The following is a 44,860-nucleotide window of genomic DNA, read 5'->3' as shown; positions in this document are numbered from 1 at the left end:
TGCAGGAATATGGGGAGATTCGAGATGACTGTACGATAGCAAATGCATGCTTGATAAAACTGATAAACCGGCTGGACGATTTCTTAATTGTCTCCTTATTGTTACTGAACATAACAAAATAAGAAGACATCGTACCTTAGATCTTTTGGTCGATTCAGACTTTTTTATCCCCAATGAAATGATTTCTACAGAGCATATTTTTTTAATCGGATCTCGATTGCAAAAAATGAACCGGACCCTGATGGGTCCCACCCACCAGGAATCTGTCAGACAGGACTGTTTATTGGATTTACAGGGTAATTCCAAGAATATTCAACAGTACGAGGATGCACACACCAGGTAATCCTCCTATTATAGAGATCAGGAGAGTGACAAGGCCATACCCCAGATCCGGTTTTCCCATCCACTGCATGACATGCAGGAAATTGAGAATGAAGAGCAGGATGAACCCCAGAACTGCGTTGACCAGAAGGACCATGATTTTTTTTGCCAGATAGTAAACGATGGCAACGATTGCTATAACGAGAAAAATTGAGATGAGAATTGCGCTCATAATAATCCCTGTTTCCTATATTTATCAATGGATTCCTGTTAACAATACCTTATCGGTTTCTTTCTCCAGAATCAGGGAAAAATGTGGCCAAAGATCACCATCCTGAATCCTGAAAGAACTCCCCAAAAACCGGGGAAAATGGATTCGGGGTTTACAGCTACGAATTCCCGGATGACTTCGGACTGGGGTAAATCACAGGCCCGGGCCCCATGAAGGGGAGATGGGGAACCGCGGAGATAGAAACAGACCAGTTACCAGGGTTATCCCGGCCAAGAGCGCTAAGGTAAAATGTTCCATTCTCGGGAACGGTGACAAACACAAAAGGATGTGGTGAAAGTTCACCAAATCCCGGCTGGATGTATGAATTGTTTGCATCCATAAGGGGTGTACCGTTTACATAATAGAGGGAATAATAAGGTGAAGCCAGACCAGTCTCATTCCTGCTGAAGAAATATTCACCTTTTTCCAGGGAGAATACGGGAGTGACCATGGTTCCGGAACCAGAAAGGTTCACGGGCACGGTCAGGGGATTGGTTGTCATGAGTGGAGTGGCCTCAGCAGTCCACCTGCCATTGCTGGAGATGTTCAGCTGATAGAGATCTTTCACGGGAGCCTGGAATGCCACGGATCCTGAAAACGGGTCGCTTGTTGAGAACCGTGTCGCTGCCAGGTATCCCTGCGACAAGTTAGAAAAATCCAATTCCATCTTTTGTGCACCATCCGTCCGGAAGGACACGACAATTACACCAGGATCATGGGTGAACGTGACATTCGGGTGGCTATCAGACAGTGTGATGAGAGCGGATTCCTCCGTTGGTGTGACAGGGGCCGGGACTGCCGGTGTTTTCCCAGTGCACCCACACGCGATAATGCAGATGATGAGAAGAATCGTTGTACAGATAACTGGTCTCATGAATAAGCAAGGAGGATCCATGTGGCAAAAAAGATGTCGTAATAGACTGCCGTTACTGGCCATAACAGGTCAGACGATCCCCCTTCAATAAAACAAGGCGCCTTATTATGAAAAATGAGAAGTCATTTCCCAATGATACGCTGCTTGTTTATCTTTACTGAGGGGAGGATGAGCGAGCCGATTGCCCGGGATTCACGGCTGATTCCTCCGATTTCATTGTGCATTGTAAAGACGTTTCCGGACAACATCGCAGTCCTTATCGGGTCCTGGAACTCCCCGTTCTCCATCCAGAACGCATTGGAGATCTCAACAGAAAATTCCCCGCTCATCGGGTTAGCCGTGTGAGCGCCGACAACGCTGTGCACATATATCACGCGTTCGTCAGTTACATCGCTGCGTTTCCCGTCAACAATAAAGTTATGGTGGCCGATTCCCGGCGATCCCCCATATCCTCCCCGCACCGCACTTGCTGTGCTGATCTTTCCATACCGGTAGGCTGTTTTGAGATCATAGGCAAAGGCTTCCAGTACACCGTCCCGGATAAAATCTATCCTCCGGGTTGGCATGCCCTCGGCATCCCAGGTCACGCTGCCGCTTGCACCGGGAAGGTGCGGATCGTCATACATCGAAATCATGGGATCGGTTACGTGCTTCCCCAGTGATTCCGCAAACCGCGATCTGCCGGCATGCACATTCCGCCCATTGAGCGCGGGTATAAACACACTGCCGAGGAGTTCAGCGTAGGCAAGGGGGGAAAGAAGGATCTCGTAATCCCCGGTAGTAACATCCTTTCCTCCCGCAGATTCATGGGCAAAGAAGGTTGCCCGTTCCCCGACATGGAACGGATCTACTTTGTCAATGAAACTGGAGTGATCGAATTCATACCCCGTTGATTGCCCATGGATGGCTTCCAGTGAGAGCGAGACACCCGTATGGCTGTCGGTGTAATATGCACCCCTGCTATTAGCGAGGGTGACCGTTGCTGTGGAAAGCCCGGCAGATCCGGCTGTTACATCAGCCGCATGTTCTTCTGCTCCTGCCAGCATCTGTTCGAGCAGGGCAAGAGCAGAAGCTGGTTCAACCTTCATCGATGGATCGAACGTGAGCGGGGTTTGAGATACGTCCTTCGCCCCGGGTAATCCTTCCCAGGGAAGCGGGGTTGCAAGATGGCCGCTTGCAATGGCTGCATCCAGGCATTCCTTCCAGTGAGTGGGATCATTCGTACTCGAGGATCCGATTCTTCCCTTGTGGATGGTCCTGATGCCAAGACCGCAGTCTTCTGAAGCAGAGGCAAGGTTAATTTTCTTCTGCTTTAGGTCAGCTGAAATACTCCTGCCCTGCACATAAAAAACTTCGACTTCGTCGACGCTCTTCTGCCCTTCTTGTAATAGCTGGTCAATCCATTCCACTGCCGCCCACCACCGCATCGCACAAGAGAATTGTCGGAGCCCCGTCACTCACCGGCACACTTTGCCCGCCTTTCCCGCAATATCCCGGGCTCATCACGCGCTTGTTCCCGCAGAGAGCAATGTTATGCAGGGTTGTCAGGATCTCTCCCGAAAGGGATACATCCCGCACCATGCCGGTACATTCCCCGTTTACTACGAGATACCCGTATTCTGCATTGAACTGGAAGACTCCCCGGCCCGGGTCCACCTGCCCGCCCCGGGAGCCTTTCAGGAAAATGCCGTTCTTGCATTCCTCGAAGATCTCGGGATCCGTGGCATCGCCGGCTTCAATGAAGGTGTTGCTCATCCGCACAAGGGGAGGTTCTCCGGGCATACCCCGGGCATGGCCTGCTACACCGTTACCTACTGCGGCTAAGGATTCCTGGTTATGGAGGAATGCATTCACGATCCCGTTTTTGATGATCTCGGTCCTGCACACAGCCACACCTTCGGAATCAACAGGATCAAACCCGAACTCGTGAATGGTGGGATCGTCAACAATCGTAAGTAAATCGTTTCCGATCTTCTGCCCGGTCTTGCCTTTCAGGACCGAGTTGCCTTCCTGGATCAAGTCGCCTTCACTGGCGTGGCCAACCGCTTCATGGGCAAAAACACCCGCCAGCTCCGAATCGAGTATGGCTTTCATCTTTCCCCCGTGAGCGGCTTTGGCGTCGAGCAATGCCACCGCGATATCGGCTGCCTTTTTCCCGATGTCCCGGTGCTGCCGGAGGTTGAACCCGTGGATGGAATGTTCCCGTTCATATCCCATCTGGGTGTTGCCATTCCGTGAAGCAACCGCCATTACATTGAATCCCGAGCGGCACATCTCGTACGCATATTCGTTGCCGGAACTGTCGGAAAACTCCACCTGTTCAACCCGTTCGATATAATTTGCCCGGCGGTTTACCACGGATGGGTGGATTGCGCCTTTCTCGATCTCTGCGAGGATTGCGGATTTTTCTTCGATGCTGACCGAACGGGGATCCTCTTTCATGGCGGGAACCGCAAGCACGCCACGGGAAACATCCCCAAGGCTTACCTCTTCCTGGGTTATCGCCGAGAGCTTACAGGCTTTCTGTAAAAGTTCATCGAATTTCCTGCCCGTGCAGGGCTGGTAATTGTCGATCTGGAGATTCCCCCAGCCGGTGTTGCTGATGACCCGCAGCACCGCTTTATTGAAAAATGTGGTTCCCGCGGACTCGAAAACACCGTTATCTATGTCAATGTGGGTAATCTGACCGGTTACATGACGCAGATCAAAATAGGTGATATCGGGCATGTTCGTTCATGCCACCGGGTTATTGACCGTCGTTGCCTCTGCAATCATGCCGGTCGAACGTATTGCCATATTTTTAAGCTTGTTGAGGAACCCTTCGAAGTTCTCCGGCACAAGGGCAATCTTGAGAACATCATCAATGGTATCCACGGGAATAACCGTGACCATGGACTTGTACCGTTCCTCTATCAGCACATCATTGATATTCGTGCGGGGGATAAGGACGGTTTTGATGCCCGCCTTTGCCGCGGCTTCGATCTTGAAGGTAACTCCCCCGACCGGCAGGACATCTCCGCGAACGGAAAGCGAACCGGTCATCGCGACATCCTGGCGAACGGGAATGCCCTCGATTGCGCTGATGACGGCAGTTGCCACGCTGACGGATGCGGAATCTCCCTCAACACCGCCATAGGTCCCTATGAACTGGATGTGCAAGTCAATATTTTTCACATCTTTCCCGGTGAATTTCTTGAGGATTGCACTGACATTCTTGATCGATTCCTGGGCAATCTCTTTGAGCATACCGGTTGCGATAACGGTACCGCTTGCTCCCTGGGCCGGAGTGACTTCGGCCATGATCGGGAGTACTGAACCAGAATCGGTTCCCATAACGGCAAGCCCGTTCACGCGCCCGATGCGGGTTCCCTCTACAACGGTGAGCTCGTATTCACGGCTTCTCCGGATGTATTCATCGGATACCTGATCTTCAATCGACCGGGCAGTTACTTTTGCTGTGATGACATGGTGAGCGGTGGTGATCGCTGCGCCTTCCTGCCGGGCAATATCTCCGGCAACCCGGATGAGACCTCCCATGTCGCGGAGCTTGAGGGTGAGGTGTCCTTTGCGGTTGGAACGGCGGCGGGATTCCCGGATAATTTCATCGATCGCACTCTGGTCAAAGTGCGGGATCTTCCCGTCATTCTTGACTTCCTGTGCAACGAACCGAACATATTTCTCCCGGTTTTCTTCGGTATCCTCCATGCTCTCGGACATATACACTTCGTACCCATATCCACGAATACGGGAGCGCAGCGCCGGGTGCATCCCCTGGATTGCATCGAGATTGCCTGCAGCAACCATCACGAACTTGCAGGGGACCGGCTCGGTCCGGACCATTGCACCGCTCGACCGCTCGCTCTGACCGGTGATGGGGAATTCTCCTTCCTGCAATGCAGTGAGCAGGTTCTGTTGGGAGTGCGGGTCCAGCGTGTTAATCTCATCGATGAAGAGAACGCCACCATTCGAACGGTGGATTGCACCCGCCTCGACCCGATCGTGGGACGGGGTTTCAAGGCCCCCGCTCTGGAAAGGATCATGACGCACATCTCCCAAAAGGGCGCCGGCATGCGTGCCGGTGCCATCGATAAAGGGTGCGATGCTCTTGGTGTCATTCGAGACGAGAAGCTTGGGCACCATCGCCTCCTCACGCGGCAGGCTGTAGCGGAACGCCATAAAAATAAAGGCAACCGCAATGAGCCCCATCAGGATCTGTCCGGTGATAAGCGCATATCCTCCGATAGCGATGATGGCAAGGAAAAGGAGCATATTCCTGAACTGGATCTTCTTCTTGGCTTCTGCTTTATGGGCAGCCACTATCTGTTTTCCCCTTCCTGCAGCAACCGTCCGGATTATCGGGTTATTGTTGTCATCGGAATTCGGGTAAACCATAATATCGATGAGTTCTTCTTTGGGCAACAGCTCGGCCATTGCTTTTGCCAGCATCGATTTTCCGGTACCGGGACTGCCGATCATCATGACATGCCGGCGCTGGATAGCTGCCTTTTTTATCACTTCAACGGCATGCTCCTGTCCGATTACCTGGTCGATCAGTTTTGCAGGCACTTCAATTTTTGATGATGTCGCTCCCGTGCTATCCGTTGACACCGCTTCGGTCGATGCGGGTTGTGTTTCGTTCTGCTCCGGGGGGGTTTGCTCAGATATTTCCATTGCGGTTTTGACCTCTTTTTAGCCTTAAGATTTTCATATAATTTGTCCTATGATAGTTTAAGTACTTTCAGCTGGTCACACCGGTGAGGACGAAATTTGTTTTTTCGTAACCTGCTGATTTACGCGGATTCATGCTAAGCTAAGCAGAAAAAAATACAATACCTGATGGAGTATATTATCACCCATACAACATACATTGAATAAGGAATTACTGCTCGTCTGCGATCAGGAAACGATATCATGAAAGTGATCTGCACTGAAAAATCCCAGATACTTGCCACACGCCTTGCACGGGCACAAAAGACCACGGTCGTCGATGTTAAATATTCCCGTTTTCCTGACGGGGAGCTGTATCTTGTTGCCGGAGAACTGGACGATGAGACCGTAATGGTAAGCAGTGTTGTGGACAACGACGCGCTTGTCCAGCTGCTTCTCTTAATCGATGCCTGTGAAAATTCTGACATCCGTCTGGTAATACCCTACATGGGATATGCACGGCAGGACCGGCAGGACCGAAAGGGAGAACCGCTCAGTGCCCGCGCGGTTGCCCGGGCAATAAGCAGGGGCGTTTCTGAATGCATTACCGTAAATATCCATGAACCTGACGTGCTCAGGTTTTTTAATGCGCCTGCCCGCAACATCTCTCTTGCCCGCGATATCGGGGCTTACATCAAAACGCTCAATCTTACCAACCCGCTTATTCTTGCACCTGACGATGGTGCCCTGGCATTTGCAGAACAGGTGGCATCGGCAGGAGAATGGGAGTTCGATCACCTGGAGAAGACCCGGCTGAGCGGAGAGCAGGTGACCATGGCACCCAAGGCATTATCCGCTGCATCACGCCCCGTTGTGATCGTCGATGACATCATCTCAACCGGCGGCACAATCGCTACGGCTGCCGGTATGCTTTCCGCTCAGGGTGCAACGGATGTATATGCTGCCTGCGTGCACGGGGTGCTTACCGGGGGCGCTTATGTCCGTCTTATCGAAGCGGGAGTCCGGGATGTCATCTGCAGCGATACGATCGAGCGCGGGTGCAGCAGGGTATCTGCCGCAGACCAGATCGCTAATGCATTGCAGACACGTTCAAACCGTTGATTGGGTGGATGAGATGGACTTCTCTACCCCCCATACCGGTTCCGGGTAATCTCATGAAATCCATCCTTGATACCAGTGTTTTTTTCTCAGAGTGCCCGGTAGAGGGAGAACTGTTTACTACGCCATCCGTATGTGATGAGCTTCGGGATATCCGCTCAAAAGGGAAGTTCGAGAAGTTGTGCGCTGAAGGGCTCAGGGTAATGTCACCGGGTCCGGAGAGCATGGAAACGGTGAAAACTGCTGCCAAAAAAACCCGGGATTCAGGGGTAATCTCTGATACGGATTGCGAACTGCTGGCGCTCGCACTTGAGACGGGTGCAGTTCTCTACACTGACGATTTTGCCATCCAGAATGTTGCAAGCATATTGGGTGTGCAGATACACCCAATCCTCCAGCGGAAAGCTAAAAGGATCCACTGGAAATACCGGTGTACCGGTTGCGGCAGGTACTTTGACCATGATGGGGAATGCCTCATCTGCGGCTCTGCAATTAAAAGAAAACTTAAATAGATTCGGGCGAACCTCTCTGGTATGTCTTCCCTAGACGATCTGATTAGCAGGGCAAAGATGCTCCTTGCTGAGGGGCACAGTCCGGGTCAGATTGCAGATGAGCTTTCGCTATCCATGGAAACCGTGACGTGGTTGCTCACCCAGGCAAAAGGAACCACTGCCCCAAAAGATGTCCACATTGACTGGTCAGCGGTTTCCAGTCATGCACCTCTCCTCGAAGAGACGGCACTGATGATGCTCGGGTTGTATTACCAGGAACAGGGCCCTGAGAGCTCGTCACCTGCTGCTGATGTCATCGTGGGCATTGCCCTCTCCGGCATTCCGCTTGCAACACTCATCGCATCCCAAGAAGCTGCCCAGCTGTCCATTTACCACCCGGCAAAACAGAACCAGAGTGAAAAACCAACGGGATCGATCAGCGGGAATTTTGCTCCTGTCAGCGGCAGGCGGTGTATCATCGTCGACGATGTGATAACATCAGGAAACACCATGCGGGAAGTGGTGAAATACTTAAAAAAGCACAATGCAGTGCCGGTTGCCATCTGGGTGATCTTTGACAAGCGCGGCATCAAGGATGTGGAGGGTGTACCAGTCTATTCACTCTTCAAAATATCCCGCATTGACTGATCCCTCTCTTTTTTCAGAGCCCCACTCAACAATTATATATAGAAGTTCAATTCCACCTTTTACATCATCGGAGGATCCATTATGCTATCTGGACAGCCAATTATCATTCTAAAAGAAAATGTAGAGCGTAACCGTGGCAAAGAAGCCCAGCGCTCGAATATTACAGCAGCAAAGGCAATAGCCGGTGCTGTCAGGACAACCCTTGGCCCACGGGGAATGGACAAGATGCTTGTCGGTTCTACGGGAGATATCGTCATCACCAATGATGGCGCGACGATATTAAGCGAAATCGCCGTTCAGCACCCCGGCGCAAAGATGGTCATTGAAGTCGCGCGGACCCAGGACGATGAAGTCGGCGATGGTACCACTACCGCTGTGATCCTTGTTGGCGCATTGATGGAACAGGCTGAAATCATGCTCGAACAGGGTATTCACCCGACCGTTATTGCCGAAGGATACCGCCTTGGGATGAACAAATCAATCGAGATTCTTAACAGTCTCTCCCATAAGGTTGACCCGACCGACCGGAAGACCCTGTTAAAGATCGCAGACACCGCAATCACCGGCAAATCAATCGAGTGCGTAAAAGGCAAGCTCGATGCCATCATCGTTGATGCGGTGATGGGTGTTGCCGAGAAGAGCGGCACGAAGTATCTCGTCAGCGAAGATGACGTGATGATCAAGAAGCAGAAAGGCCAGTCAATGGATGACGCCGAACTGATCCGCGGCGTAGTCATTGACAAGACCCGCGTTCACGACGGTATGCCCCGCAAGATTGTCAAGGCAAAAGTCGCCATGATCGCGACCCCTCTGGAGATCACCAAGACCCAGGTCAAGGCCAAGATCAAGATCTCAAACGCAGACCAGATCGCAGCATTCAGCGAACAGGAACGCGAAACGCTCAAGAAACTTGCCGATGCAGTTATCAACAGCGGTGCAAACGTTCTCCTCTGCCAGAAGGGTATTGCAGATGCAATCCAGTTCTACCTTGCAAAGAGCGGTATTCTTGCCATTGAAGATATCCCTGAAGCAGATATGAAATACGCTGCCCGGGCAATGCATGCAACCATCCTCAACAAACCCGAATCCCTGACATCCAAGGATCTCGGTATCGCAGAACTTGTTGAAGAGGACAGCGATGTTAACCTCACCAGGATCTCCGGCTGCAAGAACCCCAAGACGATCACGATCCTGCTCCGGGGCACCAGCGATTACCTCCTTGATGAGCTTGAACGCGCAGTCGTCGACGGCACCCGCGTAGTTATGGATGCCATGGAAGATGGCACATATGTAGTCGGTGGCGGTGCAGTAGAGACCGAACTGCTCATGAAAGTCAGGGACTATGCAGCAACCATGGGCGGCAGGGTCCAGATTGCCATAGAAGCCTATGCAGGGGCTTTTGAATCCATTCCCCGGACACTTGCCGAGAACTCGGGTTTCAACCCGATCGACAAATTAGTCGAGCTCAAAAATATCCACTCCAAGGGCAAGAAGAATGCGGGACTCAATGTCTATAACGGCACTATCGTCGATATGCTCGCAGAGGGCGTTATCGAGCCGCTCCGGTCAAAGCGCCAGTCAATCCAGAGCGCATCCGAGACAGCAGTCATGCTCATCCGCGTGGATGATATGATGATCACCCAGTCAAGGCCAGGCGGCATGCCGCCGGGCATGATGTAATTTTTTTTAATTTTTTCCCCAATAATTTTTCATAGTATTTGAGTTTTTTAAAACACTTTCATAAACGCACACGATATACGGTTTGTTTAAGGATCGTACAGTATCGAGTGCGACACAGGTCCGGAACTTATCGAATCTTCAGATAACTATTAGAGCAATTGATGAAAAAAATAAGAGAACCGTGTGCCGAGGTAGTCTAGCCCGGGAAGGCGGTAGCCTCGAAAGCTACTGGCGCCCTGCGCCTCGGGAGTTCAAATCTCCCCCTCGGCGTATGAACAATGGTTTTATAAAAAACCCTGACTTTTCCTAAAGTCAAAACTCCTTCAGCAGATCCGATGAGGGCCTACTCGGAGAATTCTGAAAATAGCGGTTATTTGTGGCGTATTTGCCTAAAAAACCAAAAATATTCAATATCTGAACATATGACATTTAAGAAATATTAAATACGAAATATTCCTATTATGATCTATGAGGGAACTGATACAAGAATGTGCACAGTTCCGAAAAAGAGAATAAAAGAATTGCAACCCAAAGCAATCAGGTGAAAATTATGATCCGGATCAAGAAGAACAAACCGCAGATATCGCCCGATACGAAATCTTTTCGCATTATCCGCAGGTTAAACATCAACCGGACATATACCCCGTTAAAGATCGGGGCAATTGTAGGTTACATCATCCTGGGAATGCTGTCGGCGTCAACATCCATGTTTGGCATACTCGTGGGTGCAATGCTTCGGGTTGTCGGACTGTAATTACCCCGGTACTTTTTTGTATAGCGTTTCAATCGGTTGTTACCAGTACGCCAGTATCCCAAGTGTCCCATGAACAAGGGCAATGCAGATAGCGGCAGCCGCACAACGCGGGTGCCATTTGAACGGGATTGTACGTATCCCTTTGAAGTTCAGTATCGCGATCGATGCCGTGAATAAAAACGCGAGCAGTGTCAGAACTCCCAGGTACATGATAAGGGGCTTTCCAAAAATCAGGGTATAACTGATATTCTGGAACATGGTCACACCACAATGACCGTGCCCTTCGGGACTGTATGGATCATATCACTGTAATCATACGTCCCCGGATCATTGAAAATCCAGCTCCACCCCTGTCCCGGAGATAAGAGGGGCGAATCCTTGATAGTTACCAGCGTGATCCGGTGCGTTGGATTATACAAGGCCGCATCCGTTGTGGAATCCTCATTCACCCACCGGACTGTTGAACCGGATTTCACGGTTATACTTGCAGGATCAAATCCCTTTTTACTGACATGTATGGTGTTATCGGATACTGCATTATTGAGAGTTGGGGATACTGAACCGGTTGTCAGGACAGCCATGGGCGTAACAACCTTTGCCGGCGAAGCGGTAGGTAATGGACCCGATGGAGTCGGCACAGGAGTGGCTGCGGGTTGTTCCGGTGCAGGCTGGGTACAACCACAGGCCAGCACCATGACCAGAGCAATGATGAAAATTACCATACGTGCATGCATAATGAGATCTCTTTTGGCTTCCCTTAATAAAATCACGCACTGTTGGAAGATGCGCCGGTTACTTCAGGGTTCCTCCGGGGCGCTGGCAGGGGATGCGGCAGAACGGTTACCATCATATCTTCAAATAAATCCCTGAATTCTTCAACATGATAATAATCAGAAAATGCCATCTCGCGGAGTAACTGTCCGGGCAGTGCCCGGGCAAATTTCCAGCTCTCTACAGGTGGCAGGGGAAGCAGGGAGCGTATCTCTCCTTCCCCCATACCCTGGATCTCCCGCACCGCAGTTGCCACCCGTTCGCCGGGCCCTTCTTTTCCTGCACGATGGATCCTGATCACAAAATCATTGTACCGGACCTGTACTTTACCGCCGAGCCGGTGCTGGAGAAGCAAGGTTAAGAGACGGTTGAACCGACTGCCGTTCAGGGAATGCACAGTTACCACAACGCCCCGCTCACTCTTCCGCTCCCTGACATACAGCCCGGTTTTCCCGACACCTTCAGGAATCCGGGTGAGCGCGGTGCGGAGCATCTCCTGATCACCTTCCATGAGTGGAAGCACGGATTCGCCCCGGGCACGTATTACCTGCACCTGCCTGCAGACAAGCGGAGAGTAACCGGCGTCACTGCCTGTCCAGAAGGTCCCCGATGTCACGGAACTGGATGGCACCACCACGACAAGGTTGTGTCCCTCATCGCACTTGACCATGGACCAGCTCTGCCCGCCCAGAGAGAACTCCCCGTCATTCTGGCTGTTGACGAACCGGGCATCAAGCTTACCCACGATTTCGCCATCAGGAGTGACGGCCCGGTACTCTCCACCTCCACTGATTACCGAATACAGATCCTTCCAGTTCGATCTGCCGAACTCCCGTTCCGCAGTACTTCCCAGCATCACCATCTCACCATCGGGTGTCAGGTATCCTTCCGCAATGAGATGCGTGATAATACGATCGAGCGCAGCCGGATCAATGGCAGCAAAAACAGGGTGCGAGAGAACGGATGTCCGCAGCTGACGCCTGCTGGTACGGGCATGCCGGGACAGGTACAGGAATACCTGCTGGAGCAGGACGTTATAGGGTTTTTTTAAAGGAGTTAAGGGTTCAACTTCCTTATTCATCGCGCATTCAATGATCGCAATGCTGCAGAGGAGTTCGCAGGGGTCTTTAAGCAACCACGCCACATAGGCCGCTTTTCCCCGCCTCCCGCTTCGCCCCAGCCGCTGGAGGAACGATGAAACAGAATTCGGGGGACCGACCTGCACCACTACATCGAGATCCCCGATGTCGATACCCAGCTCCAGCGTGCTCGTGCAGATGATGCAGGCGCCATCCTGCGAGTTGAACGCTTCTTCGGAAGCTTTCCGCGTAGCCAGCGACAGGGATGAATGGTGGATGTGGAGGTTCCTGATCCTCCCCGAAGCCGATCGCATCAGTTTTTCTGCAACACTCCGGCTGTTGACGAAGACCAGTGCTTTTTTCCCCTTCACAAGCCTGACAAGTGCATCGATCCGTTTGTCCTCATCATCCTCCACAATAAACTGGAACTGCTTCTCTTTCGGAGGGGCGGGGATGGTAACCAGTTCGCTCTCCTGCCGGTTATCGGACATCCAGCACAGCACCTCTTCGGGATTTCCCGTGGTTGCCGAGAGACCGACGCGCTGGACAGGGTTTTTTGTGATCCGGTCAAGCTCATTGAGCAACACCTTGAGCTGCACACCGCGCTCCGATTCCACAAATGCATGGAGCTCATCGATGATGACCGTCCGGACACGCCGGAGATCGGCCGACAGGGTTTTTTCCTGCAGGAGCACTTCAAGGGATTCGGGGGTGATCATCAGGAAATGCGGGGGCTCGCCATCCTTCCAGCCGCGATCCCCTTTTGCCACATCCCCATGCCACTTCATCACCGAGAGCGATGTGGGAACGCAGAATTCCCTGAAACGATCCTCCTGGTCATTGATCAGCGCTTTTAAGGGCGAGATGTAGAGGCACACCACGCCCATCCGCCCGTGTTTTAAGATATCGTCCATCACCGGTATGAGCGCTGCTTCCGACTTTCCCCCGGCCGTTGGCGCGATGACCAGCGTATCTTTTCCTGCCGATATAGCAGCATACGCACGCTCCTGGACCTCGCGGAGCTCTGTCCAGTCAAGCCGCTGGGCGAGCACCTGCTGGAGGGATTCGTGGAGTGTGGCAAATACCGAGGGCATAGTTCGTTACAGCGTTTTATCTTGCGCAATATGGTCTTTCCGGCCATGTGCGTCCACCTGTGATCAGAAGTGTGCATCAAAGACCAGTTAAAAACACATAAATACCACCATTTCCAGATCATTAATCGGTAACTAATGATATCACCATGGGTTTGCATTAATACTGGTTTTTCATCAAGCCCATGCTACGCATTCATTTTTAGGTAGGGAACCAGGTAGTTCCCGGTTCCCCTGTAATGTCGTGATGAAGAGTTTACCAGAGGTTTTCTATGCTTCTTGGAATCCCTGACCCCCAGATATGGATCGGCTATGGTCTGGCCATTGGTTTAGCCCTGGCGTGTATTGTATACGGAATATTGAACTGGAATAAAGAGGGTCGAAAAGATGGCAGTTAGCCCACTTACTCTGACAGTTCTCGTCATGATCTACCTTGCAGCAACCCTCATCATCGGATACCTTGGGTACAAAAAGACGAAGAATGCCGAGGATTACCTTGTTGCCGGCCGCGACAGCCACCCGGTGATCATCGCGCTTTCGTACGGTGCCACATTCATCTCAACGTCTGCTATCATAGGGTTTGGCGGGGCGGCGGCCAATATGGGTATGGGGCTCATCTGGCTTACCGTCCTGAACATCGGCCTCGGGATTCTCCTCGCATTTGTCCTGTTCGGCAAAAAGACCCGGGAGATCGGCCAGCGGCTTTCTGCAGTCACGTTTCCGGACCTGATGTGCAAACTCTACAAATCCCCGCTCCTGCAGTACATAGCCGGGTTCATCATCGTCATCTCCATGCCGCTCTATACTGCCGCAATCCTGATTGGCGGGGCACGGTTCATTGAGCCAACCCTCGGGATTCCCTATACCACATCATTGATCCTCTTCGCCCTTATCACGGCAGTCTATGTGGTATTTGGCGGACTTATCGCCGTTATGTACACAGATGCGTTCCAGGGCACGATCATGCTGATCGGTATGACCGTTCTCTTCGCCTTCACCCTGATAATTGTGGGCGGATTCACAGCAGGAACAACTGCGCTCACCAACATGGCATCCCTTGTTCCCAAAGTGCTTGCCGACCAGGGTATGACCGGCTGGACATCCATGCCGGTGCTCGGATCCCCGATGTGGTTCACCCTTGTCACAACCCTTGTTATGGGAGTGGGGATCGGCGTGCTCGCCCAGCCCCAGCTGGTCGTGCGGTTCATGACCGCAAAGGACAACAAGGCCCTGAACCGTGCGGTACTTGTCGGCGGCCCGTTCATCCTGATGATGACCGGGGTTGCATTCACGGTCGGAGCCCTTTCCAATGTATACTTCTTCCAGACATCAGGAAAAATTGCACTCGATGCAGCAGGAGGCAATGTTGATTCGATCATGCCGCTCTTCATCAACGGATCCATGCCTGACCTCTTTGTCGTGATCTTCATGCTCACCCTGCTCGCAGCAGCGATGTCGACACTCAGCGCACTTTACCATGCAATGGGCACGGCACTGGTCTGCGATCTCTGGGGAAGGGGGAAAGAGTGTGCCCTTTCCATGCGGGCTCACCAGTGGGGCATTGTCATAATGATGGTAGTCTCCACGATCCTTGCCTTCCTCCTGCCAATCAGCATCATTGCAAGGGCTACGGCGATGTTCATGGGCCTCTGTGCAGCTGCATTCCTGCCGGCATTTGCCATCGGGGTGTATGCGAAAGCCCCCTCGACAAAAGCAGCTCTCTGGAGCATGGTGACCGGCGCAGTGATCTGGTTTGGCTGGACCGCGTTCTTCCATGCAGCAGAAGCAAAACCACTCGGAATTTGCCAGGCAATCTTTGGCAAGGTCACGCTGCTCGGCTCACCGTGGACGGCTGTCGATCCGATTGTCATTGCCCTGCCAATTTCCCTTGCAGTTATGATCCTCATGCAGTGGCAGTACGGCAAACAACAGCCGGCAACGGGTGCCGCAGCCATATAGGTTCCAGGTACGGGGATTTTTCCCTCGGATCAGGAGAAACTTTTTTTGTCAGGCGCGATGACTGATAATCATGGAACTTGCGCAGAACAAATGCACCACCTACCGGGCGGGATCACCTCCGTTAACGAGAAAGGAGACCATAGAGCTTCTGGCACAGGTACCCGGCTGGTCACTCGACAGCGGTCACCTGACACGGATGTTCGAGCGGGAGAGCGCAGGTGCATGTATTACGTTTTTTACCGAAGTCATGGATCTTGCTACCCAGGAAGGTCATTTCCCCGATATCTCCATCAAAGAGTCACGATATTTTGAAATCCGGTTCTACACCTACCCTGCAGGGGGACTGACCCTGAACGATTTCATTATGGCGGCAAAAATCAATGCTAAGAATACCAGCCTGTAATTTTTTTTATGGATAGTTTGAAAAACGTCAGAGCACTTCTGCGGAATAACCGGTATTTTCCTTAATTTTGTTTCTTTTCATTCAGTGAGAACGTTTTTTTAATTCGCATATCTAATATAAACACGTCAGGATGATCCCTCCATGATTTTTGCGAACGTGGCAATCGGACTTGTGCAGCTGGTCATCACCATTGTCTTTGCAGTTCTGGCATTGTATATCGGCCTTACCGTTTACAGCAGGATTGTCCAAACTTTCGATGCCAAAAAGGAACTCCTGCAGGGAAATGTCGCGGTTTTTATCGTTGTCGCAGCAGTGTTCTTCGCTATTGCAGTTATTGTTGTATCCGGAGTAACCGGTCTCATAATGAGTGTCAACAAGGCTCTGGAAACCGGCATATTTACCGGAGATGGCTTTCTCATTTTGGGAATCGCTTTCGTCCAGCTCATCCTTGGCATTGTCCTTGCAATCGGGGCGATCTGGCTTGCACTCAGGGTTCTTGAAAAACTGACACCCAACATTGTTGTATCTGAAGAACTCGGGAAGGGCAATGTTGCTATTGCGCTTGAAATAGCCGGAGTAATTATTGCGGTTGCGGTGATCATCCAGTCGGGTGTACTGGGCATTACCTCTGCTCTCGGCTAATCATTTTCCCCATTTACCTTATCACACGAGGGGGATACACTCATGGATTATACAATAAAAAGAGACGGGTTTTTTAAAATTCTTATCGTATCCTGAATTTACTGACGATCTTTTCGCGAATCGCCTCTTTGGGGTATGCCCCGATGATCCGGTCAACCAGCTGGCCATTGGCATAGAGCATGATGGCGGGGATGGCATCGATGTTGAACTCGCGGGCCAGTTTCTGGTTGTTATCAGTATTGACCTTGCCGAATGCGACCGTGTCGGAAAATTCCATGGAGAGTTCTTCCATAATGGGCGCGATTCTCCGGCACGGGCCGCACCATTCCGCCCAGAAATCGATCACGGCATACTGGTTGGTGCGGATGAATTCCACAAAATGGGTCTCTTCAACATCGGTAACAACGGGCACTTTTGGTGGATGTTTCATTTTTTCAGTCAACTCCTGAATGCGCTTCTCCCGTATCTTTATGATCTCGTCATCCATAAGGATGTGTGGGAAAATAAAGAGTTAAAGCTGATCGGTACCTGCAAGGGATAGCCCTGAAGGTTAAGTATATCAGCGCGTCCTGACTATATTATAATCCTGATTATAGGAAGCGAGGTAGGGTAGTCAGGATATCCCGACGGGCTCATAACCCGTAGACCGATGGTTCAAATCCATCCCTCGCTACTGATCTTTTCTGAAAATTTCCTTAAAAAAGGTAGTTATTTTCTCATTCCAGCGACGAACAGTGCGCCGATGATACCGATGATCGCAATCCCGCCTGATGAGGATTTCGTGGGAGACGGGAGTTTCGTTCCCTGTGGTGCGGCAGGTATGCAGGTTGTGTTCAGTTCTGCGAGATTCTGACGTGCATCGACAAAACCCGGATACGGGAGATTGTAATCAGGATCGAGAGCAAGGGACCTCTCCAGAACATCCCGGGCACCCGCGCAGTCCCCGGAAGTTGAGAGGAGGCCACCTTTCACGTGCCAGTAATGGGCATTTTCCGGCTCCAGGGCGAGGGCCTGATCAATTGCAGCAAGGGCCCCTGTGTTCTTTCCCATGCCCTGCAGTGCCAGTGCTTTCACCCCATAGTTCGTCGTGTAGTTCGCGTTGAGAGAAATGCCGGTTTCTGCATCAGCAAGGGCTGCCGTATAGTTCCCCAGCGCAAGGTACCCGTACCCCCGGTTGGCATACCGGACCGGTTTTGGATCCAGCAGGGTGGCCCTGGACACAACTTCAACCGATTTTCCATACTGCCCCATCTTCCGGTAGCTGTAACCCTGAAGACAGAGGAGATCTGCATTACCCGGGTACCACGTGACACCTCTCGTAGTGAGGAGGAGTGCGCTGGTCCAGTTTCGCTCGGCTACTGCCGCTTGTGCCTCGCTGATATATACCGAAGCATTCTGCGGGGGTGTTTCGGGACTGCCTGTACCTGTGGCTAATGTTGCGGTGAGACTGTTTTCCGCTCCTGCCGGAATGATAAGACAGAACAAGAGACAGAGAAGGAGGAGTGTTTTTTTCATAACGGGTTCCGTGAAAGATTGTTATTTCCTATTGATATTTGCGTCTTTGTTTTTATATGGAAACCATTCGCAGATGACAAAAATAACACGAATGACTGAATGTACCCAGAGGATACGAAGAGTTTACGCGAGCGGTGTGCCTGAACCAGAATCATCACACCCGCAACAAAAGGCGTTTCCTGTGAAAAGACAGTTTGCATAGCATCCGGGGGATCGTGCTGGACATGGGGAAGCGGTACCGGCTCCGCGATGCAGGATGGACAGATCTTTCCCAACCCCTACACGCCGCCCCCATACAGCATTCCTGTGTCAACCGCCACGATCATGTGACTAATGTAATCCACAACTCTTATTCATTACAACCCCAATCTTTTCAGAGATGGCTACCCTCGATCCCTCCATCGCAGGCATCTTCATATTCGGCCTTATCGCTGGTATCTGTCCCTGCAACAGCGTATTATGCCTGGGACTGATAGGGTACCTGACCAGTGGGAACACCCGGCTGTCTTTTCTCAATATCCTCAAACTGACGGTTTCGTTCTGTTTCGGCACGATCCTCATACTCCTGCCACTGGGAGTAATCGCGGGCTATATCGGCAAATACCTCCTGTTCCTTAACAGCACTATCGCATGGGCAATCGGGGGTGTGCTGCTTACCCTGATGGGACTCCAGCTCCTCCATGTGTACAAGCCGCCAATAAGAAGCATCTTCAATTTCTTTAAAGTGCCCACATCCTACACGGTCACCGGTGCATTCCTGCTGGGGCTCTCTTTCGGGGCAATCACGGTAGGCCGGGGAGCCCCCATGCTGCTCATCGTGCTGACCTATATTGCACTCTACCAGACAGCAGTCCAGGGTTTTTTCACCATCCTTGTCTATGCGGTGGGACTTTCCATCCCCTTGATTGTGATCAGCTCGCTGGGTGGGGCGCTTGGAAAAAAGATCAAGGATGCCGCACGGCTGAGCGGCGATGCATTTGACAGGATCATTGGCGTGATGATCGTTTTTATCGGGATATATTTCCTGTACCTTGCGTTCCAGTAGCCACCGTTTCCCAAAAAGAAGGGGAAACTGGAACATAAAAAACCAATCTTTTCTCTTAAGAGTGTAGGGAAAAACAGGTGAGAACCGAATCAATACGGTCCTTATTGCACACATAATGGGAGTTCATTCAGATCTCGGCTTCAAACGTACCGAGCTTGGACTGGTAGGTTCCATCCACAAAATCAATCTGCCGGGCCTTGGTATGTTCGCCATCAATCTGCACCGGGTAACAACCCGTGAGACAGCCAGTACAGAGATCCTCCTGCCCAATACCAATCGCCTCTACCAGCGCATCGAGCGAGACGTGGTGAAGGGATGTTGCGGTGATGCTGTGCCGGACTTCTTCTTCGATCCGGTTGCTCGCGATCAGCTCTTCACGGGTTGGCATATCCACGCCAAGATAGCAGGGCGCCTTGATAGCCGGAGAACCGATACGCATATGGATTTCACGGGCCCCGGCGTCACGCATCATCTCGATAATCCGTTTCGAGGTAGTACCCCGCACAATGCTGTCGTCAATCAGGACGATGGACTTATTCATCAGGTGCGCCGGTATGGGATTGAGCTTGATCCGGACCGCTTTCTCCCGCTCCTTCTGGGAGGGCATGATGAAAGTACGTCCCATGTACCGGTTCTTCATCAGGGACTCAACGAAGGGGATCTTTGACGCTTCTGCGTACCCGATCGCATACGCAGTCCCGGAGTCAGGGACCGAACAAACGGAATCGGCCTTTACGGGATCTTCTTCAAAGAGTTTCTGGCCAATCTGACGGCGCACAGTATACACCAGCACACCGTCGATGATCGAATCTGCCCGGGCAAAATAGATGTATTCAAAGATGCAGTGCGCCCGTTTACCGGCCACCGCGATCTGGGTGCATTTTACCCCATCCGCATCGATCCGGATCAGTTCCCCGGGTTTTACATCACGGATGAGCTTTGCACTGAGCGCATCGATTGCAACACTTTCGGATGCGACCATGTAGCCGTTCTCGGTCTTTCCTATACAGAACGGCTTGATGCCCAGCGGATCCCTGAAAGCATAGATGATCCCATCGATCATCATCACTATCGAATACGAACCACGGAGTTTGCGCATACAGAGATGAACGGCATCCTCAACGCAGCCCGCGTTGCTGATCTCGTTGATTAAGATCTTTGCAATGATCTCGGTATCAGTGGTGGTGATAAAGAGTTGCCCCGTCTGCTCGAACTCAGCCCTGAGTTCTGCGGTATTGACCAGGTTCCCGTTGTGGGCGATCGAGATGAAATGGTCCTTGAACTGGAAGTTGAGCGGCTGGATATTTTCAGGAAGATTCGCACCCGTTGTAGGATACCGTACATGGCCGATTCCGGCCGAACCTTTCAGATCTGATAAAACAGTCGTAGAAAAAACATCGGCGACAAGGCCCTGCCCCTTGAATTTCTGGAGGTTCAGGCCATCAAACGTGGAAATCCCGGCGCTTTCCTGCCCGCGATGCTGGAGAGCATATAGGGCATAATAGAGCTGGATGGCTGCACCGCCAGCATCCACGATGCCAACGATACCACACATAGTACAACTCTAATTAATGCGTTGGGATTTTTGGTCTCTTAGTGTGCCATCTGTAGCTGAGTATTCGGGTGCTTCTGCCAAAACCACAGGCAGAGCATTCTTTCTTCTGGGCGTGAAAAGAAACTTTCCCACATCTCCGGCAGGTGACATGGGTCTTCTTGTTCATCTTTCCCATTGATGGAGTGCCTTTTGTCATGTTACTTCACCTTATTGTTCCAATGATGGGGATATATAGATCACATTATCGCCACGGACGATAAGCGTACCTACTTTTTTGATTTGTCCGTTCTCTGTCTCTTCGGCTTTGTCGAGCACGAGATTCATATGAACATCATATCCCTGGAGTACTCCACGGATTTCTCTCCCACCTTTGAGAGACACGATAACGGGCTGACGGTTCAGCACCAGATCTAAAATATCCAACGGCCTTTTGGTCATAACAATACCTTGTTACCATCGCTCTGGAGTAATATAAATGTGCGAGCAGGTTACTTAAACATACCGTAAATCGGCATCATTCCAAGCATTTTTCTCCCTATCCTGAGGGAGAAAACGCACAGCAGTCCAGACTGCAATTCCCGCATTTTCCCCATGCATTACCCATGCAAATAATTTTTTAGCGGGAGGGATGAATGTACGAGCGGAACAATGAAAAAGATTATTGTAAAGAAACGCCACTCCATCAGGAAAAGTCAGGGACAGGAACTCCTCACCCGCCTTGCTGAGCAGATCGGAATTTCATCCGATCTCTTCCGGGGAGATATGATCGAAGTCCTCGAGACAAATGCAGATGTCTCCCTGTACATGGTCCATAAAAAACCGCTTTTGATGGATACCGGGGATTGGACATTTCCCACGCTTAAAGGGGCGGTGCAGTGCCCGTTTCCGGAGCGCAGGGTGACTGTTGATGCAGGCGCAATCCCCTATGTAGTAAACGGGGCAGATATCATGCGACCGGGCATTGTAGCGGTCACTGATGACGTGAAGGCAAACGCCCCCGTCCAGATCGTGGATGAGCGGCACGGTAAGCCGCTGGCCATTGGAATTGCCCTGTTCGATGCGCCCGCTATGCGTGCCAGCACAGCAGGAAAAATGGTAAAAAAGTTCCATCACGTCGGAGATGAGATCTGGAACATGGAGATCTGACCGGACTGACTGTAACAACCGGATGCGGGAAACGGTCGTTTTCCCTTTTTTTCCCGGGTAAAACCGTGATTATCGGTTTCAAAATAGATACTATTAAATAATTTTCACCATACAGTTTTTTTATGGTTAAGATCATAGACACGCTCCTTGGCAAGAGTTCCGGAAGTTCGGACGATGACTATATGGAACTCGATCTGGCATCCTATGAAGAACATGGTGCCGGATCTCCCGCCCTGCTCGTAAAAATCGCCACAATCACCGACTTAAAAGACACCCCCCGGATCAAGGACGAGGTCTACAGCGGCAATATCGTGATCGTCGATATCTCCCGGCTCAAGATGGACAAGATTTCCTACGAGCGTGTGTTAAAGGACTTAAAAGAAGTGGCAAAGGACGTTAATGGCGATATCATTGGTCTTGGGGACCAGCGCTACGTAGTACTCACACCAATGTCCGTGAAGATCTCGCGCGATAAGATCGGCGGGGCATAACGTTGCGAAAAGTCATTCCGGGTCCATGCCCAACGTGCAACTCTGAAATAGAATACGTCTATACAACAGAAAATATTCCCTTTTTTTCTGATATTCTCATTATTTCTGCGGTCTGTCCGTCGTGCGGTTACAAATTCACCGATACCCAGATGCTCAAACACGGTGAGCCAATGAGGTATGTGTTCCGGACTTCCCGACAGGAGGATCTCTCGGTCCGTATTGTGCGGAGCATGAGTGCCGCAATCGAGATCCCGGAACTGGGGGTACGGATCGATCCCGGCCCCACCTGCCAGGGTTTTGTGTCCAATATAGAAGGAGTGCTGGACCGCATTGTGCAGGCAGTAGGATCAGCGATAATTGGCGGGGATGATGATGAACGGGAAAACGCCCGTGTCCTTCTCGAAAAAATTGCTCAGGTGAAAAGCGGGGAACTGCCGGTTACCATCATTCTTGAAGATCCGTCGGGCAATAGTGCGATCGTTTCAGATGATGCAGAGAAGAGCACCTATACGGTTGAGCCGGAGCCGGACGGTTAAAACTGATTCCTGTTTTTAAATAAATAATAATATTAAAAAAAATTTCGTATCTGCAGAGTCTAAACAATCTCCAGATCGCCCAGCCACGCACCGGGCTCTTTGACAACCGTTCCTACAACCTGTGCACCGTTCACCATCTTAAGCACGCAGGCAACGCTCGTTTCCGGCACAACATAGGCAAATCCCATACCCATGTTGAAGGTGCGGTACATCTCAGCTGCCGTGATGTCTCCGGCTTCCTGTATCCACGAGAAGATCTGGGGGGGGGTGATCGGAGTGTCAAACCGGAACCCGTACTTACTGAGCCGGTTGAAGTTGAGCAGCCCTCCCCCGGTGACATGGCACATGCCATGCACGGTACAGGATGCTGCAACCTTCAGGCTCTCGTGATAGATCCTGGTAGGGGTGAGCAGTTCTTCCCCAAATGTCTTACCGCTCTTCATCTTTTTATCATACCCGGCATACTTCTCCACCACGTTGCGGGCGAGCGAGAGACCGTTGCTGTGGACACCTGTGGATGGGACACCGATGATCCTGTCACCGGGTCGGATTTTTTCTCCGGATATTATTTTGTCCTTCTTCTGCATCCCGAGACAGGTACCGGCAAGATCAAGCCCGTTGACGAGACCACGGAGCGAGGCTGTTTCCCCGCCAACGATATCGATATTCGCCAGCTTCGCACCCTCATTGAGCCCGACACCAATCTGGGCCATCTTCTCAATGGAGAGTTTGTCGGTTGCGATATAGTCCACGAAAGCAATGGGCTCTACGTTCATGACGTAGAGATCGTTGACATTCATCGCAATGCAGTCGATGCCAACCGTGCTCCAGTCTTCCATCTGGTCGGCAACCAGCATCTTCGTGCCAACGCCATCCGTGGTCAGGGCAAGCGCATGTTCACCGAAATCAATCAGGCCGGCAAAATGTCCTACGCCACCCATCATGGTAGTGCTGCCTTTTCTCCGGTACGTGAGATTGCTGATCAGGGACTTGATCGCGGTTGCTTCGAGATCGATGTCTACTCCCGCATCCTTATACGCGTTATTACTCATCTGATTCCTCCGAGAGACAGAATTCGTCGTGGAGTACCCGCACCGCACGCGGGCCATCGCTCTGGCTGACGACAAACGATATATTGGCTTCCGATGAGCCCTGCGAGATCATCATCACGTTGACACCCGCAGCACCGAGTGAAGTAAAGATCCTGCCACCCGTACCGGGGGCTCCTGCCATACCGGCACCGACAACAGCCACAGCACAGACATCATGGTTATGGGAGACTTCGCGCACGATTCCCTGCTTTACCAGTACGGAAAGCGCGGTTACCGCAACGGGAAGATGGGATTCGTCGACGATCAACGAGATGTTCGCTTCCGACGAACCCTGCGAGATCATCATCACGTTCACTTCATGGTCCGCCAGGATGGTGAAGATCGCCTTTGCAATACCCGGACGACCGATCATCTGGGCGCCATTGATATTGACAGCCCCGACTCTGTCGATATAGGTGAGCGCCTTGACCACGCGGTTATCCCGCTGGCCATTCCTGACAATCATGGTACCGGGATGCGAGGGATTGAAGGTGTTCTTGACCCGCACGAGAATATTTTTACGCATCGCCGGTTCAATCGAACGCGGGTGCATCACTTTCGCACCGAAGTAAGAGAGCTCCATAACTTCAAGGTAAGAGAGCGACTGCATTACCCGTGCATCGTTGATTACACGGGGATCGCAGGTCATGATGCCGTCCACGTCAGTCCAGATCCAGATCTCGTCTGCATCGATGCCAGCGCCAATGATGGATGCGGAATAGTCAGAGCCGCTCCTGCCGAGCGTTGTAAGTATTCCTTCATGGTTGCAGCCCATGAACCCCATGATCACCGGTATCTGCTTGCCGAGCATCGGTGCGATCTTTGTTTTTATCCGGTCATCGCTCTCGTGCAGTGCAGTGGATTCCCCGTGCTGGGAGGTAGTGAGGATCCCTGCTTCACAACCGTCCATGGCTGTTGAGGGGATACCCCGCTCGATAATAGCGGCAACGACGATCGGGGCGAGCAACCGTTCGCCGAAAGAGATGATGTGATCCCTTGAACGGGGGGTGAGTTCCCGCAGGTTGTAGATAGCAAAGAGAATGCTCTGGAGGCGGATCAGCTGCTCGTCGATCACTGCTCCCACTTCAGCGATATGTGCGGGTGCTGCGCCTTCAAGGGTGGTCATATGCCGCTTGCTGAGTGCCTGGATCACCGGGGCGATTGCGGTATCATCCTTTGCAGTCGGGAGTTTTCCGGCAATTTCGATGAGTTGGTCAGTCACTCCGCGCTGCGCAGATACGACAGCTGCCAGTTCATCGCCGGCTTTGTGGTGCTGCTCAAGGATATCCACTACGCGTTTGATGCACTGGGCATCGGCAACAGATGTCCCGCCAAATTTCATTAAAAATCTCATTGCTCTCTCACGCTATTCCTGTGCTATTTATGTAACTATGCGACGCACAGAATAATAAGATGCTTGCAGATGACGTGGTGGACTGCCATGTGCTGGTGATCGGGAGCGGCGGAGCGGGCGTTCGGGCTGCCATTGAAGCTTCGCAGCACGGCGATACAGTGCTGGTGTCAAAGACCATCGTGGGCAAAGGTGGGTGCACCACGATGGCAGAAGGCGGGTACAATGCGGTCATGCGGGAGGCAGACTCCTGTGGGATCCATATCGAAGACACTCTCAAAGGCGGGGCATATCTCAATGATCCGGAACTGGTACGGATTCTTGCCCACGAAGCCCCGTTGAGGATGGGAGATCTCGTTAAATGGGGCGCGGTATTCGATGTCACAGAGAATGACGAGATCGCGCAGCGCCCGTTCGGGGGCCAGCGGTTCCCGCGAACCTGCTATGCAGGAGACCGGACCGGCCACGAGATGATGACCACGCTTGTGGAGCGGCTCGACGGCACCAAAGTCACGCTCATGCAGGAATATACAGTAATCGACCTGCTTCGTGACGGGGACGAAGTCTGTGGGGCAATGGCACTGGATGAGAGGGGCAGGTTTGTGCTGCTTACGGCCGACAGCACCATCCTTGCGACCGGAGGCGGTACCAAAGTCTATGACATTTCCACCAACTCATCGAGTGGTACCGGTGACGGGTATGCGATGGGGTACCGGGCAGGCGCCGAACTGATCGATATGGAGATGATCCAGTTCCACCCGACCGGCGCTGTCTATCCTTACGATGCCCGCGGGAGGCTTGTTACCGAAGCAGTGCGCGGCGAAGGTGGATTGCTCAAAAACAACAAGGGGGAGCGGTTCATGCAGAATTACGATCCCGAGCGCATGGAACTCTCCACCCGTGATGTCGTTGCACGCGCGATTGCCACGGAAATCCAGAGCGGAAGGGGGACCCAGAACGGCGGTGTGTATCTCGATGTCACCCACCTCCCCCGGGAACAGATTGAGACCCGGTTGCCGGTAATGCTCGAACAGTTCCTGAAATACGGTGTGGATATCCGGACCCAGCCCATGGAAGTCGCACCTACCGCCCATCACATCATGGGCGGCCTGCGGATCACTCCTGAATGCCAGACCACGGTTACCGGGCTCTATGCCTGCGGCGAAGTTGCCGGAGGGGTTCATGGCGCTAACCGACTTGGCGGTAATGCGCTTGCCGAGACCCAGGTCTTCGGCAGGCGGGCGGGACAGGCTGCCGGTAGTGCAGGGAGACGGGAAAAGTCAGTCGACCTGATGCAGGTCGAACAGCAGCAGGACCGTCTGGATGCGTTCATTTCGGGAACCGAGAACCCGGCGGAAGTGCGGGTGAAGCTCCAGCAGGCGATGTGGAAGGGGGCGGGCATATTCCGGACTGCGGCTGAACTGCGGGATACGCTCAAGATTGTCACGCATCTTTCCACTGCAAATATCCGCGCAGCATCTGCACAGAACCTTGCCGAATGCTGCATCCTGCAGAACATGTGCCTGACCGCTTCGCTCATCTGCCGGAGTGCACTCATCCGGGAAGAGTCCCGGGGCGCCCATGTGCGTAAGGATGTGCAGCAGAAGTACGAGGCCACAGCCTCACCCTTTGGCCATACATTCATCTCGCAATCCCGCGACGGTATCGAGCGAAAGGAGGCGGGAATATGAAGAAACTGACCGTCCGGATCCGCAGGTTCGACCCGGCAAAGGACGAGACGGGTCACCTGGAGAGCTACACGGTCAATGTCAATGACGGTGCCCGCGTCCTGCACGTGCTCCATGCAATTCATGATACGCTCGATCCTTCCCTCTCATTCCGTTACTCCTGCGCCTCCGGCCAGTGCGGGAGCTGTGCCGTCCGGGTCAATGGTGAACCGGTACTCGCCTGCATGGAAGAGGCAAAAGACGGCATCACCATTGAGCCCATCAACCTGCCGGTGAAAAAGGATCTCGTCGTAGATCTCCTCCCCACCCTGGAGGCAATCGCATTCCTGCAGCCCATCGAGCATGCGGTGCTCCCGAAGAAATCCGAGATCGATGCAATGAAGCCATTAAAAGACTGCATCGAGTGCCTCGCATGTGTATCGGTCTGTCCTGCCATGGATGTGACAAAGTTCCTCGGCCCCACTGCGATGCGGCAGGAGATGCGTCTTGCGCTCGATCCGCGTGACAGCGGCGACAGGATCACTGACGCGGTCAGGGACGGGTTGTTCACCTGTACTTCCTGCCAGGCCTGCTGGAAGGTCTGCCCAAAGGAGATAGAGATTCCGGGAAAAGCGATCGAGAAACTCCGGGCACAGGCCAATAAGCGGGGCTTCACGCTGCCCCGGCACCTTGAAGTCGCGGCGCTCATTAAAGAGACCGGCAGGAGCGTTCCCCGGACTTCGGAAACATTCCTTGAGAAGATGGGAGAAATCATCGAACCGTACGGCCTGGTTAAGGCAACGGTCGGATTCTTTATCGGGTGCATGTATAACCTCCGGCAGGTGCAGTCCGCACTCGATGCCATGGAAGTGCTCCGGCGCAATGGTATCAGGGTCATCATCCCCAAAGATCAGGTATGTTGCGGCTCGCCGCTTATCCGGACCGGGCAGCTCGCCCAAGTCGAAGAACTCCAGCGGCGGAATATCGAAGTATTCCGGTCGCGGGGCATCGATACGGTCCTGACCATGTGCGCCGGTTGCGGCACCACGTTAAAAAACGATTACAAGACCCCTTTCAAGGTCATCGACATCAACGAGCTGCTCACGCAGTATGGAATTGAACCTCCGGCCCGTCTCCCGATCAAAGCCACCTACCATGATCCCTGCCACCTGATGCGGGGGCAGGGTATCCACGACCAGCCGCGGGAACTGATCCGGCAGGTTGTGGACCTTGTGGAGATGCCATCCATCTGCTGTGGTTCAGGAGGAGGCGTCCGCTCCGGGAACCCGGAGGAAGCGGCTGCACTCGGCAGCCGTCGGGGCGAAGAGATCAAAAAGACCGGGGCTGAAGTCGTCATTACTTCCTGCCCGTTCTGCGAGTTCCATATAGCCGGCCATACCGATAAACCGGTAAAAAATATTGCTACGGTGCTGCTCGAAGGATATAGAGAGAAGGACCGGATAAAAGAGAGAGGAACGAAAAGCTGAGTTCCCCCATCATTAATTCTTTTTTGCACCCTCTTTAAACCGGTAAGAGTATTGGGGATTCACACCGTCAGGGTATTTCCTATTCCTTATACCCCGTCATCAGGTACTCAAACGCCTCAAGCGCTGCCTTTGCCCCATCTCCACATGCGATGACGATCTGTTTGCTCTTCACCGATGTCACATCTCCTGCAGCATAAATACCCGGGACACTGGTATGGGTGTTGATATCAACAATTATCTCCTTCTTATCGTTGAGAGCGACCAGGTTCTCTACCATATCGGTGTTGGGGAGCCAGCCGATCTCAATAAAAACACCGTCTAGGGTTATTTTCTGTTCCTTACCCTGCTCATCTTTGATCGTGATGCCCGAGAGGAATTTATCCCCGTTCAGATCAGAGACATGCGTACCCGTATGCACCGTGATATTCTTTCGCGTTTTGAGCTTTTCGACATAGATGGGATCTGCCCGTATCGTGCTGCGTACAATAAGGCTGACTGACTCGGCGATATCGCTCATCTCAACAGCAGTCTGGAGCGCGGAGTTCCCCCCGCCTACAATGGCAACCCGCTTTCCTTTGTAAAGCGGACCGTCGCAAGTAGAGCAGATCGAGAGTCCGCGCCCGAGATACTGTTCCTCATTTGCTACTCCCAGTTTTTTCGGCCGGTTTCCCTGCGTGAGAATTACCGCTTTTGCCTTCACCGTGTTTCCCGAGAGGGTACTGACAGTAAAAAGACCGTCGTCCTTTGAGACCGAAGTCACTTTATCGAGTTCGAGCCGGATATTGAGCGTCCTGACCTGCTCTTCAAACTTTTTCATCAGCTCTTCCCCGGAGATCATCCGGTATCCCATATAGTTCTCGATCGCCCACGATTCCAGCGCCTGCCCGCCTATATTTTCGCTGATGATGATCGTGTTTAACATTTTTCTGGAGCAATAGACCCCGGCCGTGAGCCCAGCCGGGCCGGCGCCGACAATCACGACATCATAACTTCCACCGGTCGGAGGTTCCCCGAAAAGTTCATTGAGGCGCTCGGAGTCAAAACCGACAATCACCTCATCATCGACGATTATCACCGGCACTCCGCGCTGGCCGGAGAGATCGATCATCTTTTTTGCGGCTTCGTTATCCGCGCCAACATCTATGCTCTCATACGGGACACCGTGTTTATCAAGAAAGGCCTTGGCCATCCGGCAGTAGGGACAGTTCTGGGTGGAGTAGACGGTGACTTTTGTCATCAGTTCCAGAAATGCGCTGGCGTCATATAAATATTTGGACAGAGGTAAGCCGGCCTTTGCTGCCAATAGCAATATTCTTTTTTAATGAGCCCCCATAGAGCATTGATCAGCTACCATGAGAACCACCTGTAGCAGAATAGGACTGCGAGTACCCGTACTGGTCTGCCTGTTGCTCCTGCTGCTGGGAGGAGTGGCCTCAGGACAGCAGGACACGATAACAGATCCTTCATTGTACCTCAGCTTCAATGAGGGAAGCGGCACCTATATTCTCGATGGTTCAGGGCACGGGAATGGCGGGAAGATGTACAGCACATCACGAATCGAGAATAGCGGGTGCGGCGGTGCACTCCTGTTTAACGGGATTAACAGCTATGCGATAATCCCGTATAATCCCCGCAACCACCCGGAAGAGGCAATCACCGTTTCTACTTGGTTTTATACCGATTCTTTTCGCCCGCAGACATTGATCTCGTCCTATAATGAAGGGGGTTACCGCCTTGGTATCGGAGACGGGGGAGACCTCTGGTGGACAATTAACCTTGAAGGCTATGGGAATCTGGATGTGCCTGTCCAGCACGAGGGCATTTCCTTAAACCAGTGGCACCACGTCACCGGAACCTATGATGGCCAGAGCTCAAAATTATACTTCGATGGCGTGCTGAGAAACCAGAAAAATGCATCAGGTGCGATCCAATACCAGTATCCTAATTATGTCGTACTGGGCGCAGATGCAGGTACCGGGGATGCTCCGGACACGGCATGCCCGGATTATTTCCGGGGCGGGCTTGATGAGGTAAGGATTTACCCGAGGGCATTAACCTATGGTCAGGTTATGGATGACCGGTTCCGCTGCACACAGGAGCCGGTTACTCCCCTGATTATCGGGAAGCCGGAAGAACCAACAGCCTGTTACCCCGTTTCAGGTACCGTACAGTTGCAGGGAAGCGAATCTGTCACCAGAATAATGTCATTTCCGGATAAAACCGGGAACGGAACCTGGAAAGTGACCGTGCCCGCAGGTTCAAAACTTACCGTGAGTGCCCAGGATCTCTTTTCCAACGCTTACCCTGATGCATGGTATATCGAAATTCGCGATGAACATGGAAGGATTACCCGCACCATCGCGTTCCCCAATACCAATAACGCACCGGCAGAAGGCGTAATCCCATCTGGAAATGCCACCGTAACCATCCGCTATTTTGACGGTAAAGAACGGTTCCCGGCATCGGTGGCAGTAAGGTTTGAAAAAACCCTGCAACAGGCACCGCTCCCGCCATTTATTCCGCAGAACATGTTTGTCAACCCGATAATCATCATCTACTCCGCATCATGGGCTACCCTGATCGCCCTGGTCCTTGTCGTGGTGTGGCTTCACCGGCGCAGAAAAGAGGCCCAAAAAGAAAGAGATAATGAAAAAGAAAACGATGAAAAAATAGTTACAGAGTGATTTCCCGGAACTGTTTCTTAAAAACACCGCAGATCGGGCATTTGTCCGGAACAATGCCAATCTCAATGTTCCCGCAGACCGGGCAGAGGAAAATTTTTTCCCGTCCAAGATCATTTCCCGCCTTTACCGCATCGAGCGCCTTCTTGTACAGGGTTGCATGCACCTGTTCGGCCTTCATCGCATGAGTAAATGCAAGCAATGCATCAGTTCTCCCTTCCGCCTCTGCCACCTTGACAAACTCAGGGTACATATGGGTGAACTCATGGGTCTCGCCGGCAATGCTCGCTTCAAGGTTCTTTGCAGTCGGCTCGATTGCAGCAAGCACTTTTAAGAGTTTTTTTGCATGAATTGCTTCTGCTTCGGATGCCGCTTTATACAGGGTTGCAATGTTTTTGAAGCCCTCTTCGGCAGCTTTTTCAGAAAAAGCCTGGTATTTCCGGTTTGCCTGGGATTCACCGGCAAATGCCTCTTTTGCATTCTCTATGGTTGCCATAAGGATAGGATATGGAGAGATGCTGACTTAAAGATTCTTCATTGGCAGAGGGGCAAAGATATGCCAATCACAAAAAGAAAGGTTTTTGCAGTGCCAAAAAGTACTCCTGACATACCACAGGATCCCGGCCCCTGCCGCATCCTGCATGCCGGGTTTTCCATGAAGAAGATGAAAGATGTTCCTGAACAGGACAGGCCACGCGAAAAAATTGCCCAGAAAGGAGTTACTTCACTCACTGAACAGGAACTGATCGAGTCGATCCTTGGCAGGGGCACACGGGGCAACGATGTCCGGGTAATCTCAAAGGAGATCTGCGGGCTCCTGAAGGATAAAAAAGGCACGATTCAGTATGAGGACCTTCTCTCAGTTATGGGAATCGGCCCGTCAAAGGCAGCCCAGATCACGGCATGCTTCGAACTGGGAAGGCGTTATTGTGCACCTGCAGGGGGCAGTATCAAGGTAACAAAACCGCAAGACGTCCTTACACTCTCCCTTATAGCAGACATGCGGGACAAACGGCAGGAGCATTTTATCTGTATCACCCTCAATGGGGCAGGCGAGGTACTTGACAGCAGGGTCATCACTGTCGGATTGCTCAATCACAGTCTGGTCCATCCCAGGGAAGTCTTTGCCGATGCAATTACCGACCGGGCAGCATCCGTCATCTGCGTCCACAACCACCCGTCGGGTTCGCTCGAACCCAGCCCGCAGGATATTGCGATCACCACGCAGCTCCGGGAGGCAGGGTTGTTACTGGGCATCCAGTTAATCGATCATATCATTGTGACAAAAACCGGTTACCTGAGCATGAAGGAACGGGGACTGCTCTAGCGGACGGGAAAATCTATCCGGAGCGTTCCTGCAACAACGGAATTTTGTGATATAAAAAAAGCCCCCTCGTGGAAAAGATTACGCCGCGAGCGATTTTCCCAGTGCATACCCCTTCTGGTAGGCGGCCTCGAGAAGATCCGGGTGTGCGGTCACATCGCGGATCGTATCCATATCGCTGATTAGCAGTTCATCGGTATACTGGCAGTCGATAGTATCGAAAAAACCCCTGATGGTCAGTTTTGCTCCCACAAAAACCTCGGGGACATTCATACCGGATATGCAGATGAACAACCCTCTGCGTTCCGCTCTCCGTTCCTTTGCGATAAATGACTTTTTCCGCATATATTTGGCCATGTAAAAGACCTGGAACCGGTCCATCATCGATTTGAGTTTCCCGGGAATTCCCATCGTCATGATCGGTGTGGCGATGATGAGACTGTCCATCTCCTTAAATTTCGGGTATATCTGCTGCATGTCGTCATCCATGATACAGGTTTCATGGTCTTTGCAGAACATCATCTCCGTGCAGGCCTGATAATCAAGGCTGCCGACTTCAATTTTCTCAACGGTACATCCGGCATCCTCTGCACCTTTGATTGCACGGTCAAGCAGTTTTGCCGTGTTACCGTCAGAAAGGGGACTTCCCAGAAGGGCGATGATCTTTTTTCCCATATATCAGTAGATGTGAAAAACCACAATATACCTTTGCATACGGTCCTGCACTTCTGATAATCCGACCCAGTATCGGGCAAATCAGCAGTACGAACACAACCCATATATATCTTTGACGTGAATGAAAGTTTTGGTGAATCGTTTGACTGAAAATAAGAAGTATAACGCAGGACAAAAAGTCGGGCCCGGAAAATATGTTTGCATAGACTGTGGAAAGGAACTCACCCTTGACAAGAGCGAACAGGACTTAAGGAAATGTCCAGCCTGTGCCTGTGAAGAGTACCAGTGTTTCCCGATGACGCACATCCGCCCGGACATCAAATCCGCAGATGATGTGAAGAACCCGCCAAAACGCGGTAAAAGTAATATATAATTTTATATTTTTCTTTTCGGGCACACGTACAGCGATATGACTTCTGGGGGTTCCTGTAACCAAAAACCGGTACGCGGGATTCCTGCTCCCAGGTTTATCGGGCGTTAAGGAGGATCTCTGTATGGTAAACGTCTCAAAAGAAGGGCAGGTCTTCAGGTGCGAGATCTGCGGCAATGTTGTTGTGGTGAAAGAGTCCGGCGGCGGAGAACTAATCTGCTGCGGCGAACCCATGCAATTGGAGAGTGAGTAATTATGGTTGTTAAAAAAACAGTAGCAAAAAAGGCTCCCGTAAAAAAACCGGTAGCAAAGAAAGGAACGGAAGCGGAACTCAAGAGCCTTGAGAAGAAGATCGGAAAAGTACCGAAGTTCTTCAAAGAGCTGACCACCAAAGAGCCCGAGATGTTCAATCTCGTCATGAAATTCGAGAACCACATCTGGGACGATGGCAAACTCTCAAAGAAGACCAAGAAGCTCATCGCAATCGCAATTGCTGCGGCACTCCGTGACCAGCATGCCGTGCGGGCCCAGCTGGCCGGTGCAAAAAATCTCGGTGTGACCAAGGCAGAAGTTGAAGAGGCACTGCGAGTTACGTTCCTCCTCTCGGGCATGCCGGCCTACGTATATGGAAGAGCACAGCTCGATGAAGTGATGAAGTAACGGGAGGGTGGTATCATGGATACTGAAGATTGCATAACATTCCCCAGCATCGGGGAACCGGCCCCGGATTTCGAGGCCGAGACCACACATGGTCCGCTTAAGCTGTCAAGTCTTAAGGGCAAGTGGGTTATTCTCTTCTCCCACCCGGCAGATTTCACACCTGTTTGTACAACGGAATTCCTTGCGTTCACTGAAATCCACGAAGACCTCAAAGCGCTCAATGTGCAGCTTGTCGGTCTCTCGGTTGACAGCGTCTCTGCCCACCTTGCGTGGGTGCATGCCGTGAAGGAGAAGATGGACGTCCAGATCCCGTTCCCAATCATCGCCGACCTTACCATGAAAGTCTCACTGATGTACGGGATGATCCACAAGGGACAGAGTTCAACCGCTACCGTCCGGACGGTCTTTTTCATCGATGACAAGGGAATCATGCGGGCGATGATCTATTATCCCCTGCAGAACGGCAGGTACATGCCGGAGATCCTCCGGCTGGTAAAGGCACTCCAGACCACGGACAAGTTCAAGGTGGCAACACCGGCAAACTGGCAGCCGGGTGACAAGGTAGTTGTCCCGGCCCCAAAGACCGCTGCCGAGATGGAGAAGCGGCCAACCGAAGGGTACGAGTGCAAAGACTGGTACCTCTGCTTCAAGAAAGTGTGAGCCGGCCGCGTCTGGTTACAATAATAAACTTTTTTTTGTTGTTCTGATTTCCCCTCAGCATACAAAGGGGGGGTGCATGGGGATCCCTGCCCCTCACATGAAAAATGAGCCACCCCCCTCTCATGTCTTGGAGGGGGTACCCCCACCCATTCCCAAAACTCGTCCGGCGTGAGCAACGCAATTTTTGTCAATTGGACATTTGACTATCAATTGTACAGTTGTTTATCAAATGTACATCTTACTCGCGGTTTCCACCACCCATACTCTCGTGAACTGCATGGGGGGTCATCATTCCAGAACGTTTTGCACTTTTCTGCTCTGCCTGTATCCTATGCGAACAGTTAATCCAGCCAAAGCTCCCGGCGATTCATCCAGAAAATTTCGTTATCCCTGATCCCCATCCAATCCTTTTTTATGACGCATGACAAAGATACGATTATGCCGATCAAAGTCCTCGCCTTTGCCGGAAGTCCCCGCAGGCATGGCAACTCCGAGACGCTGCTGGACTGGGTACTGGGCGGGATGATCGCTGACCCGGACGTGGTCGTAGAGAAAATCGCCCTGACCGATGCCAATATCAATCCCTGTCGGGGGTGCAATGCCTGCGAGAAGCTCAATGCCTGCGTGCAGCATGATGGCATGGACATCTACCACGACAAGATCGTTGCCGCCGACATTATCCTGCTGTCATCGCCCATCTACTGCATGGGTATCGCTTCGCAGCCAAAAGCCCTGATCGACCGTGCACAGGTGTTCCGTTCACGGAAATATGTGCTCAAACTCCCCATTGTTCCCCCGGAACGCAAGGGTAAGAGGCTGGGGGTATTTCTCTCATCTGCCGGGCAGAACTGGGATCATGTCTTTGAGGCTGCCATTCCTTCAGTGAAATGTTTCTACCATGTCATTGATATCAAGGATGCTGATATCTCCTACCTCATGATCAACGGCGTGGATGAAAAAGGTGCAATAGATAAGCACCCAACCGCCAGGACCGATGCCGAGAAACTCGGTAAAACCGTGCTTGCCGAGATCAAAAAGCGGCTTAATAGGTGATTTTAATGACCGAAAGCGTCCTTGGCATATCGGGAAGCCCGCACCGGCACGGGAACACCGAAACCCTGCTCGACAGCTTCCTTGATGGTGCACGGACTGCCGGTGCCTCGGTTGAGAAAGTAGTGCTTAAGGATATGGATTACTCTCCCTGCCGGGGGTGCAATGCCTGCCATAAAAATGGAGAGTGTATTGTCAGGGACGATGCAATAATAATATTTGATAAAATACTCGCCGCCGATTGTATCGCGGTCGCCTCTCCCATCTATACCATGGGTATCACCGCACAACTCAAGGGACTGATCGACCGGGGACAGTACCTCTGGGCCCGGAAATTCATCTTAAAAACGCTCTATTTCACCGATGAGCACGTAAAACGGCATAAAGGGCTCTTCATCTCCACGGCCGGGCAGAACTGGGACCATGTCTTTGACGGGGCGTTTCCTGCGATCACGGCCATCTTCAACGGCACCGGGTTCGAATACTACGACAATATCATTGCTAATAATATGGATGAATTCAAAGGGATCAAAAATCACCCGACTGCGCTCAGGGATGCATTTGAGAAAGGGCAGAAAGTTGTTGGTGTTATTGAAAAATTAAAAATGGAATGAACGAGCATTCCATCGACATTTTTATAAAAAAAATTGGCCGGGATCAGAGCAGATAGAACGATGCTACGAGTGTTCCGAACGCTGCAATGATCAGCAACGCAAAGATCGGGATATTCCAGGCCATGACTTTTCTTCCGTCAAGGACACTGATCGGGAGCATATTGAACGCAGCGATCATCGCGTTGATCTGGATACCGAAAATACCGATATAGGTAAGCAGGCCGCCAATTGCGTGTCCTCCAAACAATGCCAGTGCGGCGAATGGTATGCAGAGCAGGAGGTTGACAACCGGACCTGATGCTGAAATTATCCCGTTCTCCCGCTTGGTCAGGCCTTGTCCGCTACCTGAGTTGCTGTAAATGACCGTTGCACCCGGGGCGGCAAAGACAAAACCTACAAGTGCTGCAAGGAGCACGGCGAACAGGAGCATGGTGTTATCTTTCCGGAATTCCGCCCAGTACCCAAATCGTATTGCGGTAAACTTATGGGCCATCTCATGGAAGATAAACCCGATACCGGCTGTCAGGAGGGCGATGCCTAAAAAAATCAGTGCAGCAACGGGGTCTATCGAATTGACCGGCCCGGTTATACCATAGGGTGCGATCTTGATAATCGCAAACGACAGGGATATCGCTATCCACGCAATAAAAAGATCAAACTCTTCCCTTCGGGAGATGCGTTCGAGCATGAAATCACCGGATCAGATAGGGTGCTCCTGCGATATCTGCTTTGGTGTTTAAGCGGGGATAAACACGTTTATGTGAAGAATCAGAGATGTATAGTATATGTCCCTGGAGACCGTACGGGCAGAGATCACCAAAACGGATAAAGAGATTATCCGGCTCATCGCACACCGGCAGGAGCTTGCGGGAAAGATTGCCAAAATCAAGATCCATGCAGGGATGCCGGTCCATGATGAGCACCGGGCATCTGAAGTGCTGAACGCAGTTTTTGATCAGGCGGTTGAGGCCAAAATCGATCCTGTCGCAGTTCAGAAAATATTCGAGCAGCTCATTGCGATGAGCGAAGAGCGCCAGCGGGAATGTTCCGGAGACGGAAATCTTCCCTGATTCTGCTTTTCCGGGATTAATTTTGGGGATTTATCCCAACTATTTTTTTACCTGAAACATTATGAGGGGTTTACCCCATCCACCCGAGCAGGATAATCGCCCCAAGGGCAACCAGTATCACACCGATGACCATCCTGATCATCCGCTTGTACTTTGTCCTCATGTTTTCAGCCCGTCCCGGAGATATACCATACACAACAAGGAGGGTAATCAGGATTAAGGGGAGGACATAGATGAAGTTGTAGAGCACAAGCCATGGCAATCCGGCCATTACCGTCATCTCTCTGCCCATGAGGGCAAGGATGCTGATATAGATGCCCCCGGTGCAGGAGAACCCAAGGATGCCGGCAAGGATACCCAGTATAAATGCGGCGGGAAGCGATGCAATGCGGATATAATCCCCAAGGATCCCTTTCTTCGATTCCGGTATGGACAGGAGAAATTTCTCTTTGTTCCGGAGTACATCCGCAATCGTTATGATCCCAAGAAGAAGAGCAACCGCCCCACCAATAATAGCGAATACCCGCGAGAACCCGGAGAAGGAGATCGCCGAGAAAAGCCCTATGCCTACGAGAAGATGAAACAGGAACGTTGCGGCGATATAGGCACCGCCGACAAGCAGGATGCGCTTCCTGCTCCCGGCAGCAGCCATCGGGATCAACAGGAAAACCAGAACGGACAAACCACAGGGATTTGCACTGTCAACGAGAGCGGCAATGATGACCAGCACCAGGCTGAGTTGCGGAAATCCGGGAGTGCTGGTAGAATCTATTTCCGGGGTTACCTGTGGGGGTACCTGCCCATCACTCACCGTTTTTTTTTTAAGTTCCCCGATAATGGCAGCTTCCAGGTTCGCAGGAATATCCCGTTCGCCAACCAGAACAACATTCCCGATAATCGCTTCAGGAACGCCGGGATTTCCCGCCCCGAGTTTCTGGTTGAGCGAAACAGACAGGATCTGATTCGTACTGTTATGATATGTTTCAAGGATCTGGATATCCACATCCGGGTATTTTTCTTTGAGCGACACCATAAACGGCATCACGTTATGGCAGTGCGGGCATTCGTCACCATAGAAAAAATATACCGTCACCTTGTCCTGCACGGAACTTTCTATGCCCGGTACAGGTGTTTTTTCAGCCTGCAGGGGTAAGATAAAAAAAATCGCACATAAGAGAGCCACTACAATGAAAAGTCCGGTAGCGATTTTTATTGTTTTATCCATCCTCAAAAAACCTTGTAATGGTATTGGAGAGGGGCCAATAATAAAATACCCCGCGGGCAGCTTTTAAAAAAAATTATTTTAAGGAGATCATTGTCCCGACACCATCCCGGGTGAAAAGTTCGAGGATGAGGTTGTGTTCGGTGTTGCCATTGATGATATGCGCATATTTCACGCCATTTTCTACCGCCTTGGTTACCGAGCCCACCTTGGGGATCATTCCCTGACTGATTGCCCCGGATTTCCGCATATCATTCGTCTCGTTTATGGTCAGTTTCCGGTATACCTGGGTTCGCTTGGCATCCATGACCCCGTCCACATCTGTCATATTCACAAGTTTGTAGGCCTTGAGTGCAATGGCAATATCACCGGCTGCCGTATCGGCGTTGATATTTAAGCTCCCGCCGAACCGGTCAATCGCTATCGGTGCGATTACCGGGATATAACCTGTATCAAGCAGGGTATTGAGAATTGACGGATCGATCCATTCGATCTCGCCGACATGCCCGAGATCGACCTCTTTCTGGACACCTTCGACTTCGATCTTCTGGAGATCCATCTTTTTTGCGATAATCAGGTTGCCATCACTACCCGACAGCCCGACTCCACGGGCACCGCTTTTCGCTATCAGCGAGATGATCCCTTTGTTGATCTTGCCTACGAGAACCATCTGGGCGATCTCGAGGGTTTCCGGGTCTGTCACCCGCAATCCCCCGATAAAGACGGATTCCTTGCCCATCGCCTTCATCTTCTCGGAGATCTCCGGTCCACCGCCATGTACCAGGACTACCCGGATACCCACATAGTGAAGGAGCACCGCATCCCGGATCGCGTTCTCCAGCACAACCGGGTCCACCATCGCATGGCCGCCAAGCTTGATCACGATGGTCTTGCCGTGGAACTGCTGGATATACGGCAGGGCTTCCATGAGCACGTCTTCGCGTTTCATCATGTGGTGTACCTCCCATTGATCTCGACATACTTCTCGGTCAGGTCACAGCCCCAGGCTGTTGCTTCTGCCTTTCCCGCCGCAAGATCGAGAACAAAGATCACTTTTTTGCCATGCATGGCCGCCTTTGCATTCTTGAGATCGGCGATGATCTCACCGGATTTCACGAGGGGATACTTCACGTTGCCATCGCTGATCCAGAGTGAGACCGCGTTGGGATCGAACTTTACCCCGGCCCGGCCTGCTGCTGCAACTACACGACCCCAGTTGGGATCCTCTCCATATACCGCCGTCTTGACAAGCGGGGATTCTATTACCGTGCGGGCAACTTTTGCTGCATCGTCCTCTTTGGGTGCACCTTTGACCGTCACTTCGAGCAGTTTCGATGCCCCTTCACCATCAGCGGCAATCTGCATCGCCAGCGAGCGGCAGCATTCCTCTAATGCAGCGGAGAACTCCTTTACATTCACCTTACCGGATTCTCCGGTGGCCGTGCAAAGGGCAATGTCATTGGTGCTCGTATCGCCATCAACCACCACGCGGTTGAACGTCCTCTTTGTGGCCAGTTTCAGAGCGTCGGCAAGCGGTTTTGCACCAATCTCGGCATCGGTGTAAATGAACGCAAGCATCGTGCCCATGTTGGGCGCAATCATGCCGCTCCCTTTCGTGATACCCCCGATACAGAACGACTCTTTCTCCACCAGCGCATGCTTGGGGTAGAGATCCGTAGTCATGATCGCCTTCGCCGTCAGGGTTTCAGCCTCAAAGGTACGAGCGAGTTTCGGTGCAATCAATTTGCACTGGCGTTCGATAAGCGGGAGATCGAGATAGCGCCCGATAACACCGGTACTTGCGACCCCGATTTTTTTTGCATCGACCCCAAGCGCATCCCCGGCAAACCCGGTCATCGCGACTGCATCCTCATACCCGCGTTTTCCGGTATAAGCATTGGCACAACCGCTGTTTGCGATAACCGCTTCTAAAGTGCCTTTTTTTATCTGTTTGCGCATGAGTTCGACAGGCGCGGCCTTGACAAGGTTCTCGGTAAAAACACCGGCGGCAGTCCCGCTTGCCCGGATAAGGGCAAGACCGAACTTGCCTTCTTTCATACCATACGCAGTAACGCCCTTGACTGCACAGATACTTCTTACCGACATTTAATCTCCCATTCCATTCGTGTCAGAATGTGATGCGCCGATTGCATTGATAATATCTGAACGGGTAAGAATCCCGGTCAATTTTTTCCCCTGCAATACCGGCAGACGGGTAACTCCCTCTTTGAGCATCAGGGATGCCGCTTCCTCAACTTCCATATCCTCAGTCGCGGTGATCACACGATGTGTCATCACCTTTTTTGCCGGCATATCGCCGATATTGCGCAGGGCATGCTTGGTTTTTTCCCAGTTCACATACTCGCGGATCGGGATCTCGATGATCTCAAAGGGCGACGGCAGCCAGAGATCATCAGAGATCCGTTCGGATTCCAGGAGCGAGATGAGATCTGACTCAGTCAGCATCCCAATAAGCTCTGCGCCTTCCATCACGGGTAGGCCTCCGATGTGATACTTCCGGAACAGACTTACCGCTTCACGAAGAGGAGTATCAGCAGAGCAGACCATCGGGTTTTTTGTCATTGCGTCTTTTACCAGCATTTTTGTCACCTACGGGAGCATTCCTGCGCTGACGAGCCCGTCCTTTTCGGAGAGCCCGCACATCAGGTTCATGTTCTGGATTGCCTGTCCGCTTGCGCCTTTCACCAGGTTGTCGATCGCGGAGACTGCAACGACACGCATTCCTTCGCTTTCCACCATCACATCGCAGAAGTTGCTCCCGCGGACTGCAGCGAGCGAGGGTTTCTGGTACCGGACGAAATATTCATTCTTATAGAAATCCTGGTAGAGTTTTTCCACTTCTTTCTGCTCAAGGGGCTCATTGAGCAGGATATGAGCCGTTGTCAGGATACCCCGGTTTACCGGGACGAGATGGGGGGTAAAGTAGACATTCGCTTTTGAACCCAGCCCGGCGATTTCCTGTTTCATCTCGGCAAGGTGACGATGATTCGTCAGCTTGTAGGGTCCAACATTGTCCCCGACATTCGGGTAGTGGGTGACGGCGGACGGATTGTCACCGGCACCGCTCACGCCGGTCTTTGAGTCAAAGATCACCGTGTGGGCGTATTTCGCCAGAGGGGCGGCTGCAAGCGTTGCGCCCGTGGGAAAACACCCGGGATTTGCAACAAACTTTGCATTGATACACTCCTTGCGGTGGAGTTCCGGGATTCCATAGGGTGCGGAGAAGTAATCGGTATGTGCGACGCCGTACACCTTTTCATAGATGTCTTTAGGCAGCCGGTAATCTGCGCTGAGATCCACGACTTTGATCCCCCGTTCCAGCAGCTTACCGGCATGGGTCATTGCCGCGGTATGCGGGACGGCAAGAAATGCCACATCGGCATCGATGGCATCCATGTCGGGATTTTCGAATTTGAGGCTGGTAAACCCTTTCAGGTGGGGATGGACCTGATCAAGGGGGGTTCCTGCCAGTTTGCGGGAAGTGACACACGTGACTTCTGCCGTTGAGTGGGAAACGAGCAGGCGAACCAGTTCACCACCGGCATAGCCGGAGGCCCCGATAATCGCAATTTTCATAACAAGAGTATCCGATTGTCAAAATTTAATGCTTTTTAAGCGGGGAACATTCTGATCGCAAATTGTATCCGAATAAAAAAAGATTTACATTTTATCCATTTTACGGGAATAGACACTATACAGTCGCTGGCCGAGCAATTCGATCCGCTGGCGGTCTTCAAGTCCTTCGAGCAGATCGGCAGGAAGCGCCCCGATACCTTTTGATGCCCCGAGATATGCACCGCAGATGCAGGCAATGGTATCGGTATTTCCCCCGGTATTAGCTGCTACCGTGAGGAGATCCTGCGGGTGGGAATACCTGCTGATTAAGAAAAACGCAATGGGTAATGTCTGGAACACGGATACATCATTGCCGATTTTGAGCAGGGCGGTCTCGGTTTCCATCCCCTCTTTTTCCAGGACCAGTGCATTTCGGATCTTGCCGCCCAGCACTTCGTCTTCTGCCTGGGCCTTATGCAGCGCCTTTCCTACAGGGTCGGGACTGTCATGGAGGGTATGGTAAAGGAGGGTGACCACGGTTGAAACAGCTGCGTGGGCTGCCGGGTGGGTATGGGTAACATTGCATGCCCGGACAGAACGTTCACATCCTTCATTCATATCGGGAAATGCCAGGGCGAACGGGATCGCAATCGGGAGACAGCCGGAGGTGGTGGATTTCACACCTTTCCGGGGGACATTTTCCTTGTCCGTTTGTTCACATACCGAAGAGACCGATCCATCGGGAAAGCGGAGATTTCCTCTCATATAGAGTTCGCGAAGCGCGGTCATGTACCGCTCCTCGTTGAATTTTCCATCAGCAAGAAGGGTTGCAACAAGGATCATCATCTGGGTATCATCAGTATATTGTCCCGGGTTCAGACCCTCATTGGGATGGCCTTTGTAGGGGCGGCGGTACCCGTACTTCATCTTGTTTAAGTTAGGAGCACCGCTCTCGTTGGGCATACCCAGCGCATCGCCAATCGCTGCACCCAGAAGGCACCCCTTGAATTTATCGAGCATCAATCCTATATTGAAAAACCCGGACAGATAACCCTTTTTATATCCCACCCACTGATTCGAGATTCCATAGAAGGCTGAATCTTAACCATAAATAAGGCAATTATATTTTTGTTTTACGCTCCGGGAAATAATCCCCAACTGATTTATTCGTCGGAAAATACATTGATAAATTATATATAGGATGTTTAGCATGATTAATAATGTAAAATGGGTGGGCACATGACAGAGGATTTTAACGTCAAACTCGTCGAGGATGTGAAATTTTACACACCCGACCCACAGTATAAAAAAAATGCATGGATGGGAGACTACGAGAAAGCGTACAAGGATTTTATTGCAGATCCTGATGCATTCTGGGAAAAGATAGCAAAGGAACTTGACTGGATCAAGCCATGGGATGCCGTCAAAGAATGGAATTATCCCTATGCCAGGTGGTTTACCAATGCCAAACTGAACATCACGGCAAACTGCCTTGACCGCCATGTCAATAACAACCGCCGCAACAAGGTGGCCCTCATCTGGAGGGGGGAGACCGGAAGGGAACGAATCTTTACCTACCAGAAACTCCTTTCACAGGTTTCACGCTTCGCAAATGCGTTGAAGAAGATCGGGGTGAAGAAAGGAGACGGTGTCTGTATTTACATGCCGCTGGTTCCTGAACAGATGATCGCCATGCTTGCCTGTGCCCGTATCGGTGCGGTCCACAACGTTGTATTCGGGGGATTTGGCACTGCCGCCCTGAATATGCGAATCCAGGATGCTGAGGCAAAAGTGGTCATCACCGCAGACATCTCAATCCGCCGGGGTAAGGCAATCCAGCTCAAGGGAATCGTTGACGAAGCGATTGTCAATTCACCTAGCGTGGAACACGTTATCGTCCTAAGGAGGCGCGATCCTCCCCTGGATCTCCACGAGCGCGAGCTGGATTTTTACGAGATGATGGAAGGGATGTCGGACATCTGTCCACCGGAGGTCATGGATGCCGAAGATCCGTTGTTCATCCTCTATACCAGCGGATCCACCGGAAAACCGAAGGGTATCGTGCATTCCTGCGGGGGGTACATGGTAGGCACCTATTACACCAGCAAATATGTCTTCGATATAAAAGACAATGATATTTTCTGGTGTACTGCAGATCCCGGTTGGATCACCGGCCACAGTTATATCGTGTACGGGCCGCTTGCCGTAGGTGGAACCGTCTTTATTGCCGAAACGACTCCGGATTACCCGGATGCGGGCAGTTACTGGAAACTTATTGAGGAAGAGAAGATCACGATCTTCTATACCGCCCCGACCGCAATCCG

General features: G+C 51.8%; 49 protein-coding genes and 2 tRNA genes (1 of these 51 only partly in view). 26 read left to right on the top strand and 25 right to left on the bottom strand.

Going from position 1 to position 44,860, the window contains the following annotated elements; translation table 11 throughout:
• Positions 1–289: 289 nt before the first annotated feature.
• The 5 genes from CVV30_09425 to CVV30_09405 form a co-directional block, all read right to left on the bottom strand.
• Positions 290–553 (bottom strand): sigmaK-factor processing regulatory BofA, encoded by a 264-nt coding sequence (locus CVV30_09425; protein PKL69747.1) that lies wholly within the window; start codon positions 551–553, stop codon positions 290–292.
• A 157-nt stretch (positions 554–710) separates the two neighbouring features.
• Positions 711–1,466, bottom strand: coding sequence for a hypothetical protein (locus CVV30_09420; protein ID PKL69746.1), 756 nt, complete (start codon positions 1,464–1,466; stop codon positions 711–713).
• Between the two features lie 122 nt (positions 1,467–1,588).
• The gene (locus CVV30_09415) at positions 1,589–2,893 is read right to left on the bottom strand and encodes a TldD/PmbA family protein (protein PKL69745.1); all 1,305 of its coding nucleotides are present in this window, start codon (positions 2,891–2,893) and stop codon (positions 1,589–1,591) included.
• Positions 2,862–4,193: a TldD/PmbA family protein gene (locus CVV30_09410; protein PKL69744.1), complete on the bottom strand. Its 1,332-nt coding sequence runs from the start codon at positions 4,191–4,193 to the stop codon at positions 2,862–2,864. Before CVV30_09410 ends, CVV30_09415 begins: the two co-directional genes overlap by 32 nt.
• A gap of 6 nt (positions 4,194–4,199) precedes the next feature.
• Positions 4,200–6,137, bottom strand: coding sequence for an ATP-dependent protease LonB (locus CVV30_09405; GenBank protein ID PKL69743.1), 1,938 nt, complete (start codon positions 6,135–6,137; stop codon positions 4,200–4,202).
• 240 nt (positions 6,138–6,377) lie between these two features.
• On the opposite strand from CVV30_09405, the gene CVV30_09400 reads away from it, so the two are divergent.
• The 6 genes from CVV30_09400 to CVV30_09375 all read left to right on the top strand — a co-directional run bounded on the left by CVV30_09400 (position 6,378) and on the right by CVV30_09375 (position 10,805).
• Entirely contained in the window at positions 6,378–7,235 is an 858-nt protein-coding gene (locus tag CVV30_09400; protein PKL69742.1) for a ribose-phosphate diphosphokinase, read from the top strand.
• 53 nt (positions 7,236–7,288) lie between these two features.
• On the top strand, positions 7,289–7,744 hold the full coding sequence (locus tag CVV30_09395) for a nucleotide-binding protein (protein PKL69741.1): 456 nt from the start codon (positions 7,289–7,291) through the stop codon (positions 7,742–7,744).
• Positions 7,745–7,765: 21 nt separating this feature from the next.
• Entirely contained in the window at positions 7,766–8,371 is a 606-nt protein-coding gene (locus CVV30_09390) for an orotate phosphoribosyltransferase-like protein (GenBank protein ID PKL69740.1), read from the top strand.
• 81 nt (positions 8,372–8,452) lie between these two features.
• The gene (locus tag CVV30_09385; protein PKL69739.1) at positions 8,453–10,051 is read left to right on the top strand and encodes a thermosome subunit; all 1,599 of its coding nucleotides are present in this window, start codon (positions 8,453–8,455) and stop codon (positions 10,049–10,051) included.
• A 185-nt stretch (positions 10,052–10,236) separates the two neighbouring features.
• A tRNA-Ser gene (locus tag CVV30_09380) sits at positions 10,237–10,321 on the top strand.
• A 280-nt stretch (positions 10,322–10,601) separates the two neighbouring features.
• A complete protein-coding gene (locus tag CVV30_09375; GenBank protein ID PKL69738.1) occupies positions 10,602–10,805 on the top strand; it encodes a hypothetical protein in 204 nt (67 codons plus the stop codon).
• A gap of 39 nt (positions 10,806–10,844) precedes the next feature.
• Here CVV30_09375 and CVV30_09370 read toward each other — a convergent pair whose 3' ends face one another.
• The 3 genes from CVV30_09370 to CVV30_09360 are packed head-to-tail and all read right to left on the bottom strand — an operon-like array spanning position 10,845 to position 13,749.
• Complete coding sequence (locus CVV30_09370) at positions 10,845–11,063, bottom strand: hypothetical protein (protein PKL69737.1); 219 nt, start codon at positions 11,061–11,063, stop codon at positions 10,845–10,847.
• Positions 11,064–11,065: 2 nt separating this feature from the next.
• Positions 11,066–11,539 (bottom strand): hypothetical protein, encoded by a 474-nt coding sequence (locus tag CVV30_09365; protein PKL69736.1) that lies wholly within the window; start codon positions 11,537–11,539, stop codon positions 11,066–11,068.
• 32 nt (positions 11,540–11,571) lie between these two features.
• Positions 11,572–13,749: a DEAD/DEAH box helicase gene (locus CVV30_09360; protein ID PKL69735.1), complete on the bottom strand. Its 2,178-nt coding sequence runs from the start codon at positions 13,747–13,749 to the stop codon at positions 11,572–11,574.
• A 384-nt stretch (positions 13,750–14,133) separates the two neighbouring features.
• Here CVV30_09360 and CVV30_09355 point away from each other — a divergent pair, with 384 nt between their 5' ends.
• The 3 genes from CVV30_09355 to CVV30_09345 all read left to right on the top strand — a co-directional run bounded on the left by CVV30_09355 (position 14,134) and on the right by CVV30_09345 (position 16,750).
• Positions 14,134–15,705, top strand: a complete 1,572-nt coding sequence (locus CVV30_09355) for a sodium:solute symporter (protein ID PKL69734.1) — start codon at positions 14,134–14,136, stop codon at positions 15,703–15,705.
• A 70-nt stretch (positions 15,706–15,775) separates the two neighbouring features.
• Positions 15,776–16,108, top strand: coding sequence for a 4a-hydroxytetrahydrobiopterin dehydratase (locus tag CVV30_09350; GenBank protein PKL69733.1), 333 nt, complete (start codon positions 15,776–15,778; stop codon positions 16,106–16,108).
• A gap of 141 nt (positions 16,109–16,249) precedes the next feature.
• Complete coding sequence (locus CVV30_09345; protein PKL69732.1) at positions 16,250–16,750, top strand: DUF350 domain-containing protein; 501 nt, start codon at positions 16,250–16,252, stop codon at positions 16,748–16,750.
• 82 nt (positions 16,751–16,832) lie between these two features.
• Here CVV30_09345 and trxA read toward each other — a convergent pair whose 3' ends face one another.
• Positions 16,833–17,237, bottom strand: a complete 405-nt coding sequence (gene trxA / locus CVV30_09340) for a thioredoxin (GenBank protein ID PKL69731.1) — start codon at positions 17,235–17,237, stop codon at positions 16,833–16,835.
• Positions 17,238–17,348: 111 nt separating this feature from the next.
• On the opposite strand from trxA, the gene CVV30_09335 reads away from it, so the two are divergent.
• Positions 17,349–17,423 (top strand) — tRNA-Met (locus CVV30_09335).
• A 35-nt stretch (positions 17,424–17,458) separates the two neighbouring features.
• On the opposite strand, the gene CVV30_09330 is transcribed toward CVV30_09335, so the two are convergent.
• Positions 17,459–18,265: a hypothetical protein gene (locus CVV30_09330; GenBank protein ID PKL69730.1), complete on the bottom strand. Its 807-nt coding sequence runs from the start codon at positions 18,263–18,265 to the stop codon at positions 17,459–17,461.
• Positions 18,266–18,644: 379 nt separating this feature from the next.
• Here CVV30_09330 and CVV30_09325 point away from each other — a divergent pair, with 379 nt between their 5' ends.
• Entirely contained in the window at positions 18,645–19,310 is a 666-nt protein-coding gene (locus tag CVV30_09325; protein PKL69729.1) for a cytochrome C biogenesis protein CcdA, read from the top strand.
• 127 nt (positions 19,311–19,437) lie between these two features.
• Here the strand turns inward: CVV30_09325 and purF are convergent, their stop codons facing one another.
• From purF to CVV30_09310, 3 genes are read right to left on the bottom strand one after another with little or no spacing between them, the layout of a single operon-like run.
• A complete protein-coding gene (purF, locus tag CVV30_09320; protein PKL69728.1) occupies positions 19,438–20,865 on the bottom strand; it encodes an amidophosphoribosyltransferase in 1,428 nt (475 codons plus the stop codon).
• Positions 20,866–20,878: 13 nt separating this feature from the next.
• A complete protein-coding gene (locus CVV30_09315) occupies positions 20,879–21,061 on the bottom strand; it encodes a 50S ribosomal protein L37e (GenBank protein PKL69727.1) in 183 nt (60 codons plus the stop codon).
• Between the two features lie 11 nt (positions 21,062–21,072).
• Entirely contained in the window at positions 21,073–21,303 is a 231-nt protein-coding gene (locus tag CVV30_09310; GenBank protein ID PKL69726.1) for an RNA-binding protein, read from the bottom strand.
• A 210-nt stretch (positions 21,304–21,513) separates the two neighbouring features.
• Between CVV30_09310 and CVV30_09305 the strand changes: the two genes are divergently transcribed.
• The 3 genes from CVV30_09305 (at position 21,514) to CVV30_09295 (ending at position 23,038) form a co-directional block, all read left to right on the top strand.
• Positions 21,514–22,011 (top strand): RNA-binding protein, encoded by a 498-nt coding sequence (locus CVV30_09305; protein ID PKL69725.1) that lies wholly within the window; start codon positions 21,514–21,516, stop codon positions 22,009–22,011.
• A gap of 122 nt (positions 22,012–22,133) precedes the next feature.
• The gene (locus CVV30_09300) at positions 22,134–22,502 is read left to right on the top strand and encodes a hypothetical protein (protein PKL69724.1); all 369 of its coding nucleotides are present in this window, start codon (positions 22,134–22,136) and stop codon (positions 22,500–22,502) included.
• Positions 22,503–22,504: 2 nt separating this feature from the next.
• Positions 22,505–23,038, top strand: coding sequence for a hypothetical protein (locus CVV30_09295; protein ID PKL69723.1), 534 nt, complete (start codon positions 22,505–22,507; stop codon positions 23,036–23,038).
• Between the two features lie 59 nt (positions 23,039–23,097).
• On the opposite strand, the gene CVV30_09290 is transcribed toward CVV30_09295, so the two are convergent.
• Complete coding sequence (locus CVV30_09290) at positions 23,098–24,090, bottom strand: phosphoribosylformylglycinamidine cyclo-ligase (protein PKL69722.1); 993 nt, start codon at positions 24,088–24,090, stop codon at positions 23,098–23,100.
• On the bottom strand, positions 24,083–25,483 hold the full coding sequence (locus CVV30_09285) for an aspartate kinase (protein PKL69721.1): 1,401 nt from the start codon (positions 25,481–25,483) through the stop codon (positions 24,083–24,085). Before CVV30_09285 ends, CVV30_09290 begins: the two co-directional genes overlap by 8 nt.
• Before the next feature lie 59 nt (positions 25,484–25,542).
• On the opposite strand from CVV30_09285, the gene CVV30_09280 reads away from it, so the two are divergent.
• Positions 25,543–27,171 (top strand): fumarate reductase subunit A, encoded by a 1,629-nt coding sequence (locus CVV30_09280; protein PKL69720.1) that lies wholly within the window; start codon positions 25,543–25,545, stop codon positions 27,169–27,171.
• Positions 27,168–28,634: a succinate dehydrogenase gene (locus CVV30_09275; protein PKL69719.1), complete on the top strand. Its 1,467-nt coding sequence runs from the start codon at positions 27,168–27,170 to the stop codon at positions 28,632–28,634. Before CVV30_09280 ends, CVV30_09275 begins: the two co-directional genes overlap by 4 nt.
• 79 nt (positions 28,635–28,713) lie before the next feature.
• On the opposite strand, the gene CVV30_09270 is transcribed toward CVV30_09275, so the two are convergent.
• Positions 28,714–29,871: a glutaredoxin gene (locus CVV30_09270; protein PKL69718.1), complete on the bottom strand. Its 1,158-nt coding sequence runs from the start codon at positions 29,869–29,871 to the stop codon at positions 28,714–28,716.
• Positions 29,872–29,986: 115 nt separating this feature from the next.
• On the opposite strand from CVV30_09270, the gene CVV30_09265 reads away from it, so the two are divergent.
• Entirely contained in the window at positions 29,987–31,318 is a 1,332-nt protein-coding gene (locus tag CVV30_09265; protein PKL69717.1) for a hypothetical protein, read from the top strand.
• Here CVV30_09265 and CVV30_09260 read toward each other — a convergent pair.
• Complete coding sequence (locus CVV30_09260; protein PKL69716.1) at positions 31,308–31,811, bottom strand: rubrerythrin; 504 nt, start codon at positions 31,809–31,811, stop codon at positions 31,308–31,310. The two genes, CVV30_09265 and CVV30_09260, sit on opposite strands and share 11 nt — an antisense overlap.
• A 159-nt stretch (positions 31,812–31,970) precedes the next feature.
• On the opposite strand from CVV30_09260, the gene CVV30_09255 reads away from it, so the two are divergent.
• Positions 31,971–32,642: a hypothetical protein gene (locus tag CVV30_09255; GenBank protein PKL69799.1), complete on the top strand. Its 672-nt coding sequence runs from the start codon at positions 31,971–31,973 to the stop codon at positions 32,640–32,642.
• Between the two features lie 78 nt (positions 32,643–32,720).
• Here the strand turns inward: CVV30_09255 and CVV30_09250 are convergent, their stop codons facing one another.
• Positions 32,721–33,314 carry an NADPH-dependent FMN reductase gene (locus tag CVV30_09250; GenBank protein PKL69715.1) on the bottom strand — a complete coding sequence of 198 codons (594 nt, stop codon included), beginning with the start codon at positions 33,312–33,314 and terminating at the stop codon, positions 32,721–32,723.
• A gap of 133 nt (positions 33,315–33,447) precedes the next feature.
• Here CVV30_09250 and CVV30_09245 point away from each other — a divergent pair, with 133 nt between their 5' ends.
• The 6 genes from CVV30_09245 (at position 33,448) to CVV30_09220 (ending at position 36,668) form a co-directional block, all read left to right on the top strand.
• The gene (locus CVV30_09245) at positions 33,448–33,687 is read left to right on the top strand and encodes a hypothetical protein (protein ID PKL69798.1); all 240 of its coding nucleotides are present in this window, start codon (positions 33,448–33,450) and stop codon (positions 33,685–33,687) included.
• Between the two features lie 121 nt (positions 33,688–33,808).
• Positions 33,809–33,937, top strand: coding sequence for a desulforedoxin (locus CVV30_09240; protein ID PKL69714.1), 129 nt, complete (start codon positions 33,809–33,811; stop codon positions 33,935–33,937).
• A gap of 2 nt (positions 33,938–33,939) precedes the next feature.
• Complete coding sequence (locus CVV30_09235; GenBank protein PKL69713.1) at positions 33,940–34,344, top strand: carboxymuconolactone decarboxylase family protein; 405 nt, start codon at positions 33,940–33,942, stop codon at positions 34,342–34,344.
• 15 nt (positions 34,345–34,359) lie between these two features.
• Positions 34,360–35,004, top strand: coding sequence for a peroxiredoxin (locus CVV30_09230; protein PKL69712.1), 645 nt, complete (start codon positions 34,360–34,362; stop codon positions 35,002–35,004).
• A 438-nt stretch (positions 35,005–35,442) separates the two neighbouring features.
• On the top strand, positions 35,443–36,057 hold the full coding sequence (locus CVV30_09225) for an NADPH-dependent FMN reductase (GenBank protein PKL69797.1): 615 nt from the start codon (positions 35,443–35,445) through the stop codon (positions 36,055–36,057).
• A gap of 5 nt (positions 36,058–36,062) precedes the next feature.
• On the top strand, positions 36,063–36,668 hold the full coding sequence (locus CVV30_09220; GenBank protein PKL69711.1) for a flavodoxin family protein: 606 nt from the start codon (positions 36,063–36,065) through the stop codon (positions 36,666–36,668).
• 43 nt (positions 36,669–36,711) lie between these two features.
• Here CVV30_09220 and CVV30_09215 read toward each other — a convergent pair whose 3' ends face one another.
• A complete protein-coding gene (locus tag CVV30_09215) occupies positions 36,712–37,356 on the bottom strand; it encodes a peptidase M50 (protein ID PKL69710.1) in 645 nt (214 codons plus the stop codon).
• A gap of 97 nt (positions 37,357–37,453) precedes the next feature.
• Here CVV30_09215 and CVV30_09210 point away from each other — a divergent pair, with 97 nt between their 5' ends.
• Complete coding sequence (locus CVV30_09210) at positions 37,454–37,738, top strand: chorismate mutase (protein PKL69709.1); 285 nt, start codon at positions 37,454–37,456, stop codon at positions 37,736–37,738.
• Positions 37,739–37,808: 70 nt separating this feature from the next.
• Here the strand turns inward: CVV30_09210 and CVV30_09205 are convergent, their stop codons facing one another.
• The 6 genes from CVV30_09205 to CVV30_09180 all read right to left on the bottom strand — a co-directional run bounded on the left by CVV30_09205 (position 37,809) and on the right by CVV30_09180 (position 43,556).
• Positions 37,809–38,963 carry a hypothetical protein gene (locus CVV30_09205; protein ID PKL69708.1) on the bottom strand — a complete coding sequence of 385 codons (1,155 nt, stop codon included), beginning with the start codon at positions 38,961–38,963 and terminating at the stop codon, positions 37,809–37,811.
• A gap of 73 nt (positions 38,964–39,036) precedes the next feature.
• Complete coding sequence (gene argB / locus CVV30_09200; GenBank protein PKL69796.1) at positions 39,037–39,909, bottom strand: acetylglutamate kinase; 873 nt, start codon at positions 39,907–39,909, stop codon at positions 39,037–39,039.
• The gene (locus CVV30_09195; protein ID PKL69707.1) at positions 39,909–41,066 is read right to left on the bottom strand and encodes an ornithine acetyltransferase; all 1,158 of its coding nucleotides are present in this window, start codon (positions 41,064–41,066) and stop codon (positions 39,909–39,911) included. Before CVV30_09195 ends, argB begins: the two co-directional genes overlap by 1 nt.
• A complete protein-coding gene (locus CVV30_09190; protein PKL69795.1) occupies positions 41,067–41,561 on the bottom strand; it encodes a histidine kinase in 495 nt (164 codons plus the stop codon).
• A gap of 9 nt (positions 41,562–41,570) precedes the next feature.
• Positions 41,571–42,557 (bottom strand): N-acetyl-gamma-glutamyl-phosphate reductase, encoded by a 987-nt coding sequence (locus CVV30_09185; GenBank protein PKL69706.1) that lies wholly within the window; start codon positions 42,555–42,557, stop codon positions 41,571–41,573.
• An 84-nt stretch (positions 42,558–42,641) separates the two neighbouring features.
• Positions 42,642–43,556 (bottom strand): hypothetical protein, encoded by a 915-nt coding sequence (locus CVV30_09180; protein ID PKL69705.1) that lies wholly within the window; start codon positions 43,554–43,556, stop codon positions 42,642–42,644.
• Between the two features lie 219 nt (positions 43,557–43,775).
• Between CVV30_09180 and acs the strand changes: the two genes are divergently transcribed.
• Positions 43,776–44,860 carry the 5' portion of an acetate--CoA ligase gene (gene acs / locus CVV30_09175; GenBank protein PKL69794.1) on the top strand. 808 nt of this gene lie beyond the right edge of the window, so the window shows 1,085 of its 1,893 coding nt (coding positions 1–1,085); its start codon is at positions 43,776–43,778; its stop codon lies off the right edge, out of view.

It is taken from the genome of Methanomicrobiales archaeon HGW-Methanomicrobiales-1, from assembly GCA_002839675.1.
Lineage (GTDB): Archaea > Halobacteriota > Methanomicrobia > Methanomicrobiales > Methanospirillaceae > Methanoregula.
Note: the sequence above shows the minus strand (reverse complement) of the source record. Positions and strands in the feature narration are given on the sequence as shown.

Bases quoted from the DNA above. Each gene is read 5' to 3' on its own strand.
- CVV30_09425 (PKL69747.1), bottom strand. From the start codon at position 553: ATGAGCGCAATTCTCATCTCAATTTTTCTCGTTATAGCAATCGTTGCC.
- CVV30_09420 (PKL69746.1), bottom strand. From the start codon at position 1,466: ATGAGACCAGTTATCTGTACAACGATTCTTCTCATCATCTGCATTATC.
- CVV30_09415 (PKL69745.1), bottom strand. From the start codon at position 2,893: ATGCGGTGGTGGGCGGCAGTGGAATGGATTGACCAGCTATTACAAGAA.
- CVV30_09410 (PKL69744.1), bottom strand. From the start codon at position 4,193: ATGCCCGATATCACCTATTTTGATCTGCGTCATGTAACCGGTCAGATT.
- CVV30_09405 (PKL69743.1), bottom strand. From the start codon at position 6,137: ATGGAAATATCTGAGCAAACCCCCCCGGAGCAGAACGAAACACAACCC.
- CVV30_09400 (PKL69742.1), top strand. From the start codon at position 6,378: ATGAAAGTGATCTGCACTGAAAAATCCCAGATACTTGCCACACGCCTT.
- CVV30_09395 (PKL69741.1), top strand. From the start codon at position 7,289: ATGAAATCCATCCTTGATACCAGTGTTTTTTTCTCAGAGTGCCCGGTA.
- CVV30_09390 (PKL69740.1), top strand. From the start codon at position 7,766: ATGTCTTCCCTAGACGATCTGATTAGCAGGGCAAAGATGCTCCTTGCT.
- CVV30_09385 (PKL69739.1), top strand. From the start codon at position 8,453: ATGCTATCTGGACAGCCAATTATCATTCTAAAAGAAAATGTAGAGCGT.
- CVV30_09375 (PKL69738.1), top strand. From the start codon at position 10,602: ATGATCCGGATCAAGAAGAACAAACCGCAGATATCGCCCGATACGAAA.
- CVV30_09370 (PKL69737.1), bottom strand. From the start codon at position 11,063: ATGTTCCAGAATATCAGTTATACCCTGATTTTTGGAAAGCCCCTTATC.
- CVV30_09365 (PKL69736.1), bottom strand. From the start codon at position 11,539: ATGCATGCACGTATGGTAATTTTCATCATTGCTCTGGTCATGGTGCTG.
- CVV30_09360 (PKL69735.1), bottom strand. From the start codon at position 13,749: ATGCCCTCGGTATTTGCCACACTCCACGAATCCCTCCAGCAGGTGCTC.
- CVV30_09355 (PKL69734.1), top strand. From the start codon at position 14,134: ATGGCAGTTAGCCCACTTACTCTGACAGTTCTCGTCATGATCTACCTT.
- CVV30_09350 (PKL69733.1), top strand. From the start codon at position 15,776: ATGGAACTTGCGCAGAACAAATGCACCACCTACCGGGCGGGATCACCT.
- CVV30_09345 (PKL69732.1), top strand. From the start codon at position 16,250: ATGATTTTTGCGAACGTGGCAATCGGACTTGTGCAGCTGGTCATCACC.
- trxA (PKL69731.1), bottom strand. From the start codon at position 17,237: ATGGATGACGAGATCATAAAGATACGGGAGAAGCGCATTCAGGAGTTG.
- CVV30_09330 (PKL69730.1), bottom strand. From the start codon at position 18,265: ATGAAAAAAACACTCCTCCTTCTCTGTCTCTTGTTCTGTCTTATCATT.
- CVV30_09325 (PKL69729.1), top strand. From the start codon at position 18,645: ATGGCTACCCTCGATCCCTCCATCGCAGGCATCTTCATATTCGGCCTT.
- purF (PKL69728.1), bottom strand. From the start codon at position 20,865: ATGTGTGGTATCGTTGGCATCGTGGATGCTGGCGGTGCAGCCATCCAG.
- CVV30_09315 (PKL69727.1), bottom strand. From the start codon at position 21,061: ATGACAAAAGGCACTCCATCAATGGGAAAGATGAACAAGAAGACCCAT.
- CVV30_09310 (PKL69726.1), bottom strand. From the start codon at position 21,303: ATGACCAAAAGGCCGTTGGATATTTTAGATCTGGTGCTGAACCGTCAG.
- CVV30_09305 (PKL69725.1), top strand. From the start codon at position 21,514: ATGAAAAAGATTATTGTAAAGAAACGCCACTCCATCAGGAAAAGTCAG.
- CVV30_09300 (PKL69724.1), top strand. From the start codon at position 22,134: ATGGTTAAGATCATAGACACGCTCCTTGGCAAGAGTTCCGGAAGTTCG.
- CVV30_09290 (PKL69722.1), bottom strand. From the start codon at position 24,090: ATGAGTAATAACGCGTATAAGGATGCGGGAGTAGACATCGATCTCGAA.
- CVV30_09285 (PKL69721.1), bottom strand. From the start codon at position 25,483: ATGAGATTTTTAATGAAATTTGGCGGGACATCTGTTGCCGATGCCCAG.
- CVV30_09280 (PKL69720.1), top strand. From the start codon at position 25,543: ATGCTTGCAGATGACGTGGTGGACTGCCATGTGCTGGTGATCGGGAGC.
- CVV30_09275 (PKL69719.1), top strand. From the start codon at position 27,168: ATGAAGAAACTGACCGTCCGGATCCGCAGGTTCGACCCGGCAAAGGAC.
- CVV30_09270 (PKL69718.1), bottom strand. From the start codon at position 29,871: ATGACAAAAGTCACCGTCTACTCCACCCAGAACTGTCCCTACTGCCGG.
- CVV30_09265 (PKL69717.1), top strand. From the start codon at position 29,987: ATGAGAACCACCTGTAGCAGAATAGGACTGCGAGTACCCGTACTGGTC.
- CVV30_09260 (PKL69716.1), bottom strand. From the start codon at position 31,811: ATGGCAACCATAGAGAATGCAAAAGAGGCATTTGCCGGTGAATCCCAG.
- CVV30_09255 (PKL69799.1), top strand. From the start codon at position 31,971: ATGAAGAAGATGAAAGATGTTCCTGAACAGGACAGGCCACGCGAAAAA.
- CVV30_09250 (PKL69715.1), bottom strand. From the start codon at position 33,314: ATGGGAAAAAAGATCATCGCCCTTCTGGGAAGTCCCCTTTCTGACGGT.
- CVV30_09240 (PKL69714.1), top strand. From the start codon at position 33,809: ATGGTAAACGTCTCAAAAGAAGGGCAGGTCTTCAGGTGCGAGATCTGC.
- CVV30_09235 (PKL69713.1), top strand. From the start codon at position 33,940: ATGGTTGTTAAAAAAACAGTAGCAAAAAAGGCTCCCGTAAAAAAACCG.
- CVV30_09230 (PKL69712.1), top strand. From the start codon at position 34,360: ATGGATACTGAAGATTGCATAACATTCCCCAGCATCGGGGAACCGGCC.
- CVV30_09225 (PKL69797.1), top strand. From the start codon at position 35,443: ATGCCGATCAAAGTCCTCGCCTTTGCCGGAAGTCCCCGCAGGCATGGC.
- CVV30_09220 (PKL69711.1), top strand. From the start codon at position 36,063: ATGACCGAAAGCGTCCTTGGCATATCGGGAAGCCCGCACCGGCACGGG.
- CVV30_09215 (PKL69710.1), bottom strand. From the start codon at position 37,356: ATGCTCGAACGCATCTCCCGAAGGGAAGAGTTTGATCTTTTTATTGCG.
- CVV30_09210 (PKL69709.1), top strand. From the start codon at position 37,454: ATGTCCCTGGAGACCGTACGGGCAGAGATCACCAAAACGGATAAAGAG.
- CVV30_09205 (PKL69708.1), bottom strand. From the start codon at position 38,963: ATGGATAAAACAATAAAAATCGCTACCGGACTTTTCATTGTAGTGGCT.
- argB (PKL69796.1), bottom strand. From the start codon at position 39,909: ATGAAACGCGAAGACGTGCTCATGGAAGCCCTGCCGTATATCCAGCAG.
- CVV30_09195 (PKL69707.1), bottom strand. From the start codon at position 41,066: ATGTCGGTAAGAAGTATCTGTGCAGTCAAGGGCGTTACTGCGTATGGT.
- CVV30_09190 (PKL69795.1), bottom strand. From the start codon at position 41,561: ATGCTGGTAAAAGACGCAATGACAAAAAACCCGATGGTCTGCTCTGCT.
- CVV30_09185 (PKL69706.1), bottom strand. From the start codon at position 42,557: ATGAAAATTGCGATTATCGGGGCCTCCGGCTATGCCGGTGGTGAACTG.
- CVV30_09180 (PKL69705.1), bottom strand. From the start codon at position 43,556: ATGCTCGATAAATTCAAGGGGTGCCTTCTGGGTGCAGCGATTGGCGAT.